The sequence below is a fragment of the Arthrobacter sp. IK3 genome (genome assembly GCF_051337705.1).
In the GTDB taxonomy this organism is placed as follows: domain Bacteria; phylum Actinomycetota; class Actinomycetes; order Actinomycetales; family Micrococcaceae; genus Arthrobacter_B; species Arthrobacter_B koreensis.
This window is the reverse complement of record NZ_JBPPSW010000004.1, coordinates 55,889-110,115: the sequence shown is the minus strand read 5'-3', so window position 1 is coordinate 110,115 and position 54,227 is coordinate 55,889. Positions and strand designations below refer to the sequence as shown.

At 66.4% G+C, this 54,227-nt stretch carries 59 protein-coding genes (2 of these 59 running past the window's edge); 33 read left to right on the top strand and 26 right to left on the bottom strand.

Annotation, left to right across the window (positions count from 1 at the left end):
- A protein-coding gene (gene aceB / locus ACSLGO_RS06985) for a malate synthase A (RefSeq protein ID WP_325786729.1) crosses the window boundary here: on the top strand, positions 1-697 show its 3' portion. It extends 938 nt beyond the left edge of the window; 697 of the gene's 1,635 nt are visible here — the last part of the coding sequence; the start codon falls outside the window, past its left edge; the stop codon is at positions 695-697.
- A gap of 167 nt (positions 698-864) precedes the next feature.
- A complete protein-coding gene (locus ACSLGO_RS06980; protein ID WP_436400731.1) occupies positions 865-2,298 on the top strand; it encodes an amino acid permease in 1,434 nt (477 codons plus the stop codon).
- Here ACSLGO_RS06980 and ACSLGO_RS06975 read toward each other — a convergent pair.
- Positions 2,295-2,666, bottom strand: a complete 372-nt coding sequence (locus ACSLGO_RS06975; protein WP_436400730.1) for a VOC family protein — start codon at positions 2,664-2,666, stop codon at positions 2,295-2,297. The two genes, ACSLGO_RS06980 and ACSLGO_RS06975, sit on opposite strands and share 4 nt — an antisense overlap.
- Positions 2,667-2,757: 91 nt before the next feature.
- Here ACSLGO_RS06975 and ACSLGO_RS06970 point away from each other — a divergent pair, with 91 nt between their 5' ends.
- The gene (locus ACSLGO_RS06970) at positions 2,758-3,465 is read left to right on the top strand and encodes a DsbA family oxidoreductase (RefSeq protein ID WP_436400729.1); all 708 of its coding nucleotides are present in this window, start codon (positions 2,758-2,760) and stop codon (positions 3,463-3,465) included.
- A 55-nt stretch (positions 3,466-3,520) separates the two neighbouring features.
- Here ACSLGO_RS06970 and ACSLGO_RS06965 read toward each other — a convergent pair whose 3' ends face one another.
- The 10 genes from ACSLGO_RS06965 to ACSLGO_RS06920 form a co-directional block, all read right to left on the bottom strand.
- Positions 3,521-4,024, bottom strand: coding sequence for an aconitase X swivel domain-containing protein (locus ACSLGO_RS06965; RefSeq protein WP_386887788.1), 504 nt, complete (start codon positions 4,022-4,024; stop codon positions 3,521-3,523).
- Positions 4,021-5,301, bottom strand: a complete 1,281-nt coding sequence (locus ACSLGO_RS06960; protein WP_436400728.1) for an aconitase X — start codon at positions 5,299-5,301, stop codon at positions 4,021-4,023. Before ACSLGO_RS06960 ends, ACSLGO_RS06965 begins: the two co-directional genes overlap by 4 nt.
- Entirely contained in the window at positions 5,285-6,628 is a 1,344-nt protein-coding gene (locus ACSLGO_RS06955) for an FAD-dependent oxidoreductase (protein ID WP_091608377.1), read from the bottom strand. The genes ACSLGO_RS06960 and ACSLGO_RS06955 overlap by 17 nt, the downstream gene beginning before the upstream one ends.
- 29 nt (positions 6,629-6,657) lie before the next feature.
- Positions 6,658-8,331 carry a dihydroxy-acid dehydratase domain-containing protein gene (locus tag ACSLGO_RS06950; protein WP_436400727.1) on the bottom strand — a complete coding sequence of 558 codons (1,674 nt, stop codon included), beginning with the start codon at positions 8,329-8,331 and terminating at the stop codon, positions 6,658-6,660.
- Complete coding sequence (locus ACSLGO_RS06945; protein ID WP_091608383.1) at positions 8,331-9,125, bottom strand: ABC transporter permease; 795 nt, start codon at positions 9,123-9,125, stop codon at positions 8,331-8,333. Before ACSLGO_RS06945 ends, ACSLGO_RS06950 begins: the two co-directional genes overlap by 1 nt.
- Positions 9,122-9,961, bottom strand: a complete 840-nt coding sequence (locus ACSLGO_RS06940) for an ABC transporter ATP-binding protein (protein WP_325786736.1) — start codon at positions 9,959-9,961, stop codon at positions 9,122-9,124. Before ACSLGO_RS06940 ends, ACSLGO_RS06945 begins: the two co-directional genes overlap by 4 nt.
- A gap of 21 nt (positions 9,962-9,982) precedes the next feature.
- On the bottom strand, positions 9,983-11,056 hold the full coding sequence (locus ACSLGO_RS06935) for an ABC transporter substrate-binding protein (RefSeq protein ID WP_091608389.1): 1,074 nt from the start codon (positions 11,054-11,056) through the stop codon (positions 9,983-9,985).
- Between the two features lie 107 nt (positions 11,057-11,163).
- Complete coding sequence (locus ACSLGO_RS06930) at positions 11,164-11,886, bottom strand: IclR family transcriptional regulator (RefSeq protein ID WP_377956216.1); 723 nt, start codon at positions 11,884-11,886, stop codon at positions 11,164-11,166.
- A 167-nt stretch (positions 11,887-12,053) separates the two neighbouring features.
- Positions 12,054-12,737 (bottom strand): LytR C-terminal domain-containing protein, encoded by a 684-nt coding sequence (locus tag ACSLGO_RS06925; RefSeq protein ID WP_377956129.1) that lies wholly within the window; start codon positions 12,735-12,737, stop codon positions 12,054-12,056.
- Positions 12,730-13,029, bottom strand: coding sequence for a type II toxin-antitoxin system VapB family antitoxin (locus ACSLGO_RS06920; protein WP_066299736.1), 300 nt, complete (start codon positions 13,027-13,029; stop codon positions 12,730-12,732). Before ACSLGO_RS06920 ends, ACSLGO_RS06925 begins: the two co-directional genes overlap by 8 nt.
- Positions 13,030-13,145: 116 nt before the next feature.
- Here ACSLGO_RS06920 and ACSLGO_RS06915 point away from each other — a divergent pair, with 116 nt between their 5' ends.
- The 3 genes from ACSLGO_RS06915 (at position 13,146) to ACSLGO_RS06905 (ending at position 15,652) form a co-directional block, all read left to right on the top strand.
- A complete protein-coding gene (locus ACSLGO_RS06915) occupies positions 13,146-14,039 on the top strand; it encodes a hypothetical protein (protein ID WP_436400725.1) in 894 nt (297 codons plus the stop codon).
- Between the two features lie 141 nt (positions 14,040-14,180).
- Complete coding sequence (locus ACSLGO_RS06910) at positions 14,181-15,215, top strand: isopenicillin N synthase family dioxygenase (RefSeq protein ID WP_419243266.1); 1,035 nt, start codon at positions 14,181-14,183, stop codon at positions 15,213-15,215.
- A gap of 149 nt (positions 15,216-15,364) precedes the next feature.
- Positions 15,365-15,652 (top strand): DUF1905 domain-containing protein, encoded by a 288-nt coding sequence (locus tag ACSLGO_RS06905; RefSeq protein WP_091608401.1) that lies wholly within the window; start codon positions 15,365-15,367, stop codon positions 15,650-15,652.
- A 21-nt stretch (positions 15,653-15,673) separates the two neighbouring features.
- On the opposite strand, the gene ACSLGO_RS06900 is transcribed toward ACSLGO_RS06905, so the two are convergent.
- The 3 genes from ACSLGO_RS06900 to ACSLGO_RS06890 are packed head-to-tail and all read right to left on the bottom strand — an operon-like array spanning position 15,674 to position 18,384.
- Positions 15,674-16,894: an N-acetylglucosamine-6-phosphate deacetylase gene (locus ACSLGO_RS06900; RefSeq protein WP_436400724.1), complete on the bottom strand. Its 1,221-nt coding sequence runs from the start codon at positions 16,892-16,894 to the stop codon at positions 15,674-15,676.
- A 15-nt stretch (positions 16,895-16,909) separates the two neighbouring features.
- On the bottom strand, positions 16,910-17,638 hold the full coding sequence (locus tag ACSLGO_RS06895; protein WP_277664884.1) for a glucosamine-6-phosphate deaminase: 729 nt from the start codon (positions 17,636-17,638) through the stop codon (positions 16,910-16,912).
- An 11-nt stretch (positions 17,639-17,649) separates the two neighbouring features.
- On the bottom strand, positions 17,650-18,384 hold the full coding sequence (locus ACSLGO_RS06890) for a FadR/GntR family transcriptional regulator (RefSeq protein WP_091608407.1): 735 nt from the start codon (positions 18,382-18,384) through the stop codon (positions 17,650-17,652).
- Positions 18,385-18,592: 208 nt separating this feature from the next.
- On the opposite strand from ACSLGO_RS06890, the gene ACSLGO_RS06885 reads away from it, so the two are divergent.
- The 9 genes from ACSLGO_RS06885 to tatA all read left to right on the top strand — a co-directional run bounded on the left by ACSLGO_RS06885 (position 18,593) and on the right by tatA (position 28,002).
- Positions 18,593-20,203, top strand: a complete 1,611-nt coding sequence (locus ACSLGO_RS06885) for an ABC transporter substrate-binding protein (RefSeq protein WP_176697664.1) — start codon at positions 18,593-18,595, stop codon at positions 20,201-20,203.
- A gap of 84 nt (positions 20,204-20,287) precedes the next feature.
- On the top strand, positions 20,288-21,241 hold the full coding sequence (locus tag ACSLGO_RS06880; RefSeq protein ID WP_377956215.1) for an ABC transporter permease: 954 nt from the start codon (positions 20,288-20,290) through the stop codon (positions 21,239-21,241).
- Positions 21,242-21,243: 2 nt separating this feature from the next.
- Positions 21,244-23,355 (top strand): dipeptide/oligopeptide/nickel ABC transporter permease/ATP-binding protein, encoded by a 2,112-nt coding sequence (locus tag ACSLGO_RS06875; protein ID WP_436400722.1) that lies wholly within the window; start codon positions 21,244-21,246, stop codon positions 23,353-23,355.
- Positions 23,352-24,161 carry an ATP-binding cassette domain-containing protein gene (locus ACSLGO_RS06870; protein WP_387006646.1) on the top strand — a complete coding sequence of 270 codons (810 nt, stop codon included), beginning with the start codon at positions 23,352-23,354 and terminating at the stop codon, positions 24,159-24,161. Before ACSLGO_RS06875 ends, ACSLGO_RS06870 begins: the two co-directional genes overlap by 4 nt.
- 27 nt (positions 24,162-24,188) lie before the next feature.
- Positions 24,189-25,121, top strand: a complete 933-nt coding sequence (locus ACSLGO_RS06865; protein WP_325786744.1) for a dihydrodipicolinate synthase family protein — start codon at positions 24,189-24,191, stop codon at positions 25,119-25,121.
- A gap of 5 nt (positions 25,122-25,126) precedes the next feature.
- Positions 25,127-26,083 (top strand): ROK family protein, encoded by a 957-nt coding sequence (locus ACSLGO_RS06860; RefSeq protein WP_436400720.1) that lies wholly within the window; start codon positions 25,127-25,129, stop codon positions 26,081-26,083.
- Positions 26,076-26,750, top strand: a complete 675-nt coding sequence (locus tag ACSLGO_RS06855) for an N-acetylmannosamine-6-phosphate 2-epimerase (protein ID WP_436400719.1) — start codon at positions 26,076-26,078, stop codon at positions 26,748-26,750. Before ACSLGO_RS06860 ends, ACSLGO_RS06855 begins: the two co-directional genes overlap by 8 nt.
- Positions 26,747-27,736, top strand: coding sequence for an alpha/beta hydrolase (locus ACSLGO_RS06850; RefSeq protein ID WP_436400718.1), 990 nt, complete (start codon positions 26,747-26,749; stop codon positions 27,734-27,736). Before ACSLGO_RS06855 ends, ACSLGO_RS06850 begins: the two co-directional genes overlap by 4 nt.
- On the top strand, positions 27,733-28,002 hold the full coding sequence (gene tatA / locus ACSLGO_RS06845; protein WP_436400716.1) for a Sec-independent protein translocase subunit TatA: 270 nt from the start codon (positions 27,733-27,735) through the stop codon (positions 28,000-28,002). Before ACSLGO_RS06850 ends, tatA begins: the two co-directional genes overlap by 4 nt.
- A 118-nt stretch (positions 28,003-28,120) precedes the next feature.
- Here tatA and ACSLGO_RS06840 read toward each other — a convergent pair whose 3' ends face one another.
- From ACSLGO_RS06840 to ACSLGO_RS06830, 3 genes are all read right to left on the bottom strand, one after another.
- Positions 28,121-30,145, bottom strand: coding sequence for a sialidase family protein (locus tag ACSLGO_RS06840; RefSeq protein WP_436400715.1), 2,025 nt, complete (start codon positions 30,143-30,145; stop codon positions 28,121-28,123).
- A gap of 666 nt (positions 30,146-30,811) precedes the next feature.
- Entirely contained in the window at positions 30,812-31,417 is a 606-nt protein-coding gene (locus tag ACSLGO_RS06835; RefSeq protein ID WP_091608435.1) for a class I SAM-dependent methyltransferase, read from the bottom strand.
- A 141-nt stretch (positions 31,418-31,558) separates the two neighbouring features.
- Entirely contained in the window at positions 31,559-32,464 is a 906-nt protein-coding gene (locus tag ACSLGO_RS06830) for a helix-turn-helix domain-containing protein (RefSeq protein ID WP_436400714.1), read from the bottom strand.
- Between the two features lie 144 nt (positions 32,465-32,608).
- Here ACSLGO_RS06830 and ACSLGO_RS06825 point away from each other — a divergent pair, with 144 nt between their 5' ends.
- Positions 32,609-33,298: an SDR family NAD(P)-dependent oxidoreductase gene (locus tag ACSLGO_RS06825; protein ID WP_436400713.1), complete on the top strand. Its 690-nt coding sequence runs from the start codon at positions 32,609-32,611 to the stop codon at positions 33,296-33,298.
- On the opposite strand, the gene ACSLGO_RS06820 is transcribed toward ACSLGO_RS06825, so the two are convergent.
- The 3 genes from ACSLGO_RS06820 to ACSLGO_RS06810 are packed head-to-tail and all read right to left on the bottom strand — an operon-like array spanning position 33,299 to position 34,649.
- Complete coding sequence (locus ACSLGO_RS06820; RefSeq protein WP_091608446.1) at positions 33,299-33,706, bottom strand: VOC family protein; 408 nt, start codon at positions 33,704-33,706, stop codon at positions 33,299-33,301.
- A 14-nt stretch (positions 33,707-33,720) separates the two neighbouring features.
- Positions 33,721-34,161 carry a helix-turn-helix transcriptional regulator gene (locus ACSLGO_RS06815; protein ID WP_091608449.1) on the bottom strand — a complete coding sequence of 147 codons (441 nt, stop codon included), beginning with the start codon at positions 34,159-34,161 and terminating at the stop codon, positions 33,721-33,723.
- A gap of 32 nt (positions 34,162-34,193) precedes the next feature.
- Positions 34,194-34,649, bottom strand: coding sequence for a hypothetical protein (locus ACSLGO_RS06810; RefSeq protein WP_436400711.1), 456 nt, complete (start codon positions 34,647-34,649; stop codon positions 34,194-34,196).
- 282 nt (positions 34,650-34,931) lie between these two features.
- Here ACSLGO_RS06810 and ACSLGO_RS06805 point away from each other — a divergent pair, with 282 nt between their 5' ends.
- Positions 34,932-36,008 (top strand): 2,3-butanediol dehydrogenase, encoded by a 1,077-nt coding sequence (locus tag ACSLGO_RS06805; protein ID WP_263128098.1) that lies wholly within the window; start codon positions 34,932-34,934, stop codon positions 36,006-36,008.
- Positions 36,009-36,083: 75 nt separating this feature from the next.
- On the opposite strand, the gene ACSLGO_RS06800 is transcribed toward ACSLGO_RS06805, so the two are convergent.
- Complete coding sequence (locus ACSLGO_RS06800) at positions 36,084-37,100, bottom strand: NADPH:quinone reductase (protein WP_263128097.1); 1,017 nt, start codon at positions 37,098-37,100, stop codon at positions 36,084-36,086.
- 225 nt (positions 37,101-37,325) lie between these two features.
- On the opposite strand from ACSLGO_RS06800, the gene ACSLGO_RS06795 reads away from it, so the two are divergent.
- From ACSLGO_RS06795 to ACSLGO_RS06785, 3 genes are all read left to right on the top strand, one after another.
- On the top strand, positions 37,326-38,897 hold the full coding sequence (locus ACSLGO_RS06795) for an LTA synthase family protein (protein ID WP_419243276.1): 1,572 nt from the start codon (positions 37,326-37,328) through the stop codon (positions 38,895-38,897).
- 110 nt (positions 38,898-39,007) lie between these two features.
- Positions 39,008-40,063 carry a DNA polymerase IV gene (locus ACSLGO_RS06790; RefSeq protein ID WP_277664949.1) on the top strand — a complete coding sequence of 352 codons (1,056 nt, stop codon included), beginning with the start codon at positions 39,008-39,010 and terminating at the stop codon, positions 40,061-40,063.
- Positions 40,064-40,167: 104 nt separating this feature from the next.
- Positions 40,168-40,296, top strand: coding sequence for a hypothetical protein (locus ACSLGO_RS06785; RefSeq protein WP_255300613.1), 129 nt, complete (start codon positions 40,168-40,170; stop codon positions 40,294-40,296).
- A gap of 96 nt (positions 40,297-40,392) precedes the next feature.
- On the opposite strand, the gene ACSLGO_RS06780 is transcribed toward ACSLGO_RS06785, so the two are convergent.
- On the bottom strand, positions 40,393-41,082 hold the full coding sequence (locus tag ACSLGO_RS06780; protein WP_436400710.1) for an EAL domain-containing protein: 690 nt from the start codon (positions 41,080-41,082) through the stop codon (positions 40,393-40,395).
- 205 nt (positions 41,083-41,287) lie between these two features.
- Between ACSLGO_RS06780 and ACSLGO_RS06775 the strand changes: the two genes are divergently transcribed.
- From ACSLGO_RS06775 to ACSLGO_RS06760, 4 genes are all read left to right on the top strand, one after another.
- Entirely contained in the window at positions 41,288-42,079 is a 792-nt protein-coding gene (locus ACSLGO_RS06775; RefSeq protein ID WP_436400709.1) for a hypothetical protein, read from the top strand.
- A 47-nt stretch (positions 42,080-42,126) separates the two neighbouring features.
- On the top strand, positions 42,127-42,774 hold the full coding sequence (locus ACSLGO_RS06770; protein WP_433122712.1) for an SRPBCC family protein: 648 nt from the start codon (positions 42,127-42,129) through the stop codon (positions 42,772-42,774).
- Positions 42,775-42,867: 93 nt separating this feature from the next.
- Positions 42,868-43,482, top strand: coding sequence for a TetR/AcrR family transcriptional regulator (locus ACSLGO_RS06765; protein ID WP_193313283.1), 615 nt, complete (start codon positions 42,868-42,870; stop codon positions 43,480-43,482).
- Entirely contained in the window at positions 43,483-44,283 is an 801-nt protein-coding gene (locus ACSLGO_RS06760) for an NAD(P)H-dependent oxidoreductase (protein WP_433122711.1), read from the top strand.
- Between the two features lie 52 nt (positions 44,284-44,335).
- Here ACSLGO_RS06760 and ACSLGO_RS06755 read toward each other — a convergent pair whose 3' ends face one another.
- The gene (locus tag ACSLGO_RS06755) at positions 44,336-44,803 is read right to left on the bottom strand and encodes a VOC family protein (protein ID WP_152275095.1); all 468 of its coding nucleotides are present in this window, start codon (positions 44,801-44,803) and stop codon (positions 44,336-44,338) included.
- A gap of 98 nt (positions 44,804-44,901) precedes the next feature.
- On the opposite strand from ACSLGO_RS06755, the gene ACSLGO_RS06750 reads away from it, so the two are divergent.
- Together ACSLGO_RS06750 and ACSLGO_RS06745 are read left to right on the top strand one after the other, a co-directional pair.
- Positions 44,902-45,858: a helix-turn-helix transcriptional regulator gene (locus ACSLGO_RS06750; protein ID WP_325787353.1), complete on the top strand. Its 957-nt coding sequence runs from the start codon at positions 44,902-44,904 to the stop codon at positions 45,856-45,858.
- Between the two features lie 180 nt (positions 45,859-46,038).
- Positions 46,039-47,004, top strand: coding sequence for an MsnO8 family LLM class oxidoreductase (locus ACSLGO_RS06745; RefSeq protein WP_436400708.1), 966 nt, complete (start codon positions 46,039-46,041; stop codon positions 47,002-47,004).
- On the opposite strand, the gene ACSLGO_RS06740 is transcribed toward ACSLGO_RS06745, so the two are convergent.
- The gene (locus ACSLGO_RS06740; protein ID WP_325787416.1) at positions 46,927-47,451 is read right to left on the bottom strand and encodes an ASCH domain-containing protein; all 525 of its coding nucleotides are present in this window, start codon (positions 47,449-47,451) and stop codon (positions 46,927-46,929) included. The two genes, ACSLGO_RS06745 and ACSLGO_RS06740, sit on opposite strands and share 78 nt — an antisense overlap.
- A 71-nt stretch (positions 47,452-47,522) precedes the next feature.
- Here ACSLGO_RS06740 and ACSLGO_RS06735 point away from each other — a divergent pair, with 71 nt between their 5' ends.
- The 4 genes from ACSLGO_RS06735 to ACSLGO_RS06720 are packed head-to-tail and all read left to right on the top strand — an operon-like array spanning position 47,523 to position 49,514.
- On the top strand, positions 47,523-47,720 hold the full coding sequence (locus tag ACSLGO_RS06735) for a hypothetical protein (RefSeq protein ID WP_436400706.1): 198 nt from the start codon (positions 47,523-47,525) through the stop codon (positions 47,718-47,720).
- On the top strand, positions 47,717-48,163 hold the full coding sequence (locus tag ACSLGO_RS06730; protein WP_436400704.1) for a hypothetical protein: 447 nt from the start codon (positions 47,717-47,719) through the stop codon (positions 48,161-48,163). The genes ACSLGO_RS06735 and ACSLGO_RS06730 overlap by 4 nt, the downstream gene beginning before the upstream one ends.
- Before the next feature lie 2 nt (positions 48,164-48,165).
- A complete protein-coding gene (locus ACSLGO_RS06725; RefSeq protein ID WP_436400703.1) occupies positions 48,166-49,113 on the top strand; it encodes a M20/M25/M40 family metallo-hydrolase in 948 nt (315 codons plus the stop codon).
- Positions 49,065-49,514, top strand: coding sequence for a hypothetical protein (locus ACSLGO_RS06720; protein ID WP_436400702.1), 450 nt, complete (start codon positions 49,065-49,067; stop codon positions 49,512-49,514). Before ACSLGO_RS06725 ends, ACSLGO_RS06720 begins: the two co-directional genes overlap by 49 nt.
- On the opposite strand, the gene ACSLGO_RS06715 is transcribed toward ACSLGO_RS06720, so the two are convergent.
- On the bottom strand, positions 49,515-50,360 hold the full coding sequence (locus ACSLGO_RS06715) for a class II glutamine amidotransferase (protein ID WP_386887725.1): 846 nt from the start codon (positions 50,358-50,360) through the stop codon (positions 49,515-49,517).
- Positions 50,361-50,573: 213 nt separating this feature from the next.
- Here ACSLGO_RS06715 and ACSLGO_RS06710 point away from each other — a divergent pair, with 213 nt between their 5' ends.
- Both ACSLGO_RS06710 and ACSLGO_RS06705 read left to right on the top strand, forming a co-directional pair.
- Positions 50,574-51,236, top strand: a complete 663-nt coding sequence (locus tag ACSLGO_RS06710; RefSeq protein ID WP_436400701.1) for a Type 1 glutamine amidotransferase-like domain-containing protein — start codon at positions 50,574-50,576, stop codon at positions 51,234-51,236.
- Positions 51,237-51,264: 28 nt separating this feature from the next.
- Complete coding sequence (locus ACSLGO_RS06705) at positions 51,265-52,287, top strand: protein kinase domain-containing protein (RefSeq protein ID WP_436400700.1); 1,023 nt, start codon at positions 51,265-51,267, stop codon at positions 52,285-52,287.
- Here the strand turns inward: ACSLGO_RS06705 and ACSLGO_RS06700 are convergent.
- On the bottom strand, positions 52,284-53,009 hold the full coding sequence (locus ACSLGO_RS06700; RefSeq protein WP_436400699.1) for a hemerythrin domain-containing protein: 726 nt from the start codon (positions 53,007-53,009) through the stop codon (positions 52,284-52,286). The genes ACSLGO_RS06705 and ACSLGO_RS06700 overlap by 4 nt on opposite strands.
- A gap of 364 nt (positions 53,010-53,373) precedes the next feature.
- Between ACSLGO_RS06700 and ACSLGO_RS06695 the strand changes: the two genes are divergently transcribed.
- Positions 53,374-54,227 carry the 5' portion of an APC family permease gene (locus tag ACSLGO_RS06695; protein ID WP_436400698.1) on the top strand. Its footprint extends 487 nt past the window's final position, so 854 of the gene's 1,341 nt are visible here — the first part of the coding sequence; its start codon is at positions 53,374-53,376; its stop codon lies off the right edge, out of view.

The following is a 54,227-nucleotide window of genomic DNA, read 5'->3' as shown; positions in this document are numbered from 1 at the left end:
GCGCTCCTACACCGAGCAGCTGGTGCGGGCCTGCCACCGCCGCGGCGCCCATGCAATCGGCGGCATGGCGGCCTTCATTCCCAACCGCCGGGACAAGGCAGCGAACGACGTCGCCATGGAGCGGGTGCGCGCGGACAAGACCCGTGAAGCGAACGACGGCTTCGACGGCTCCTGGGTGGCCCACCCGGACCTGGTGCCTGTGGCCATGGAGGTGTTCGACGGCGTCCTGGGCGAGCGCCCGAACCAGCTGGACCGCTCCCGCGAGGACGTCATCCCCAATGACAAGGAACTGCTGAACATCGCGGCGACTCCGGGCGTCATCACCGAGACCGGCATCCGCAGCAACATCGAGGTAGGCATCCGCTACATCGAGTCCTGGCTGCGGGGCAATGGCGCCGCTGCCATCAACAACCTGATGGAAGACGCCGCCACCGCGGAGATCTCCCGGTCCCAGGTGTGGCAGTGGATCCACTCCTCCGCCGTCACGGACGAGGGCGACGTGGTGACCCCCCACTGGGTCCAGGAACTGATGGAAGAAGAGTTCGCCAAGCTGGAACGCTTCGACGGCGACCGCTTTGACGACGCCCTGGAGCTGTTCGAGGAAGTGGCCTGCGGCGAGCAGTTCCCCACCTTCCTGACCGTTCCGGCCTACGCCCGGTTCCTGCACGAATCGCGTGAACCGGCGGCAGCTGCCTAGGCTTGGCTAAACAGCGGGGCCGGATGCGAAAGCGTCCGGCCCCGCTTCCATGTGCCCGGGGCCGCGCATCTGTGGGGAGCACCACGTATCGACGCCGGTCCCGGCCGGGAGGCGTACCATTGATTGGCCGCTGTTGCGGCTCATCCCCCAGCTCAAGGTGTTTTTCCATGTCTTCCTTCGGCCACGCCCTGGCCCGCGGACTGAACGTCCGGCACATCCGTTTCATGGCCCTCGGCTCCGCAATTGGCACCGGACTCTTCTACGGCTCCGCGGCAGCCATCCAGGCGGCCGGACCGGCCGTGCTCCTCGCCTACATCGTTGGCGGCGCGGCAGTCTTCCTGGTGATGCGGGCACTGGGCGAGATGGCCGTCCGGCATCCGGTCTCCGGTTCCTTTGGGCAGTACGCCAGCCGCTACCTCGGCCCCTTCGCCGGGTTCATCACCGGCTGGACGTTCGCCTTCGAAATGGCGATCGTGGCGATCGCGGATGTGACGGCCTTTGGCATCTACATGGGCTTCTGGTTCCCGGACGTGCCGCGCTGGATCTGGATCCTCGCCGTCGTGCTCTTTATTGCCGCGCTGAACCTGATGCGGGTGAAGGTGTTTGGGGAAACCGAGTTCTGGCTCTCCATCATCAAGGTCAGCGCCATCATTGCCATGATTGCCGGCGGCGCTGCCATCATCGTCTTCGGCTTCGGCCTGGAGGACGCAGCCAATCCCGGCCTGGAAACCCTGCTGGGCTCCGGCGGCTTCTTCGCCAACGGCTTCTGGGGCCTGCTGGCCTCCTTCGCCGTGGTGATGTTCGCCTTTGGCGGTATTGAAACCATCGGCATCACCGCCGGTGAAGCGGAGAACCCCAAAAAGGCCATCCCCGCGGCGGTGAACACCGTGCCGGTGCGCATCCTGCTCTTCTACGTGGGCGCGCTGTCCGTGCTCATGATGATCTTCCCGTGGGAACAGATAGACGGCGAAACCAGCCCGTTCGTGCAGATCTTCGACTCGCTGGGCATTCCCGCCGCAGCGCACATCCTCAACGCCGTGGTGATCACGGCGGCCCTCTCAGCGATCAACTCGGACACCTTCGGCGCCGGCCGCATGATGTTCTCCCTCGCCCAGCAGGGCCAGGCACCTGCAGCCTTCGCCAGGATTTCCCGCCGGGGCGTGCCGTGGATGACGGTAGCCGTCATGGCCGCCGTCCTGCTCGTCGGCGTCGTTCTGAACGCCGTGCTGCCCGAGTCCCTGTTCCTGCTTATCGCCTCCATCGCCACGTTCGCCACCGTGTGGGTATGGCTGATGATCCTGCTCTCCCACATCGCGATGAAGCGGGAGATTTCTCGCAAGGGCATGCCGGCGTCGGAATTCGGTGTGCCGTTCTGGCCTGTTGCCTCCTACGCGGCGCTGGCCTTCATGATCTTCATTGTGGTGCTGCTGGGCGTCATGCCGGACACCCGCGTGGCGCTGGTGGTGGGCGTCGTCTGGATCGGCTTCCTCTTCGCCGCCTACCGCATCTGGGTCCGCGGCAACGGCAGGGAGCGCGCGGTGCTCGCGGATGAAACCGGAACACCGGAAAGCACGACGGCGGAGGCCGGCGCGCGCAGCTAGCCCTCGCCCCAGCACAGGCAGAACGGGTGTCCTGCCGGATCCGCATAGACCTGGAAACCGGTTGGCGCCGTGGTGTCCTCGGAAGCCTGCAGCAGCTCCGCCCCCAGGGACAGCACTTCGGCATGCGCCGAGGCCAGGTCTTCCACGTGGAGGTCCAGGTGCATCTGCTGCGGCTGGCCGTCCGGCCACTGCGGCCGGACGTGGTCCGGTGCCAGCTGGATGGCGAGGACCTTTTGCCCATCTACCTGAACGCTGTGCCAGTCATCGTCCTGCTCGATGGCCGTTCCACCGAGCAGCGACGCCCAGAACGCGCTTTCAACATTGAGGTCCGGAGCGTCGATGACGAGTGTCTGCCTGGTGAGTTTCATGTCCGGGATCATTCCACACGAACCGCCCGCACGGAACGGTGCGTCCGGCCCCGGGGAATAGAAATCCCCGGGGCATTTGTTGCCGACGGATGTGTTGGTAGAAATCTGGTCCGATATCGGATGCCCCTGGTGTTTCATTGGCAAGCGGCGGTTTGAGGCTGCCCTGTCCCGCTTCGAGCACGCTCCGGAGGTGGAAGTCCGCTGGCGCAGCTACCAGCTGGACCCCACGCTGCCCGAGCGTTTCGAGGGCACGGAAGTCGAGTACCTCAGCAAGGTCAAGGGCATGGACCCGGCCCAGGTTTCCGGGATGCTGGACCACGTCACCGCCCAGGCTGCCGGTGTTGGCCTGAGCTACCGGTTCGATGAGCTCAAGGTCGCAAACACTTTCACCGCGCACCGCCTCATTCACCTTGCCCATGACCTGCGCGGCGCCGAAGCTGCTGCCGGGGTGCAGGAAGCGCTCCTCGCCGCCCACTTCGAGCAGGGCCGGGACATTTCCAGCCACGATGTGCTGGCCGGGATCGGAGCAGAGGCCGGGCTGGATCCCGAAGCAGTGCGCAGCGTCCTGGCAGGGAGCGAGTACACCGATTCAGTGAACGCAGACATCGCCGAGGCCCGGGCCCTGGGCGTCAGCGGCGTCCCGTTCTTCGTGCTGGACCGAAAGTACGGCATTTCCGGAGCGCAGCCCGAAGAGGTATTCACCCAGGCGCTCTCCCAGGCCTGGGCAGAAAGCCGGCAGCCGCTGCAGCCCATCGCCGCCGAAAGCGGAGCCTGCGCCGTCGACGGCAGCGGCTGCTAGCCAGCTCCCGGCTTCCGCAGTTACCCGGTTGGAAGCCGAACTCCAGGGAACCTTCTCAGGTGCCAGGGAGTTCGGCTGCCCGCTGCAGGATAGTCACCGTTCCGGAGTAGGCGTCCACCTCAACGAGGTCACCTGTCCGAATGACCTGTACGGGATCCTCGTCCAGCTCACTGACCGTTGGAACCCTGGTGACGACGGCGCCAAGCACGGCCTTCGTGCTCATCTTGCTGAAAACCATGGCCGCTGGGGCCGCACCAAGAAGCCGGGTGCTTTGAAAGAATCCGGACCATCCTGATGAGCCCTTGGCGCCTGGGAAGACCAGGACCCTGCCCGCGAATGACACCCCGCAGAGGGGATGGCGCCGCTCTATGATGGTGCCTGTAGCCGGGTCGATCCCGCCCCAACCGGAAATAGTGGCAGGCGAAACAAGAGCCAAGCCCCGCGTCTTCCCGGGGACGATTCCACGTCCCCGCAGTACAACGTGGTCCGGGATCCCCGTCGCCCCGCCGGGTTCTGCCTCAGCCGCCTGCGGTGCCGTGTCCTGATCCGGGATGCTCACTGCAGGACCCCGTTCCACTTGCCTGTCAGGGCCGCCCGGACACAGTCCTCCGTAGTTCCAAACCACGCTTCGATGCCCAGGATTGCCGGCAGGTAGTGCGCCTGTTTTGCGCTGTCCGTAGCGAAGACCCTGGTTCCTTCCGGCGCAACCCGTGACATGGCAGGACACGAATCCGTGAGCAGCCGTCCCCCGGCACGTTCAATCACCGCGGAGTATCCATTCCGGTCTGCCACGGCGCGCAGGGCGCGCGGCGTCATCACCCACAGCTCGGTGTTCGGGTTCAGTTTCCTGCCCTCAAGCAGCGAGGCAATCTGGGCTATCTGCTCAAGGGAGGCATGGGGGCAGCCGAGCAGGATGAAGTCCACGTCTTCGGAGTCGCCCTGGCTGTTCAGCGAAGCGTAGGCGGCCTGCCGGTCGGCCTCCGTATAGGCAACGGCTTCCGGGACAGTGGTATGTCCGAAGGCATCATTGACGGTGGGCGCCTCCGGTGTGACGCCGGGCAGGTGGAAGATTTCCACGCCTCCGCTGGTGGCCAGTGCCGCGCCCAGATGCTTCAAGTCGTTCAACGACGGTGATCCCAGGTTCCCGGTCAGGACCGGACGCTCTTCCTGCACCACGTCCCCGGTGAAGTATCCGAACAGGCCCCAGTCCAGGAAGGAATCGATCCTCACATCGGACCTGATGAGGTGAGTGCCCTTCCGGTTCGCGTCGAGGTGGTTTCCCCAGTACGGGATCCGCCCTGTGAGACCGGCTGCGCCGGTGGAGGCCGTCCCTTCGCAGTTGGACTTCGCGCCGATCACCGAGTTGGCGTAGACAACCGCTGAGGACTCCATCCAGGCAATGTGTTCGCCGCGGACCGGCAGGTTGCCCACCTGGTAGGGGGTACAGGTCGCCAGGATGTTGATGCCCCGGTCACTCGCGAAGGATTCCGCGTCTGCCTGCAGTTCCACCAAATGCGGGCTGTAGGGCGTGATGTTGAGTGCGTCGGCGCTGAAGCCGTGCTGTAACTGGCAGGTGGGAACACGCATCTTCGGAATCTCGATGTCCTCATCGCAGTCCAGGTTGATGACGGCATAGGCCTTGTTCCAACCGCCCTCGGCGGCGATTTTGTTCTTGGCCGGAGTGGGCTGGGTGGATGTCCCGGCCACGTTGCGCACGCTGCACAGGCGCTCAGCACCGAGTCCTTCCCCGTAGCGGATCAGCAGGTCCATGGCGGCTGCGACGGCGGAACCGTCCCGGCCGTCACGCATCGCCTTGTCATCATCGGTCAGTTGCAAGAACCTGCTCCCTTCCGGGTTGTCCGCCTGCTGTTTCGTCCTCGCCGATATTGGCCCGAATTCGTTCACGCAGGTCGGCCAGGTTAATCTCGGAAACCGGGCCGCCGTCCGCAAGGTCAAGGGCATGGGCTGCCGCCTCACCCATTGCCGCGCAGGGGCCCATCACCCGCACACTGGACAGGGCCGCAGCATCGCCGTCAACGCAGCGTCCTGCTGCGAGCAGGTTCACCGCACCGCGCGGAGTGATACTGCCCAGGGGCACATAGTGGACGTGCTCGGAATCAAAGACGTCCCACACGTATCCCTCCGGCCGGTCATGCAGCTCGATCGGCCAGGCGGTACGCGCCACCGCATCCTCGAAACGGAAGCCGGTTTTCACCTCATCAGTGGTGAGCTGGTGCTCTCCTGCAATCCACCTGGTCTGCCGGCGCCCCGGGAAGCCATAAAGGCGGACTGTGGCCCGTCCGAAGGCGTCGGGGAACTCGGCCCGCAGGAAGTCGACCACCCTGTCCGCCTGTTCCTTGCCGCGCAGCTGGGCAGCGGAAGCTTCGATCACTTGCAGCGGAGCTTCCACGTGGGTCATGTTCATGACGGCGGTATCCCGCCCCGGGAAGAAGAAGGCAAGTCCGTCTCGCCGGAGCAAACCGTACTCGTCTGCCTTCTCGGCTACCCGGTTGGTCAGTTCGTCAGCCGGAGGAGCGTGCTCAGGATCCAGGTTTTCCAGCCGGACCTGCTGGGACCCCCAGATGGTCCGTTCAGGGACCCGGCATTCCAAACCTGCTTCCCAGGTCAGCGCCGCGTCACCGCTCGCATCTATGAAAGAGTCCGCACTGACCCGGATCAGCCCGTACCTGGTGGCGAAAACGACGGCGCGCAGGTGACCGCCGTCGTTCTCTACGTCCAGGATGGACGCGCCGGTCACCGGAATGACCCCGGCCCGGTCGATCTGTGTTTCCATCCAGCGTCCGACGGCGTTCTCGTCATAGTTCACGGTGATGGTGTGCCGGTAGTTGTAGGAAATGTCGCCGGTCCGTGCCAGGTCTTCGAACATTGGATCGAAGATGCCGTGGGTGAGCTGCCGGTATTCGGGTCCGTTGCCGAAAACCCCGCAAAACAGCCCGATCAGCGAATTGGCGCACTGGCCGCCGAGAACGGGCAAGGCGTCAACGATCACTACCCTTCGTCCCAGCCTGGCCGCCGTCAGCGCGGCGGAGATGCCGGCAATACCGGCACCGACGACGCACAGGTCCGCGGACAGTTCTTCGGCCGGCGCGTGCGGCGGTTTTGTGAGAGTGCGAATCTTTACTTCAGTCAGTGGGTGAGGCATGAAAATCCTTATCATCTGTGGAAGCCGCACTAGCGGCTTAGGGTGGCCCCGTGTTCCAGCGGCGAGACGTTGCGGGCATAGAGCCCGAGCCAACCCCTCGTCTGCCCGCCGGAGCGGGGAGCCGCGGATTCCGTCCGGCGATGGTCGAGTTCGCCGGCGGGAACGTCGAGGTCCACTGTCCTGGCCGGGATATCGATGGCGACCCGGTCGCCGTCGCGCACAAGCCGCAGCGGGCCGTCCACCCCGCCTTCGGGTTTGACCTCCCCGACGACGATTCCCTGGTTCACGAGGCCGGACAGCTGGCCGTCTGTGACCACGGCGACCTTGCCGGTCAGTCCCGCGCCATTGAGCGCGAAGACCACGTTGGAGGCCATGCCCATCCCCGGGGTCCCCACCGGACCGACCCCGCGCAGCACCAGGACCTCCCCGGGCAGGACTGCGCCCGTCTCGATCGCGGAGATGGCTGCTGCGGCTTCTTCGAAGACCCGCGCCGGTCCGGCGAACCGGTCTTCGCGTTTTTCGGTAGCCGAGAGCTTGACGATTGACCCTTCCGGTGCCAGGGATCCGCGCAGGATCTGAATAGTCGCCTGCACTCCGCGCGGGTTGTCCAGCGGCCTGATCAGCTCCGGGTCGGCGACCTCGAAGCCATCCAGGGCCTGGTTCAGCGATTCACCGGTGATGGTGGTGGCATGCAGGTCCAGCACTGGCTTCAGCTGCGTGAGCACGGCACGGGCACCGCCGGCGCCTTCAAAGTCCTCGATGCTGTCCGGCCCGCTCGGACGGACCGCTGCAAGCGGACGGACGTGTTCGGCCAGTTCGGTGAAGAGACCATTGATGTCCACGTCCACCCCGGTTTCAACCGCGATCGCCTGGAGGTGCTTGACGCTGTTGATGGAACCGCTGACGGCGAGTACGGCGGCGGCCGCGTTGCGGAAAGCACCCGCCGTCATGATCGAGCGGGGCGTGCGCCCATGCCGGACAGCGTCCAGGATCGCTGTGGCAGAGCGTGCCGCGTTGTCCCACATCTTGGGGCTGTTGGCCGCAACCGGCGCAGCACCGGGCAAGGTCATGCCCAGGGCCTCCGCGACGATGTGCATGGTGTTGGCGGTACCCATGCCAGTGCACACGCCCGGTCCCTTGATCGCGCGGTCGCTGATCGAGCACAAATCCTCGACGGTGATTCCGCCGGTGGCCACGTGTCCGGCTTGAATAAAGACTTCCTCGATGTCTGCCGGCTCGCCGCTGTCGAGTACGCCGCAGGGCTGGTAACCGCAGGGGATAACGATGGTGGGCACATTGATCCGGCCTGCTGCCATGAGCTGCCCCGGCGTGGTCTTGTCGCACGAGGCCAGGCAGATCATGCCGTCCAGCATGGCGCCCTCAACGGCCGCTTCGACGTCGTTGGCCAGCAGGTCCCGGCTGGAGAGCACGTAACCGCCTTTACCCCCGGCCGCCATGATGAAGTCGGTGGGCGCGACCGTCCGGATCTCGAACGCCACGCCGCCTGCTTCCCGAACCGCCTCGCAAACCCGGTCCGCAATGTCATCCAGGTGGCTGAAGCAGGGGGCTAGTTTCGACGACGAGTTGACGACGGCGATCTTGGGTTTGGTCAGGTCCTCATCGGTGAGGCCAAGCACCTTCCACTGGGTGCGCCGGGTGGCCCACCGTGGACTTCCGACGGGAAAGTTACTGCGCAGTTCCATTAGCCCTCCGCCTTCCGCCCGTAGACCGACTCGTGCCAGGGGATCGCCAGGCGTTTGAAGGATGTGACGATGAAGTACATGGCCAGGCCGACGGAAGCAAGCATCAGGATGACGGCGAAGAGTGCAGGTGCGTTGAGTTCGTTCAAAGTCCTGACAACCATGTAGCCCAGGCCTTCGTTGCCGCCGAGATACTCGCCAACAATCGTGCCGATCACTGCCAGGACAATCGCCGTTTCCATTCCCGCGAACACGTGGGGCATCATGCTTTTGATTTCCAGGTGGGTGAAGGTCTGCCAGCGGTTGGCGTTGATGGACTGCATGACGTCACGGTGGCCGCGGTCTACGGAGCGGACGCCGAGCAGGACGTTGAGCATCACGGGGAAGAAGGCCAGGAGCGCCGCAATGATGACTTTGGTGGTCATGCCGAATCCGAACCAGATGACGAAGAGCGGAATCAGCGCAACCTTGGGAATGACCTCCAGTGCAATGATCAGGGGACGCACGCTGGCTTCCAGCAGTGGAAGCTTGCCGAGCAGGACGCCGACGATAATACCGGCGGCAACGCCGACCGAGAACCCGATCACGATCTCGATGACGGTGATCCGGACGTGCTGCCAGGTACTGGCCTGCACCAGGAGGTCGCCGAGGTTTTCGAAGACCTGGCTGGGCGGCGGGAGCACGAGCGGCGAGACGTCCAAGGCCTTGACCGACAGCTCCCAGACCACGAAGAGGACCACCAGCAGTCCGGGTGTCGTGATCCAGGGAAGGACCTTGATGAGTTTGCGGCGGTTCACTGTTCGTCCTCCTGGTTCAGGGAAGCGCGAAGCTCCGCCACTACGGTGTTGAACTCCTTGCCGGTCTGGACTTCCACTGCGCGCGGCCGGGCCAGCGGCACGTCAGCGATGTCCTTGATCCGGCCTGGCCGAGGAGTGAGGTGGACGACGCGGTCGCCGAGGAACACGGCCTCTTCGATGTCATGCGTTACGAAGACCACCGTTGCCTGGGTGGCCAGGGCGATTCGCTGGATCTCGAGGTTCATCTTTTCCCGGGTCAGCGCATCGAGTGCACCGAATGGCTCGTCCATGAGCAGCAGCTCGGGGTTGTCGCTGAGGGCGCGGGCGATCGCGGCGCGCTGCCGCATACCGCCGGACAGCTCACGCGGATAACTGCGCAGGAATTTGTCCAGCCCCACCAGTTCAGCCAGTTCCCCGGCCCTTTCCAGCCGTTCCCGCTTTTTGACCCCCCGAAGTTTCAGCGGAAGGGCAATGTTCTCCTCGATGCTGTACCAGGGAAACAGGTTGGCATCCTGGAAAACGACGCCGAGCCGCTTGATCACGCTGGAATCGACCGTTCCGTTGTGCCAGAGGCTCTTGCCCCCTATCTCAACCTGTCCGGCCGTCGGCGCCACCAGTCCCGCCATGATCCGCAGCAGGGTGGTCTTGCCGCAGCCTGAGCGTCCGATCAGTGACACGAACTCCCGGCGGCGGATTTCAAGGTTGATATTGGACAGGGCTTCCACTGAGCCGCGTTCGGTCTTGTATGTCTTATGGAGACCTTCAATGCGGATCTCCACCGGCCGGCCGTCGCCCTCCGCTGCGGGAAGCGAGGCCAGGGTGCTGTCAACGTGCATGGTCATTCCTCAATCCCGGCGTTACTTGCTGGCCGGGAGGTAGCTGTTGTCCATCCACTGCTTCGGGTCGCTGCCGGCTGGGATCATCCCCGCGTCGACAAGCTCTTCGTAACCCTCGACCCAGTACTCCTCCACCGTTTGCAGGAGCGGCTGGGTACCCTTGGCTGTCCAGAGGTTGCGGCTCTGGCGGAGCGATTCCTTGGCAACCGTGTCGTCGTCGAGCGAGGCGAAGGAGTACTTGGATCGCATCGTTTCCAGCACGCCGTCGAGCTCTTCGTCGTCCACGATCGCCTGCGTGGCGTCGTGTATGGCTGCCAGGTACTTCCGGATATCGTCCCCGTGCTCTTCGAGGCCTTCCTTGGTGGCCGTATAGACCTGGGCATCTGCGCGGACGGAGTCCCCGGCGTCGAACACCGCGGCCTCACCCTCAAACTGCTGGCTGGCCACAATCGACTGGTCAATGCTGACCATGTAGCCGACGATGTCTCCGCGCTTGACCAGTTCGAATGTTCCCGGGCCGAGGCCAACCACCTGCCTCTTGACCTCACTGGGATCGAAGCCGGCCTTATGCAGCATCAGTGACAGTGACTTGTCACTGGTGCCGCCTTCCGAGGGGACACCCATGGTGGTGCCGAGAAAATCCTCCGGCTTCTCCAACGGGTGGTCTTTGCTGTAGAGGGTTCGGATGGAGGAACCGCGAACAATGCTGCCCACGTTGACCAGCGGCTGTCCGTCAGCAGCTGCGGTCATGAGGTCGATTGCTCCGACGCGCGTCAGGGGAGCAACTCCGGAGATCAACGTCTGAAGGGCCTGGGGAGACCCTTTGGTCGTTTGGAATGTCACTTTGAGACCCTGCTCAGCGAAATACCCTCCCGCATCCGCAAGCAGTTCGGGCGCTACGGAAAGCGTCTCCATGGGGAGGTAGCTCAGGTATGTGAAGTCCTTGAGTCCGCCGGTGGCGGCGGGTGCCGTTGAGCTGCCGCAGCTGACGATCGTGCTGCTGAAGGCCCCGAGCGTGGCCACGCCCAGCGCGCCTGTCAGGAAGCCCCGGCGGTTGATGGGCGGACGTTGGGTCTGTGCATTCGTGGGGAACATCGTTGTCTCCTCTTTCGGTGGAAAACCGTTGGAGACACTCTCTCAACCCCTGGCAGACGCCCCTAGTCACTTCCCGCTGAATGAGATCTGCGTCACTATGCGTTCGTTCATGACGAACTGACGGACTGTTGCCAGGACCGGGTGATGCCGAGCGCCGCTGTCTGGACCGCGTGCGCCGCGGACTGCTCATGCAGCCGCCCCAGCGGGGTGTTCACAGAGATGGCAGCCACAACGGCACCGGTCCAGTCACGGATGGGCGCCGCGACAGAGATGGCATCCAGGACGACCTGCCGGTCACTGACCGCAAATCCCTGGGTGCGGATCCCGGCGAGTCTTTTCCTGAGCCTGACCGGGTCCGTCTCAGTCAACGGCGTATACGTCCGCAGCGAGCCGCTGAGGAAGCCGTCCTGGACGGCAGCCGGCGCGTTGGCAAGCAGAACAAGCCCAACGGACGTGACGTGGAGCGGGTACCGGCTTCCTACCCGAGGCCGGTCAAACGGAGAATCTGCCGGCGCGAGCCTTTCGATGAATACACTCTCCGACCCTTCCCGGACTGCAAGATGGACGGGGTATTGGGTGATCGTTGACAGGTCACGCATGAAGGGCAGGGCCAAACGCTGCACGCCGACTGACCGCGGCGCGTACGACGCCATTTCCCACAGGACGAGCCCAACGTGGTAGCGCCCCTCCGGGCTCTTTTCCAGCAAACGCTGCTCCACCAGTGCAGAGAGTATCCGATGGCACGTCGACATGGGGAGCCCTGCCAGGCGGCTGATTTCACTCGCGCTGAGGGCTTCGTTTCCTTCTCCAAAAGACCGCAGAATCCCCACCACACGGGAAAGGACGCTGCGTCCGTCGTCGCTTCGCAACAGACCTCCCGGGCTCGGCAGGACACTCAACCCCCACTCTAGACGCGGGTCATGCAGAGCCCCCGGTTTTTGACACGCAGGCAGTCACAAAGATTCGGGATCAGCCACGAACCGATTACCTCAGCCGGCTAGCTCCCGGCTTCCGCGCCTTCGGACGGCTGGCCGCTCTTCCACGGGCAGCTGATCGGCCCGGGTGCGGCGGCCTCGGCCTTCTCCACCGGAACCAGGTTGTTGTAGCCGGATCCGATGACAACATCCACGGACGCATCGTCCCGGTCGTCCTGGATGTACTGGGTATCCGGGATCTGCTGCTGCAGCGTGAACGCTCCCGGCTCGCCGTCGGGCCCGGACAGGATGATGGCCGTCATTCCTTCACGGTTCACCGTACTGTTGCCCACCACTCCGATGGAGAATCCGCGGTTCTTGAGGGCCTCCGCCACTTCGCCTGCCAGGCCGGGGGTGGCGGTTGTGTTGTAGACGTTTACCGTCACCGTCTCCGGCGACTGGTACAGGTACGGTCCCGCCGGGCACCCGGTTTCCACTGCCGGACGGGCCTCCGACCGGGGAAGGTTGATCCACCCGGCGCTGATGCCCTGGGCAACCACAGCCGCAAGGACCAGCAGCCCAATCAGCGCGCCCAGCACCACGCCATGGAATTTGCGCTTGCGCCTGGCCCGGAGTTCGGCGGCCGGATCGCCGTCTTCATCGAAGACGGCTCCCAGGTCCTGCTCCGTCACAATCCGGTGGCCGTGCCACTCGGTGGGGTCGCTCCCGGCGTCCCTGCGCTGCCCTCGAGGGGGCTCGTTAGTCATCGATGACCAGCACGCGGGCGTGCAGTATGGTCCGCTGGTGCAAAGCTGTCCTGACCGCTCGGTGCAGTCCGTCTTCCAGGTACATGGTGCCCCTCCATTGCACTACGTGCGGGAAAAGGTCTCCAAAGAAGGTCGAGTCCTCGGCCAGCAGAGCGCCGAGGTCCAGGGTGGCCTTGGTGGTCACCAGTTCGTCCAGCCGGACCTGCCGGGGAGGTACCGCTGCCCAGTCCTTGGGTGTTACGTATCCGTGGTCGGGGTAGGGGCGCACATCGCCAACAGCTTTGAAGATCACTCAACCAGACTAGAGAAGTTCCGCATCCAAGGAAACAGGACTCCCCGGCAGCAGCCGCATGATTACGCCGATCGGGGCCGGATATGGTCTCCGCGCTGGTCCGGGGATACTTAAGCATGACTTCTGCGCGTTTTGGCCTGCTGCTCGACGTCGACGGACCGGTGGCGTCCCCGCTGACCCGGACCGTCTCTGCCGCGGTGATCGGCCACCTGGTTGCCCTTGCCGCGGCGGGCTGGCCGGTGGTGTTCAACACCGGCCGCTCGGACGAATTCATCCGCACCCAGGTCATGGAACCCATGATTGCCGCCGGGCTGCCAGCGGACGTGACGCTGCATGCGGTCTGCGAGAAGGGCGGCGTCTGGTTTTCCTTTTCCGGGTCCGGCGCCGGCGAGGTGAGCGTGGACGGGGAACTGGCACTGCCGGCGTCGTACGCCTCCGCAATCCGGGACCTGGTGGCAGAGAAGTACACCGGGCACATGTTCTTCGATGAGACCAAGCGCTCCATGGTCTCCGTGGAGCAGAACGTGGACGTGGCCAATGCGGACTACCTGGCCGAGCAGAAGGAGTTCGACGCCGATGCGCTGGAGCTGATGTCCCGGTTCGACATGGGCGTGTGCCGCCTTGACCACCACGCACCCGACTCCGACGATTCGGTCGACTACCGGATCGACCCCACCATCATCTCCACTGATATCGAAGCCCTCGGCGTCGGCAAGGACCTCGGCGCCCGGCGCGCACTGACACTTCTCCAGGACGCCGGGACTCCCGTCCCGCGGACCTGGCGGACGGTGGGTGATTCCCGGACCGACTACGCGATGGCCGATGAGCTCCATGCCCTGGGCTACGACGTCGCGCATGTGGACGTCCGCCCGGCCGACGGCGTGCCGGCCAAACCGTATCCGGTGCTCACCGCCGGAGAACTCATCCACGACGACGCCGGAGAGGCGTTCCTGCGCCGGTGGACGCAGATGGCCGCCGGGGAGGCCTTGGACGACTCGGCCGTTTTGTAGGACCCGCAGGCAACGGGAAAACCGCGTTTATTACGCCCTGTCCCACCAGCAACACGGCAAAATACCTAGTCAGAGCCGAATGACGCTATGTTGCGTAACATTTGGTTCCGGGTTGACAGCCCCCGGTGCTACGTTTCCGGAATGAGCGATAACCCCACATCGATCCCTGTCCTGGACCTCAGCACGGCCCGCAACGCGGACGGCACCTTCAACACCGAATTCATCGACAAACTGCGGGAAGCCACCCACAAGATCGGGTTCTTCCAGCTGGTCGGCTACGGTGCAGGCGAGGAACGCGTCAAGGACCTTTTCGATGTCACCAAGCGCTTCTTCGACCTCCCGCTCGAAGACCGCCTGGAGCTGGACAACCGCAAGTCACCGCACTTCCGCGGCTACACCCGCCTGGGCACCGAGCTGACCCAGGGCCGTCCCGACGCCCGCGAGCAGGTCGACTTCGGCCCCGAGCGTGAACCCGTGACGGATTACCCCGCAGACCAGCCGTACTGGCTGGTGCAGGGACCCAACCTTTTCCCGGACACCGTGCTGCCGGAACTGCGTGAGACGTCCATGGAGTGGGCCGCACTCATGAGCGAGGTAGGCGCCGAACTCCTCGCCGCGATCTCCGTGTCCCTGGAGCTGCCGGAGGACCACTTCGCCGAGCCGTTCGAAGGCACCCCCGCCTGGATGGCCAAGCTCATCCACTACGTTGGCGGCGTCGTAAAGGAAGCCGGCACCCAGGGTGTTGGCTCCCACGCCGACTACGGTTTTGTCACTTTGCTGCTGCAGGACGAGGTGGGCGGCCTGGAGGTCAAGCCGCACGAGTCCGACGAATGGCTCCCGGTTGAGCCGATCCCCGGCGCACTGGTGGTCAACCTGGGCGAGATGCTCGAAGTTGCCACCCAGGGCTACCTCTCCGCAACCATCCACCGGGTGCAGGCTCCGCCGCCCGGCGTGGACCGCTACGCCATCCCGTTCTTCTGGTCCCCGCGCCTGGATTCGGTCATCGATCCGGTGCAGCTTCCTCCGGCCCTGGCCGCTGAGTCCCGCGGCATCTCCGATGATCCGCAGAACCCGATGCTGGCCTCCTACGGCGCCAACGTCCTGAAGGGCTGGCTCCGCGCCCACCCGCAGGTCGCAGCCGTCCACCACCCGGAACTGGTTCCGGCGAAGAAGTAGCAAAACGTACGACGGCGGCCCGGCAGGCTGGTGCTTTAGGCACCCCTTCGGGCCGCCGGCGTTAACCCGGCACACCGTTCCTCTCCATTCCCGAAACGGATAGGGTGAACGGACCGGCAGCGACGCCGGCCCTGAACAGGAGATCACGCATGGCGACAGTCCCGGGCCCGCTAGACCACACCTTCACCGCCCCGATTGGGGTGAAGGTCAAAGGTGATGTCTGGTCCTGTGTTGAAATGCCGGGATCCGCGGAGTTCTTCGGGACCGGAAAGACCGTGAAGGTGGCAGCGACCGTGGATGAGGAACCGATCCGCGGCGGGCTGATGCCCACCGGCCAGGGCGGCCACATGCTTTCCATCAGCGCCAAGCTGCGCAAGAAGCTGGGCAAGGACATCGGAGACACGGTCACCGTCCGCCTCACCGAGCGGCTGAGCTAGCCGCCCGGGAAGGCACGGCAGCTAAAGCCAGCTGCCCCGGCGCATCACCCGGACAGGCACCAGGGCCTCGTCCAGCACCAGGAGATCAGCGAAGGCTCCGGGAAGCAGTGAGCCCAGCTCCTGCCCGCGGCCCAGCACTCCGGCCGGCACGGCCGATGCGGAGGTCACGGCATCAGCCAGGGAAACCCCGGCCCCCACGGCATTCCGGACAAGGTCCGCCATGGCCGCGGTGCCGCCGGCAATCGATCCGGTGGTCATCAGGCGGGCGATCCCGCCCTGGACGAGGACTTCGGCAGGCCCCAGCCGGTACTGGCCGTCAGCCAGACCCGCCGCAGCCATCGAATCGGTGACTAGGGCAATGTTTCCGGCTCCGAGCAGATCAAACATGGTTGCCACCATGTAGGCGTCCAGGTGCGCGTTATCGGCAATGAGCTCGACGGCGGCATGGCCCGCCTCCGCGGCGCGCAGGCAGGCCGAAGCAGCTCCCGGCGCACGGTGGTGGATCGGATCCATGCCGTTGAACAGATGGGTGACGGTGGGCCGGCCACCGGATGGCCCGGCTGCCGCCATCAGCTGCCTCGCCCTGCCCAAAGATTCGTGCGCCTGTTCCGCTGTGCACGCGGTATGTCCCAGGGAGGGGGTCACCCCGTTCCCGGCCAGCAGCTCCACCAGCGCGGCAGCTCCCGGAAGCTCCGGTGCATAGGTCATGGTGCGCAGCCAGCCGCGTCCGGCGTCGATGAGCTCCTGCGCGAGTTCCAGGTCCGGCGCCAGCAGCCAGCGCGGGTCCTGGGCCCCGCAGCGGACTTCGGAGAGGAACGGACCTTCCAGGTGGATGCCCGCTATGTGGCCGTCCTCGGCCAGCCCGGCCAGCACCGACATCTGCCGCAGCAGGACTTCCGGTTTGTCGGTGACCAGGCTCGCCATGACGGTGGTGCTCCCGGCACGGTGCAGTCCGGCTACAGCCTCGCGGATCGAGGAGGCATCAGCACGGGAAAAGTCGACGCCGTAGGCTCCGTGGCAGTGCAGGTCCACCAGGCCCGGAACCATCACCTCTCCGGCGGCGAGGTCAACGACGCCGTCATCAGGTGTGGGTGTCAGGCCGCTGGACGGACCGGCGTAGGTGACCACGCCGCCGTCGACCACCACTGCCGCGTCCGGCAGCAGCGTCTCAAGGACGGCGGCACCGCGCAGGACGAGGCGCGGACGTCCGGTGGAGGACGGGGCAGGACTCGTGTCCGTCATGGGGATGGCCTTTTGCTAGAGGAGGGACGCGGCTGCGGGGTCGGCCAGGACAGTGACCCGGCCATGCAGCTGCAGGACGGACGCGGGGCACTCCGGGCTCACGGGTCCCCGCAGTGCTGCGCGCAGGGCCTCGGCCTTGTCTTGGCCCCGGGCGATAAGCAGCAGCTGCCCCGCGTCAAGGATGGTGCCCAGTCCCTGCGTCAGGCAGCGGGTCGGCACACTGTCCAGGGAGTCGAAGAACCGCTGGTTGGCACGGCGGGTGTCCTCGGTAAGGATCTCGACCCGGGTGCGCGAGTCCAGTGCCCCGCCGGGTTCATTGAACGCGAGGTGCCCGTTGCGGCCAATGCCCAGGATCTGCAGGTCGATTCCCCCGGCTGCCGCAATGCTGCGCTCGTACTCGTCACAGGCCTTCTGGAGGTCCTCCCGGTGCGGATCCGGAAGATGCACGGCCTGCGGGTCCAGCCCGAGCGGTTCGATGATCTCGCGGCGCAGTACCTCGGCGTAGCTCTGTGGATGGCCGGCGGGCAGGCCCACGTACTCATCCAGGGCAAACCAGGCGGCACGGCTAAAGTCTGCGCCGCTGGCGGACAGCGCGGCGTAGAGCGGAGAGGGCGATGAGCCGGTGGCTACGCCAATGACCGGATCCCGGCGCGCGGCCAGCGCATCCAGTACCAGTCCTGCAGCGGCCGGGCCGATTTCCCCGGGCTGCAGTTCCCGTACCAGCGGAGCGGCGGAACGGTTCATGGTGCCGGCCCTCATGCCTCACGCAGCTTTGCCAGCTGTGCCCGGATGCCGTCAAAGTGCCGGCGGAGACGCTCGGAAGCCAGTTCCTTGTCCCCCGCCTTGACCGCTTCCAGGATGCCGCGGTGCACTGCGGCATTCTCCTCCAGATTGACCAGCGGATCTCCGCCCAGCTCCAGGTGGATCTTGCGGTAGACCTGCCAGAAGACAGACATCAGGTTGGAGAGCAGTTCGTTGCCCAGGGGTTCGAAGAGCTGGTAGTGGAAACGCTCATCCACCTCGGTGAACGTGTTTCCGCCGGCTGCCGCGGTTTCCATTTCCCGGACGGTGGCTTCGATTTCCGCCAGGTGCTCAGGGGTCCAGAGATCCATGGCTTCGCCGATGAGGCCCGCTTCCAGGGCCTGCCGCACGTCCACGAGCTGGAGTGCTTCCTTGCCCTCATGCCGCAGGGACAGCCGCCCCCGGAAGGTCAGGCCGTCCGCCAGTGCGTCAAAGTTGGCCGGTGCAACGAACATTCCAAATCCGTGCCGGATCTCCACAACACCCAGTGCCTGCAGCACCTTGAGTGCTTCGCGGAGGGTGTTGCGTCCGATCCCCAGGGCTGCGGCCAGCTCGGCCTCCGTGGGGAGCGCGTCTCCGGCCTTCAGGTCACGCTCGAGGATGAGCTCCATGATTTCAGCCTGCAGGGCCCGGGATCGGTTCTGGGCACTGAACCGCGCCGGCGGCAGTGAAGCATGGGGCAGGCTCATTAGTCCTCCTCGGACGGCGAATGGACGGGCTATGGGATACAACTTAGCCGATAGCACCACAGGTTATAGGATGTCCTATCTTTAGGACATCCCTTCGGAATGAGTGTCAGGTATTCGCTTGACGTTCCCATGTGAGGAACCTTACAGTTCTCGGAACAAGCATCGGACATCCTACGTCCGATAAGTGACATGGATGGCGAGGCAACAGATGAACAATTCTCTTGAAACCAGCGGCCTGCTGAACGATTCAAGCCGCCGCAATTTCCTCAAGCTGGCTGGCGTCATGGGTGCCGCTGCCGCTTTCGCAGGCTCGATTTCCGCCTGCAGTCCCGGCGGCAGCCCCGCCCCGGCCGGCAGCGCTGCCGCAGCCGAGGGCACAGGCTCCATCGAGGCAGGTATCTCCTACCAGCTCTCCACCGGCTTCGACCCGATGATTTCAACCGGCGCAACGCCGCAGGCGGCAAACCTGCACATCTTCGAGGGCCTGACCGAGCTCCACCCCGCTACCCGCGAACCGTACCTCGCGCTGGCTGCGGCGGAGCCCTCGAAGATCGATGACACCACCTGGGAAGTGAAGCTCCGCGACGGCGCGAAGTTCCACAACGGGAATCCGGTCACCACCGAAGACGTGGTGTTCTCCTTCGAGCGTGTGCTGGATCCGGCGAACAAGTCCCTGTTCGCCGGCTTCATCCCCTTCATCGACTCCGTCACCGCCAAGGACGAGTCAACCGTGGAGTTCAAGCTCAAGTACCCCTTCCCCGGCTTCAGCCCTCGCATCTCCGTCATCAAGATTGTGCCGAAGTCCGTCGTCACGGCAGATCCCGCCGGCTTCGACCTGAAGCCCGTCGGTTCCGGCCCCTACAGCCTGGTCTCTGCCGTGAAGGAAGACCGCATCGTCTTCAAGAAGTTCGATGACTACAACGGCAAGTACCCGGCACGGGTCGCGGACATGACCTGGCTGCTGCTGGCCGACCCGGCCGCCCGCGTTGCCGCGGTTCCGTCCCGCGCCCAGGCCATCGAGGACGTGCCCTACCTGGACGTGGACCAGCTGGCCACCAAGGTTGAGGTTGAATCCGTCCAGTCCTTCGGCCTGCTGTTCCTGATGTTCAACTGCGCCAAGTTCACGGACAAGCGCGTCCGCCAGGCCCTGCACTACGCAATCGACACCGATGCCGTAATCACCAAGGCGCTGCTGGGCAACGCCACCGCGGCCACCTCCTACTTCCAGAAGGGCCACCCGTCCTACAGCGAAGCCGCCGCCGTTTACGGCTACGACGCCGAGAAGGCCAAGTCGCTGCTGAAGGAAGCCGGGATGGAGAACATCACCGTCACCCTCACCTCTACCGACACCGGCTGGGTGACCCGCGTGGTCCCGCTGATCAAGGAGTACTGGGACGCAATCGGCGTCACCACCACGCTGGAGATCCTGCAGTCCGCAGCCGTCTATGCTCCGGAAAAGGTGGGCGGCAAGAACTTCGACGTCCTCTGCGCCCCGGGCGATCCCTCGGTCTTCGGCAATGACGGTGACATCCTGCTCAGCTGGTTCTACCGCGGAGCCACCTGGATGGAAAACCGCGCCGGCTGGAACACCACACCGGAGTACGCAGACGTGCAGGCCAAGCTGGACGAGGCCGTAAAGCTGGACGAGGACAAGGCCAAGGCCATCCACGCCGACGTGGTGGACATCGTCTCCGAAGAAGTCCCGCTCTACCCGCTGTTCCACCGCAAGCTGCCCACCGCATGGGATGCCAATGCACTGGACGGCTTCGCGCCGCTGCCCACCACCGGCGTCTCCTTCGTCGGCGTCGGCCGCAAGTAACTGCTGGAAACAGCTCGCACTCGGCGGGGCGCTCCCGGGCGCCCCGCCTGCTTTATTCCCCCGCATTGGAGTACTTGAGTGACAATGTTTATCCGCCTGCTAGGGCGCCGGCTTGCTGTCCTGCCGATCATGCTCCTGGGCGTCACCGTCATGGTCTTCCTGGTGCTGTCCGTGATTCCCGCAGACCGCGCCACCGCCGTCCTGGGCGAGAACGCCAGCGAAGATGCCAAGGAGGCCTGGCGTGAGGAACGCGGCCTGAATGACTCCCTGCTGGTCCAGTTCTTCCGCTATCTCGGCGGTGTTCTCCGGCTGGACTTCGGCGTGACCAACCCGCCTGAGGAATCCGTGGCCACCAAGATTGCCACCGCGTTCCCGGTCACCCTGCAGCTGACCTTCCTGGGCATCCTGCTCGCCGTGGTGCTGGCCCTGACGCTCGGCATCACCGCGGCCCTGTACCGCGACCGCTGGCCGGACCAGGTTATCCGCATCTTCTCCATCGCCGCGATCGCCACCCCCTCCTTCTGGCTGGCCATCCTGCTGATCCAGTGGTTTGCCCTTCCCGAAGGCTCGATCTTCCCCACCGGCGGCCTCGCCTGGGCAGACCAGTACGGCTTCGTCGGCTGGCTCTATTCAATGGCCCTGCCGGCCCTGGCCCTGGGCATCCCGGTCTCCGCGTCCCTGATCCGCGTGGTGCGCACCTCCATGGTGGAGGAACTGGACCGTGACTACGTCCGTACCGCCATCGGCAACGGCGTCCCCTACCGCACCGTGGTAGCCCGAAACGTGCTGCGCAACGCGCTCGTCACCCCCGTCACCGTGCTGGGGCTCCGCGTGGGCTACCTGCTCGGCGGCGCCGTCGTCATCGAAAAAATCTTCAGCCTCAACGGCATGGGAGACCTCATTGTGGTGGGCCTGACGACGTCGGACACCAACCTCGTGCAGGGCGCGGTGCTCACCATCGCCGTCGCCTTTGTCCTCGTCAACATCGTTGTTGACCTGCTCTACCTGGCCATCAACCCCCGAATCCGGACGGTGTAACCATGCGCAACTCCCTGGCCGAACGGCTCAGCAATACCGGAGCCCGCTTCACTGCGCTGAACCTCAGCTCCAAACTCGCGCTGGGTTTCCTGGCGTTCATTGTCCTGGTGGCCGTTTTCGGCCCCTTCTTCGCACCGTTTGGAGAGAACGAATCCAGCGCCCCGGTGCTCCCGCCCGGCGGCGAACACCTCTTCGGCACGGACGGGTCCAGCTATGACGTGTTCTCCCGCATGCTTTACGGCGCCCGCGTCTCCATCTCGATCGGCCTCGGCGCCGTCGCCCTGGCCCTGATCCTCGGTTCCATCCTGGGCGCCATCGCCGCCACCTCCCGCAAGGCCGTCAGTGAGACGGTCATGCGCATCCTGGACATCCTGATGGCCTTCCCGGGCATCGCGCTGGCCGCTGCGCTGCTGTTCGCGCTGCGGGACCACTCGCTGAACCTGTTCGGTTCCACCGTCCCGGTGCTCATCCTCGCGATCGCCATTGTCTACACCCCGCAGCTGGCCCGTGTGGTCCGCGCGAACGTGCTGGCCCAGTACGGCGAAGACTACGTCCGCGCCGAACGTGTGATCGGCGCCGGCCGCACCTACATCCTGCTCAAGCACATTGCCCGGAACTGCGCCGCCCCGGTGCTGGTCTTCGCGACCGTCATGGTTGCCGACGCGATTATCCTTGAGGCATCGCTCTCCTTCCTGGGAGCCGGCGTGCAGCAGCCCGCGGCCTCCTGGGGCAACGTCATGGCGGACGGGCGCAACGTGGTCTTCAGCGGCGCCTGGTGGCCCACCACGTTCGGCGGCATCACCATCCTGCTGACCGTGCTGGCCCTGAACATCCTGGCCGAAGGGCTCACGGATGCCATGGTCAACCCGCGCAGCCGCAAGCCGCGCCGGCAGGCCCCCGCCGCCGTCGGTGCCGTGGCCACCGCCGCACAGCCGTCCGCCCTGGACGCTGCCGGCACGTCGCTGACCGAGCACGACGGCGGTGCACCGGAGACCGCCGATGCCCCCTCCGTGGGCGCGAACGTCCACAAACCCGGCTCGCTCGAGGCCCTGGCCGTAGAGCTGGACCGGCTTGCCGCCGTCGAGGCTACCCGCACCGACCGCCTGCCGGCCGTCGCTGCCGATGCCCCGGTGATCCTGGAAGTGAAGGATCTATCCATCCGCTTCCCGGAACGCTACGGGGACACGGCCATCGTGGACCGGGTGAGCTTCACCGTCCGTGAGGGCGAAACCATGGGCCTGGTCGGTGAATCCGGCTGCGGCAAATCCATCACCTCCCTGGCCATCATGGGACTGCTCCCGCGTACCGCGCAGCTGACCGGGTCCATCCGGTTCAACGGTAAGGAACTGCTCACCAATGATCCGAAGGAACGCGACCGGCTCTACAAGGGGCTGCGCGGGGAGCAGATCGCCATGGTCTACCAGGACGCGCTCAGCTCGCTGAACCCGTCCATGCTGATCAAGGACCAGATGGCCCAGCTGACCCGGCGCGGCGGCCGCAAGAGCCCGCGCGAGCTGCTGGAACTGGTGAAGCTGGACCCGGACCGCACGCTCAAGAGCTACCCCCACGAGCTCTCCGGCGGCCAGCGCCAGCGCGTGCTGATCGCCATGGCGCTCTCCCGCTCACCGAAGATCGTGGTGGCGGACGAACCGACGACGGCGCTGGACGTGACCGTGCAGAAACAGGTGGTGGACCTGCTGAACGAGCTGCGCGAACAGCTCGGCTTCGCCATGGTGTTCGTCAGCCACGACCTGGCCCTGGTGGCATCCCTGGCGCACCGTGTCACGGTGATGTACGCCGGGCAGGTGGTTGAATCCGGCGACGTTTCGGACCTGCTGCAGGATCCCCGGCACGAATACACCCGCGGCCTGCTCGGCGCGGTGCTCTCCATCGAGGCCGGGGCGGACCGCCTGCACCAGATCCAGGGCACCGTCCCCTCTCCCCGGGACTTCGCCTCCGGAGACCGGTTCGCCGAGCGGTCCCTGCGCCCCGACGCCGATCCCAACCAGGTCCTCGAGTTCGTCCAGGTTGGGGACAGCACGCACTACTGGGCCAGCCACGAGACGGGCGCAGACCTCGTTGAAACCGGCGCGAGCACAAGGCAGGAAGCATGAGCACGGAAACCGGCACCACCCCCGTCCTGGAACTGAAGGGCATCAAGGTCCACCACCGGGCCCGCACCGGCTCCCTGTTCCGGCCCAACATCGTCAAGGCCGTGGACGGCGTGGACTTCACCGTCCGCCGCGGCGAAACCGTGGGAATCGTCGGCGAGTCCGGCTGCGGCAAGTCCACGCTGGCCTCCGTGCTGGTGGGACTGCAGGAACCCACCGCCGGTGAGGTGCTCTTCCACGGGCAAAAGGTCAGCACACGGGCCTCCTCCTCGAAGAAAACCTTCGGCCGCGCCGTCGGCGTCGTCTTCCAGGACCCGGCCACCGCCCTGAACCCGCGCATGACCATCCAGGACATCCTCACCGATCCGCTGCAGGTCCACGGCATCGGCACCCAGGCCTCCCGCGCGGCCCGGATAAAGGAGCTGCTCAGCCTGGTCGGGCTGCCGCAGTCCGCCGCGGAGGTTACCCCGCACCAGGTGTCCGGCGGGCAGCGGCAGCGCGTCGCGATCGCCCGGGCCCTGGCCCTGGATCCGTCCGTGATCGTGGCCGATGAACCGACGTCGGCGCTGGACGTTTCAGTCCGCGCGCAGGTCCTGAACCTGCTCTCAGACCTCAAGCGGGAACTGAACCTGGGCATGGTTTTCATCTCCCATGACATCCAGACCGTCCGCTACGTCTCCGACCGCATCTGCGTCATGTACTACGGACGGATCGTCGAAGAGGGCCCGGCCGCCGAGGTCTTCGACCGGCCCACCAATGACTACACCAAGAGCCTGCTCGGCGCGGCTCCCAGCCTTTTGCACGTCTAGAACTAGAACCAAGCACTGGAGAACCACTTGTCACACGCATCAAAGCCCAGCTTCCACGGCGTCATCCCGCCCGTCGTCACGCCCCGCACGGCGGACGGTGCCGTTGACACGGCGTCGCTGGAGAAGCTCACCAAATACCTGCTCGACGGCGGTGTCACCGGGCTTTTCATCCTCGGGTCCTCCGGTGAGGTCCCCTACCTGACCAACGCCGAGCGGGACACGGTGATCCGCACGGTCGCCGGCGTCAACGCCGGCGAGGTGCCCATCATCGCCGGCGCCTGCGAACAGACCACTGCACGCACCGTCGAGGAGGCCCGCCGCCTGGTGGGCCTCGGCGCGGATGCCATCGTGGCGACGTCGCAGTTCTACGCCATCTCGGACATCGCCGAGACGGACACCCACTTCCGGTCCCTGCACGCCGCGCTGGACGTTCCGCTGTTCGCGTACGACGTGCCCGTCCGCACCCACTTCAAGCTTCCGCTGCCGCTGCTGGTCCAGCTGGCCCAGGACGGGGTGCTGGCCGGCGTGAAGGACTCCTCCGGCGACGACGTGTCCTTCCGCCAGCTGCTGCTGGCCACCCGCGGCCTGCCGGACTTCGCCGTGTTTACCGGGCATGAGGTTGTGGTGGACGGCGCGCTGCTGGGCGGCGCCGCCGGTGTGGTGCCGGGCCTGGGCAACGTGGATCCGGCCGGCTACGCCGCACTGTACTCCGCGGCAAAGGCCGGCGACTTCGCCGAAGCCGCCCGCGTCCAGGACCGGCTCGCCGGCCTCTTCGACATCGTCTACACACCCACCCCCGGCCGGGTCTCCCCCGGCGCGGCAGGCCTGGGCGCGTTCAAGACCGCGCTGATGCTGCTCGGCGTCATCGACACCAACGTGATGTCCGCACCGATGACCGCCCTGAACGACGCCGAGACCGCCGCCATCCGCGGCATCCTCGAACGCAGCGGACTGCTCTGATTCCCATGCGGCATGTTCTCGGCATCGACCTGGGCGGCACCAAGACGGCGGGCGGGATTGTCGACGCCGGCGGGAACGTGGTGTTCTCCGCCGCGGTCCCGACTCCGGCGCAGGCCGGCGCGGACAGCGTCCTGCGGGCCGCCGCCAAGCTGGCCGCATCCCTGCTGGCCGAGGCCGAAAGCCGGGGCCTGCAGGTGGACGCCCTGGGCATCGGCTCGGCCGGCGTGATCGACTCCGCCCGCGGCGTCGTACTGTCAGCCACGGACTCGATCCGCGGCTGGGCCGGAACCGCGCTGACCGCAGAACTCTCGGCCCGCACCGGGCTGCGCTGCACGGCACTGAACGACGTCCACGCGCATGCCCTGGGCGAAAGCTGGCTCGGCGCCGGTGCCGGTGTTCCGAGTGTCCTCTTCCTGGGCATGGGCACCGGCGTTGGCGGCAGCTACGTGCTGAACGGACAGCCGCTGGAAGGCGCATCCTTCGCCGCCGGACACACCGGGCACCTCGCCTCGCCGTTCGCCGTCGAGTCCGGGCAGCCGGTGCCCTGCAGCTGCGGCGGCGCAGGGCATGTGGAGGCCGTCGCCTCCGGGCCGGGCATCTTCGCGCTCTACACCCGGCTGGGCGGCAGCACGGCGGCGGATACCCGCGGCGTCTATGCGCTGGCAGCCGACGGCGACCCCGTAGCCGCGAAGGCACTGCACCGCGGTGCCGCAGCGGCCGGCTCGGCGATCGGCGGGCTGGCCAACGTCCTTGATCCGCACATTGTGGTGGTGGGCGGCGGCCTGGCCTTCGCCGGTCCGCTCTGGTGGAACACGATGGAAACCCAGGCCCGCGCCGAGCTGCTGCCCCCGCTCGCGGACCTGCTGATCGTGCCCGCCCAGCTGGGCGAGACGGCCGCCATCCGCGGCGCCGCCCGCCGGGCCCTGACGCTCATTCCCGCTACCGAAGGCTCCCATGCTTAATCTCCAAACCCTCCGTTACTCCCTGATCGTTTCCTGCCAGGCCTACCCCGGCGAGCCGATGCGGGATCCGCAGACCACCGCACAGGTGGCCCAGTCCGCCGTGATTGGCGGTGCCGCTGCCGTCCGGGTGCAGGGACTCAGCGACATCGCCCGGGTGCGTTCCGCCGTCGAGGTTCCCGTCATTGGCCTCTGGAAGGACGGGCACGACGGCGTCTTCATCACCCCTACGCTGCACCACGCCCTTGCCTGCGCCGGAGCCGGGGCCCACATCGTGGCTCTGGACGGTACCCGCCGTGAACGTCCGGATGGACTGTCCCTGGCCCAGACCATCGCCGGCGTCCACGAAGGCTCCAACGCGCTGGTCATGGCGGACTGCGGATCAGCCGCCGACGCCGTTGCTGCCGCCGAGGCGGGTGCGGACATTATCGGCACCACACTCGCCGGCTACACGGGCGAGCGGCCGAAGACCGACGGTCCGGATCTTGAACTCCTGGCGGAGATTGCTGCCCTTGACCTCGGCCTGCCGCTGATCGCCGAGGGCCGCATCCACACCCCGGCACAAGGCCGGGCCGCGCTGGACGCCGGAGCGTTCGCCGTCGTGGTGGGCACTGCCATTACGCATCCGGCGACCATCACCGGCTGGTTCGCGGACGCGCTGGCACCGTGACGTCCTTCCGGGCCGTAGGGTCCTTCCGGGAGCGGGTGGATCCGGAGCTGCTGGCCGGGCTCGCGTTTTCCGAGGAACATCCACCCCCGGTGTCCCTGGCCGAACTGGCAGGCTTCCGGGAGCAGGCAGAGGCGCCGGCCGCCGCCGTCGTTGATCCGGGAGTGCGCATCCGGGACTATGCAGCCAACGGCGTGCCGCTCCGCGTCTTTACGCCCTCCGGTCCCGGCCCGCACCCTGCCGTTTACTGGATCCACGGCGGCGGGATGATCGCCGGCAGCGCCGAGCTGGATACGGCCTACTGCGCGGAGCTGAGCGTGCGCGTCGGGGCTGTGGTCGTGGCGGCGGATTACCGGCTTGCCCCGGAGCATCCGTATCCGGCGCCGCTGCAGGACGTGCTCGCCGGACTGCGCTGGCTGTTCACCGCCGCCGGGGAGCTGAACGTTGACCCCGGGCGCATCGCCGTCGGCGGTTCCAGCGCGGGCGGCGGACTGGCCGCCGGTCTGGCGCTGCTCAACCGGGACCAGGACCGGCTGCCCCTGGCGTTCCTCTACCTGATGTACCCCATGCTGGATCCCACGCACAGCTCCGCGTCCGCCCGGGAATTTAGCAGCATTCCCACCTGGAACCGCGCCCACAGTGAGTTCGCGTGGAGCTGCTACCTGGCCGGTGCTGCTCCGGTGCCGCCTTACGCGGCACCCGCGCTGGCCGAAGATGTTGCGGGGCTGCCCCCGGTGCTGCTCCAGACCGCGGAGCTGGATCTGTTCCGTGACGAGGACATCGCGTTCGCGGCGAAGCTGATGCAGGCCGGCGTTCCCACGGAACTGCATGTCTATCCCGGGGCCTATCACGGCTTCGAACTGAACTGCCCGGAATCTTTTGTGGGCGCCCGGTGCCTGCTGGACCGGAACCGCGCCCTGGCCCGGGCGCTGCACGGCACAACCACCGATACTCTGCTGACCACCGCTACGAAAGGCACCTGCTCATGAGGCTTGAAGGCTGGCACATTGTCATCATCATCGTCATTGCGATTCTTCTCTTCGGCGCTCCCAAGCTTCCCGGCCTGGCGCGCAGCGTCGGCCAGTCCCTGCGGATCTTCAAGTCCGAGGTCCGGCAGCTGAAGGAGGACGACGTTCCTTCCGCGAAGACGGATCCCGGGCACGGCGCAGTCGTGCCCCCGGTTCCTCCGGCTCCCGCTCCCGCCTCCCGTCGCGAGGCCAGTTACGGCTCGTATGAGGCGCCAAAGGAGCCCTAATTGACCTCTCGATGAGGGGGATTCCGTTCGGCAAGGGGGGCCGGGACGTGCTCTTCGGAAGGCCATGGGCCGCCGGTTCCGCAGCTGCGGAACCGGCGGCCCATGGTTTTTCCGTGCCTTACTTCAGGCGCACGGCTTCGCCCAGCACCCGGCCCGCGGCGCTGGACGCACCGGAGACGTTCCAGGCTGTGTCCGGGACGAAGTATCCCCTGGCGACGTCGACGGCAGTGACCGTGTAACGCGGCGTGGTGCAGTTGTAACCGGCCCCTGCCGGGAGCGCCGAGTAGCGGCAGTTACCCGTTCCCGGAGGAACAAACGGACTGAAGTTGCCGGAAGTGGGGACCACCGCTGCGGTGGCCGGCCCGGTGTTACTAACGTCGAACCGGTACGAGACCGTCTCGCCCGCGGAGTAGGGGTCCGAAACGACGTTGCGCGCGGCGTCGTCCCGGCTGCCGGTGATGCTGACTCCGGCGAGGGAGCCCGCAGGAGCCTGGATGCCGCTCTTCAGGGCTACCGGATAGCCCAACACCTTATCGGTGCCCGAAGCCGCTCCGGAGATCGCCCACGTGGTGTCCGGAACGAAGTACCCCTGCGCCACTTCCTCGGCGGTAACCGTGTGCGCCGGAGCAGTGCACACGTAGGAAGCGCCCGGGGCCAGGGAGAGGTAACGGCAGTTGCCCGTTCCCGGGGCGGTAAGCGGTGCGAAGTTACCCGCCGTCGGCGTCACGGTAACCGTCCCTGCATTGTTGTTCCTGACAGTGAAACTGTAGCTGACGCTCTGGCCCGCGGTGTAGGGATTGGCGGCAAGGTCGCGCGAGGTGTCCGTGCGGGTACCGGAAATGCTCACACCGGCAACGGTGGTGGTGCTGGGCGCCGGGGGCGGCGTGCAGCTGTTCAGCCAGCTGTCGCTGAACTTCGCGAACATGATGCCGTTGCTGTAGCTGGATTCGTACAGCACGCCGATCTGCCCGCTTTCCAGCCGGGTGACTGTCGAATATGCGGAGAAACCGGATCGGATGGTCCGCGGCACTCCCCAGGTGGCGCCGTCGTCACAGGAAACCCGGGCGGAAACGTTTTGCCTGCTGTCCGGATTATTGGCGTTGGTGAAGATCAGCTTCTTCGCGTCGGCGCTGCCGGCAGGAGCGTCCGGGAAGAGCCGGGCGATCGCCGCGTTGTTGGCAGGATCAGTCAGCGCCGTGTCCAGGGTGACGGGCCCGTACGAGGCGCCGCCGTCGGTGGATATCGCCACCTTGCGGGCGTTGTCCGCGGCGTTGTTGGAGCGGGAGTTGAGCATCACCCGGCCGTCGGAGAGTTCCACTGTCTTGTTCTCGTCCATCCGGGTGCCCACGTTGGCGCCCTTGATCCAGGTGGCTCCGTGATCATCGGAGTACACGCTGTAGGCCTGGATGGCGTTGGTTCCGTCCGCCTGCCGCACGTCCCCGGCGAATTGCTGGATGAGCCGTCCGGCGTGGGGCCCGTAGCGCAGCTGGATGCCCTCTCCAGAGCTGGCGAACATGCTGCGAACGTCTCCGGGCTGCGGGTTCGTGGTGCTGCTTCCGGGTTTGACGATGCTGGTGATCAGCCGTGGCGCACCCCAGGAGAGTCCGCCGTCGCTGGATTCGGAGACTTGCGCGCTGATGATGTTCCGGTTCGCGTCATCGTTGCCGAAGGTGCTGCTGGCATACCCCGCGTTCTTGGAATAGACGGAGAACAGGAACAGCTTCCCGGTCTCGGCGTCGTACACGAAGCTGGGATCGCTGTAGCCGAACTTGCCTGCTCCGTTGTTGGCCGTGTCCAGGTTCCCGGCCAGGATGGTGCGCTGTGCGTCCCATGTGGCTCCGCCGTCGGTGCTGCGGCGCATGACGATCGAGTTTGGGTTAGGCGAATCAGCGGCGTTGTTGGGCCGGCCGTCCCAGGCGGCAACAACGACGCCGTTGCCGAGGTAGCTCAGGGCCGGAATGCGGTAGGCGGCGAACGGGCTCACCACTGTGGCACCGAGGTTCTGCTCGCTAAAGGTTCCGGGTGGATCGGTAGGCGCGGCGGCTGCCGGACCGGCAACCAGAAGGCTGCACAGCGCGACGCCGGCGGCGAGCGCAGCAGCGGCTAGGCGGCCGGGCCTTCGAAGCAGGGGTGATCGGGACATCTCGGTCCTTTCAAGAGCCGGCAGTGGACCCGCCGGCGGCCGGCCCGCTGCCGGGCGGCGGCAGGACCAGTCCGCCACCGGATCCGCCCCGGATCACTCCATGGCATGTAATCCAACGTTGGACATCCTATGACTGTAGAGAGGGGTGTGGCTGTGGACAATGGTTCGCGTCCAAACTCGTGTGACCGGTGGGGACATTGGGTCCGTCGGTGGGTGCCGCGGGGAGGGTAGCTGGGTGGGGCGGCGCGAGTGGGGCGCGGGGGCGTTGGGGTTGGGCGTCGCAGGGGGTCGCAGGCGCGGCGGGGCGGAGCAGGCTCGGCAGACGCGGGGGCCTCGCAGGCGCGGCAGGCGGAGACGCCGGGGCTGGGCAGGCACGGCGGGCACTGCACCCCGTGCGGCGCATGCATCGGGGAGTTCGGGTCGCTGAGAGATACCCTGCCGCATCTCTCGAGACTTCGGGTCGCTCAAAAGCACCCTGCTAAATCCTTCGGGGAGATAACGTCCCTTCGACGCGCCCAAAGCAGCGCCATCCGAACGCAGGATGTGGCAGCGGGCCCCAAAAGAGCGTTATCTCCCCGAAGGATGCGCCGCCCGCGTGACTTCCACCCCACATCGAACTTCGGCGCCGGCGGACGCCGAGGCTAGCGGCAGGCTAGGACGCCGAGGTTAGCGGCGGCCCAGAACGGCAACCAGGAAGTCCGACTCGACGTCAAACGGACGCAGGTCCCAGGTGGAGAACTTCTGCTCGACAGTCAGCCCCACGGAGGAGGCATCCTCAAAGAAGGTCCCGAAGTCGTAACCGCGGCCTGCGCCGAAGCCGACGACGATTCGCCCGCCCGGCGCCAGATGCTGCTTCATCCTTTCCAGGGCATCCGGCGCGGTTCCGGGAGCCAGGAACGCCATCACGTTGCCGGCGCTGACAATCAGGTCGAACGGCTCGGCAATACCCTCGGCGGGCAGGTCCAGTTCGGTCAGGTCCATGGTGAACCAGGGAAGGTCCGGGAAGTCCTTCTGCGCGGCCGCAATCAGTTCCGGGTCAACATCAACGCCGACGACGCTGTGCCCGCGGCGGGCAAGCTCGCCACCCACACGTCCCGGACCGCAGCCTGCATCGAGGATCCGTGAGCCACGAGGAAGCATTGCGTCCACCAGCCGCGCTTCGCCGGCCAGGTCAGCTCCGTCTTCCCGCATCTGCTCGAAGCGCTGGATGTACCAGGCTGAGTGGTCCGGGTTCTGCCGCTTCTTTGCTTCCCACAGGGTTTCTTTACGCACCCCTCCAGCCTACGCGGACTGCGCTCAGGAACCGGCGCACGGATTCCCAGCCGCCGTAACGCCTGTTCCCGAATGGGACCCCACCTGCATCACCGCTAACAGGGGCTGGGAGCAGCCCATCCCCCGTTCCCGGGCCCCGGATCAGACCGTGGGCTCCTGCGACCCTGCGAGGTAGGACTCAGGGCGCCGGGAGACCCTGGAGTCCGCCCACTGCGACTCCCCGGCGGCTGGGAGGTGGGCCGATGCCAGCAGCGCCAGCTTCCCGGAGTCGTCCGTCCCCTGTTCCGGGTGGAAGACCACCAGCGTGATTCCGTCCGCCCCGCCCACCTCCAGCCGTTCCCGGTTCAGAGTCAGCTCTCCAACCTGCGGGTGGTTCAGGCGGAGGGAACCGCCCGTCCTGCCCTTTACGTCGTGTTTGGCCCAGAGCTTCACGAACCTCGGGCTTGCCAGCGAAAGCTCGCCGGTCAACTCGATGAACCGCGGATCGTCAATGTCCTTGCCCACGGCCTGCCGCAGGCTTGCCACCAGGCATTCAGTGACCTCCTCCCAGTCCGGGTACAGGTCCTGTTCCGTCGGATCCAGGAACAGGTCCCGGAGGTGGTTACGGCCGGCGGACAGCCTCGGTGACAGCGCGCTGGCCAGCGGATTCGCAGCCAGGACGTCGAAGTAGCGCCCCTCGAGGAACGCCGGCTGCGTCATGGAATTCAACAGGTTCAGCGCGCCGGGCGGAGGGACCTCGGCACGGGCCTTCCGTCTGCGGGGACTGGGGGCCTCACAGACCAGGGCCACCAGATGGGCCAGGTGGTCCTGGTCCAGGCGCAGCACCCGGGCGAGTGACTCGACCACCTGCAGGGACGGATTCCGGTCCCGTCCGCGCTCAAGCCTCAGGTAGTAGTCGGCGCTGATTCCAGCCAGCATCGCCACCTCCTCCCGCCGCAGCCCGGGCACGCGCCGCACTCCGCCGTCGGGAATTCCCGCCTGCTGGGGAGTCACAAGGGCACGCCGGGCCCGGAGATAGGCTCCGAGTGCGTTGGTCGTCTCAGTCATGGGATTACAGTACGACGCCGCGGACCGGCGGAAGAGGGCCCTGTCACACCCCTGGATAAAGGGGACACTGGTTGCTGCCAAGTGCCGCTCCTAGCTTGGTAGCAGGCCCGGACCGGGCCGGCAGCTTTCAACCCAAGGAGTCCCATGACCGTCACATTGATCACCGGCGCCAACCGCGGCATCGGCTACGAAACCGCCCGGCAGCTCATCAGGCTTGGCCAGACCGTCTGGATCGGCGCCCGGGATGCCGAACGCGGGGGAAAAGCCGCGGCAGAGCTCGGTGCCCGGTTTGTGCCCCTTGATGTCACCGACGATGCTTCCGTAAGCGAAGCACTGGACACCATCGGCCGGGCCGAGGGAGCTCTGGACGTGCTGGTGAACAACGCCGGAGTGATGGCCACCGGTGTCCCGGACGGACCCTCGGCGCTGCGCTCCTTCGATACCAACGCCGTCGCTATTGTCCGCGTCACTGAGGCTGCGTTCCCCTGGCTGCGCCGGTCCCCGAACCCAGTGGTCGTGAACGTCACTTCCAGCATGGGGTCCTTCTGGGCGGTGACCAACCCGGAACGTCCGGAGTCCACCATCAGCGCCGCTCCCCTGTACGCAGCCTCCAAGGCAGCCGCAACCATGCTCACGGTCCAGTACGCCAAGGCGCACCCGGACGTGAAGTTCAACGCGGTGGAGCCCGGCTTTACCGCCACGGACATGACTGCGGACATGGAGGGCGGACGTCCGGTGGAGGACAGCGCGGCCGTGGTGGCGCGGCTGGCAGCGCTTGGCCCGGAGGGACCCACCGGAACCTTCACCGACGAGACCGGCGTGCTGCCCTGGTAGCTACACGCCGTTGATGCGGATCTGGTTGCCGGCCGGGTCGCGGAAAGCGCAGTCGCGGATGCCGTAGGGCTGGTCGGTCGGTTCCTGGATGACTTCCGCGCCGGCCGACTGGACGGCGTCGAACGCCGCATCCACATCTGTGGAGGAGAGCACCAGGGTGGCGAACGTCCCCTTGGCCATCATCTCGGCAATCATCCGCGTCTCTTCCTCGGTGATGGAGGGATCAGCGGACGGCGGATACAGCACCACCGAGACCTCCGGCTGGCCCGCCGGGCCCACGGTGATCCACCGCATTCCCTCGTAGCCGACGTCGTTCCGCACCTCGAAGCCCAGGGCGTCACGATAGAACGCGAGGGACTCGTCGGGGTCGGTCTGGGGCAGGAAACTGTTGGATATGTTCAGGTTCATGCCGGCAACGATAGTTAGCGGCCGGCGGGCTGCGCTTCTTGATTCCTGACCGGTTTGGAAACGTTCTTCGCGACGCAGGACGGCATGCCTTTGGTCGCATCCGCGTGCTCGCGCCGGTAGGTGCTCGGCGGGATGCCCACCAGTTCCGTAAAGCGGGTGCTGAAAGTGCCCAGTGAGGAACAGCCGACGGCGAAGCACACCTCGGTCACGGACAGGTCGCCGCGGCGGAGCAGGGCCATGGCCCGTTCGATGCGCCGGGTCATGAGATACGAATACGGCGCCTCGCCGAAGGCCCGTTTGAACTCCCTGCTCAGGTGCCCGGAAGACATGTGCGCGTCGCGGGCGAGCGCATCAACGTTGAGGGGCTGGGCGTACTCCCGGTCGATCCGGTCCCGGACGCGGCGGAGCACCACCAGATCCCGCAGCCGCTGGTTCTGGGCTGTACTGCTGGACATGGGGATACGGTAACCCCTGTGTGCGGGGCAGGCTAGGGAGCTGCGCTTCGTGCGCGCATTTCGCGGTGCCGGTTCACGAATCGCAGCACCCACACCAGGAGGGCATTCCCGGCGAGGGTTCCGCCGGCCACCAGGATGGCGCCCACGGCCCACAGTCCGGAGTCATCGCCGAGGGCAGCGGTCAGCATCCAGGCAGCTGTGAACCCAACGGGGAGCGCAGGAATCAGCAGCAGCGGACGGAGAACCTTCACGCCCATCCAGGCCAGCACCATCCAGGTCACTGCGCAGCCGGCAACCTGCCACGACTCGTACGGGCCGGAGCTCTCACTTCCGGAACCGTCCCGGACGGTATCCCAGGCAAACCAACCCCACCACAGGCCTGCGCCGAGCACGATGAAGGCGATGGCCGCACCGGGCTGCAGCGTCCGCGCCCCGGCGGGTGTCGGGACAGGGCGGGTGTTAGCGGAGCCGGGCGCGGTGGAGGTCATGCCTCAACCCTGCCACCCGGACGGCGCACGGCAAAGGAACCGCCCGGGCGCGGTTCAGCCGCGTGGTTCCTTCGGGCAGCCTCTTCACGGCGTACCCGGATCCACTGATACAGGCCGAAGGCGCACAGGCAAACCATCCCTGCAACCGCCAGCACCCGCCACCACCTCCCCGCCCCCCGCTGTGCGCGCAGCGGTCCAGAGGCCTACGGTGGGAAGTGAGGAGCGCAGCGCACTGTGCTTTTCCCAGAAGTCCAGAAGAACGTCCGGAAGAATGGAGTAGTCATGAAAGCCGCCCGCTACTACGACCGCGGTGATATCCGCGTGGACGAGCTGCCGGAGCCGGAGGTTCTGCCGGGAACCGTGGGGATCAACGTCGCCTGGTGCGGCATCTGCGGTACCGACCTCCACGAGTATCTCGAGGGGCCCATCTTCGCGCCGGGCCACGGACAGACCCACCCCATCTCCGGTGAGGGATTGCCGGTCACGCTGGGCCATGAGTTCTCCGGCGTGGTGTACGCCGTAGGCGAGGGTGTTGAGGACCTCGAAGTCGGCCAGCACGTGGTCGTTGAGCCCTACATCATCCGGGACGACGTCGACACCGGTCCGGATAGCCGGGACTACCACCTCTCTCCCGACATGAACTTTATTGGCCTCGCCGGCCGCGGGGGTGGGCTGGGTGAGAAGGTGGTGGTGCAGCGGCGTTGGGTGCATCCCATCGACAACTCGGTTCCCCTGGACCAGGCTGCCCTGATCGAACCCCTGTCAGTCGGGTATCACGCCGTGGAGCGGTCCGGTGCGAAAGCAGGAGACGTGGCACTGGTCGGCGGCGCGGGGCCTATTGGCCTGCTGACCGCTGCTGTCCTCAAAGCCCAGGGCGTCACCGTTGCCATCTCCGAGCTCAGCCCGCTGCGCCGCGAGAAGGCCCTGGAGGCCGGCGTCGCCGACTACGCCCTGGACCCGTCCCAGGTGGACGTGGCGGAAGAGGTACGGAAGATAACGGATGGCAAGGGCGCGGACGTCGCATTTGAATGCAGCAGTGTCCAGGCGGTGCTGGACACGCTGATGGATGCCCTTCGTCCCACGGGAGTGCTGGTGGTCGTATCCATCTGGGGCAAACGCTCGGATTTCGACATCCACAAACTGGTGATGAAGGAAATCGACATGCGCGGCACCATCGCCTATGTGAATTCCCACCCTGCCACCATCGAACTGGTGGAGTCCGGCAAGATCGACCTCTCACCGTTCATCACCGGGAAAATCGGTCTGGAGGGGCTGGTGGACGAGGGTTTCGACACCCTCATCAACCGCAACGAAACAGCGGTGAAGATCCTGGTCTCCCCCTCCGGCGAAGGTCTCTGAGTACTCTGACTAAAGACTGAGGTGCCGGTGCGCGGGACGGATCCCACGCACCGGCACCGCCTTTTATAAGCGGCTCTAGGAGTCGCCCGATACCCGGATCAGGACCTTGCCCGTCACACCGCTTTCGACGGCGTCGTGCGCGGCAGCGGTCTCCTCCAGCGGGAACCAGGTCAGCGGCAGGCCTGCTTCTTCGCCAACCGGGAGGACGCCGTTGCGCAGTGCTTCCGTAATGTCCTTCACGGCGGCCTGGTGCGCCGCTTCGCCCTCGGTATAGACAAGGACACCCTGCCAGCGGACGTTCTTCGCGAAGCTCGCAACAATCGGCGCGGTGAACTCTTCACCATTGTTGTTCGCGTAATAGGCGATGCTGCCGTGGTTGGCGATGACCTCGACGTCCAGCGCCGCGTTCTGCGCCGGGGACACCTCAACAATGTGGTCCACGCCGTCCGGAGCGATCTCGCGGATCCGGCGGGCTTCGGCGGGATCGGGGTAACGCACAATGTGATGCGCGCCGGCCGCGCGGGCGAGCTGTGCCTTGGCGTCGCTGCTCACCGTGGCGATAACGGTAGCGCCCGCCCAGGCAGCCAGCTGGATCGCTGCGTGGCCCACTGCTCCGGCTCCGCCCTGCACCAGCACGGTGCGGCCGTCCAGGGATCCGGGGGCAAGGCGGCCGGGACCGAATTCGTGGACCGTCAGGGCGCGGTGCGCGGTCATCGCCGGGACGCCGAGGCTGGCTGCGACGTCGAACCCGATGCCTTCGGGGAGCACGACGGCGCGGTCCGCGGGCAGCACGGTGTATTCCTGTGCGGTGCCGGTCGGCCGCCCGTGCGCTGCGAGGTAGATCCATACCCGGTCCCCCACGGCCAGGCCGGAGACACCTTCACCGACTGCATCCACCACGCCGGCACCGTCCTGGTTGGGCACCACCTCATCGAACGGGACGCCGCCCATGCGGGCCTTCCAGTCCGTGGGGTTCACCCCGGACACGGTGACGCGGACCCGCACTTCCCCGGGACCGGGATCGGCAACCTCACGCTCGGCGAGGGAGAGGACAGAGGACGCTCCGGACTCGGAGTAGACGATTGCTTTCATAGAGGATTCCAAGGAGTAAAGGCATTCATCTATTCCCCGCCGGGCACTGCTTTTCCGGCCGAATGCGGACCTTCCGCACGGCCCGGCACGGCAAACAACGGGTGAACACGGCATGAGCACTGGTTGAACGAGAAGCGAAACCGCACTAAAATGCCATGGACCCGAGAACGGGTAATTGTCAAGAGGTTTGTGCAAAACCCAAATCCTGGATTGTGAGGTGCTTCCGTGGCCGGACGGTTTTCTTCCGCTGCCCGCCGCGGCGGCGCCATCGCGGGGCAGGTCCTGATCTATCTCCTGCTCTGGGCCGGGCTGGTGATGCTCGGCGCTGCCGGCGTCATCCACTTCAACTGGGGCCGCATTTCCGTGGGCCAGATGCTCCTGAACCTGATGTCCGTGGAGCCCGACGGCGGCGGCGGCTCAATTGTCTGGACCGCCATCCTGTGGATCGGCGTCGTACCCGTGCTCCTCACCGTTGCCGCAGTGCTCTGGCACCAGCACCGGCGGCGCCGCCGCCGCGTTTCCGGCGGGCATCTGCGCACCCCGCGCCCGCACTGGGTGATGCGCGTCCTCGCCACGTTCGTGGTCTCGGCCGTCGTCGTGGGCGGCACCACCGCGTTCGCCACCACCGTCAGCCTTCCGCAGTACATCAAGGCTGCGATGTCCCAGTACGACATCGGCGATTACTACTCCGCGCCGTCCGTCAGCGCCGGTGCCGAAAAGCGCAACCTGGTGATGATCTACCTGGAATCCGGCGAACAGACCCTCGCGGACGACGAACTGTTCGAAAAGGACGCCTTCGTCCCCCTGAAGGACGCCACCAGCGCGGACAAGGGCTGGCAAAGCATTGAAGACTTCCAGCAGTACAAGGGCGGCGGCTGGACCATGGCCGGCCTGGTTTCCACGCAATGCGGCATTCCGCTCAAGGGCAGCGGCCTGGGCGGAGGCGGCAGCAGCAGCTCCGGCAAGGACGCCCGCAACGTGGCCGACGGCGATGTGGACACCTATCTGAGCGGCACCACCTGCCTGGGCGACGTGCTGCAGGACAACGGCTACACCAGCGTGTTCATGGGCGGGGCCAGCTCCACGTTCGCGGCCAAGAAGACATTCCTCACCGGCCACGGCTATGACCAGGTGCTGGGCCTGGCCGACTGGCGGGAAGCCGGGGAATCCGAGGAGGACTTCCGTCCCGACTGGGGCCTCAGCGACGAGCGGCTGATGGCCAACGCCAAGGACAAGGTGGATGAGCTGCACGCCGGCGCGGAGCAGACCGGCAAGCCGTTCAACCTCTCCGTCCTCACCCTGGACACGCACGAACCCGTGCACATTTATGACTACTGCACCGTGGACACCGAAAACGTGGTCACCTCCGCGTTCCACTGCTCCATGGTCCAGGTGGCGGATTTCGTGAACCATCTGGAAGCCCAGGGCTACCTCGAAGACACCGCTGTGGTCATCATGGGCGACCACCTCAAGCACATGAGTGCCGGCGATGCCTTCCATGAACAGCTGGACTACCACCCGAACCGCACCATCTTCAACCGAATCTGGGTTCCCGGCGGCGCCGGCGCAGAGCTGCGGCCCGGGGTGGACCAGCTGAGCATGTTCCCCACCATTCTCGAAGCAGCGGGCCTCACCGTGAAGGACCATGAAGCCGGCCTCGGCGTCTCGGCCTTCACCCGGCAGATCCCCCCGGGTTCGGCGCAGTTCCTGGCCCCGGAAATGTATGCCGAGCTGCTGGATTCAAACTCCAGCCGGTTCTACGCCGGTGCCTGGGCCGGCGAAGCGCTGGCCCGCTAACCGACGCGCGCACCTATCCGCGCCCGGACCTCCTGCGCGTTCGACCCTCCCCGCCGGTGCCATTTAAAGGAATCTCCGGCACACTGGGTCCCGTGAGCTCAATCCCCTGGGTGCTGCACGTGGATCTCGACCAGTTCATCGCAGCGGTCGAGGTGCTGCGCCGCCCTGAACTGGCGGGAAAACCGGTGATCGTGGGCGGACGCGGGGACCCGACCGAGCGTGCCGTTGTGTCCACGGCGTCCTACGAAGCCCGCGCCTTCGGTGTCGGGTCCGGGATGCCGCTGCGGGTCGCCGCGCGGAAAGTGCCCGACGCCGTGTTCCTCCCCGTGGATGCGGAGGCCTACCTCGCCGCCTCGGAATCCGTGATGTCCACACTGCGGGCCCAGCCAGGCGCCGTCGTGCAGGTCCTTGGCTGGGACGAAGCGTTCGTGGGGATCGACGCCGGGGATCCGGAAGCCTACGCGCGGACCCTGCAGGCCGCCGTCCTGGCCGAGACCCGGCTGCACTGCAGCGTCGGCATCGGAGATACCCTGATCCGGGCCAAGAACGCCACCGATTTTGGCAAGCCTGCCGGAACGTTCCGACTGACGGAGGAGAACTGGCTGGACGTCATGGGCGCCAAGCCCACCAAGGACCTCTGGGGCGTGGGCAACAAGATCTCTGCGCGGCTGGCGAAGCTGGACATCCATACCGTGGCCGAGCTTGCCGCAGCCGATCCGCAGGCCCTGGTTCCGGAGTTCGGACCCAAGATGGGCCCCTGGTACGCCACGCTCGGACGCGGCGACGGAAGCCGGGAAGTGGACGACACTCCGTGGGTGGCGCGCGGGCACAGCCGGGAGACCACCTTCCAGACCAACCTCACCGATCCGGAGCAGGTGCGGGGCGCCGTCGAACAGCTGACCGCGGAGGTTCTTCGGGATGTGGCGGCGGAGGGACGGCCGGTTATCGGGCTGACGCTGAAAGTCCGGTACGCCCCGTTCACCACCAAGACCCACGCCCGGAAAATTCCGGAGACCTTCGACCGGGATGAGGTCCTGGCCAGGGCGCTGGACCTTGCGGGGGCGATCGAAGACGGCCGTCCCATCCGGCTGCTCGGGCTGCGGGCGGAAATGACCATGCCCGACGACGCGCGGAAGGGACACACGCCCACGCGCGGCGGCTGGTAAATCCGTGACCGCAAAGGGGTGGTACGGTCTGCCCCGGCGGGTGCACGATGGGTCTTACCGGCCGGGCGGACGGATCCCGGGTCCTCGAAGGAAGGTGCAGTCCCATGGCAGATCTCGGAGGAATGGCGGACAAGGCCAAAGAAGCAGCCCAGGACAACCCGGAGAAGGTTGACCAGGCCAAGGACAAGATCAAGGACGCCGTCGACGGAAACAAGGACGACGAACAGAACTGACCCCGCAAACATCAACGGCCGGGCCGCCCGTCACCGGGCGGCCCGGCCGTTTCGGTGTGTCAGGAAGCGGCTGTTCGCCGGGCTCCCGGGCTGGCGTTACGCGGCCCGGACCTGTGGAAGTTCCTCGAACGCAGGCTTGGCGAACCAGTAGCCCTGGAAGAGCCGGATACCGGATTCCTTCAGAACCTCGAACTCCTGCTCGGTCTCGATCCCTTCGGCCAGCACGGTGATGTCCAGGTCCCCTGCGATCGCGAGGATTCCGTCCACGACTGCCCTGCGGGCCGGACTGGTGTCGATTCCGCGGATCAGCTTCATGTCGATCTTGATCAGGTCCGGCTGGAAATCAGCCAGCAGCCCCAGCCCCGCGTATCCGGCACCGAAGTCATCCAGGGCAGTGGTGAACCCGTGCCTGCGGTATTCAGTGATGATGTTCGTGAGGTGGCCGGTGTCCCGGACTTCTTCGTTTTCGGTGAACTCGAACATGATCGAGGACATCGGAAAGCTGAACCGGCGGGCAGCATTCAGCGTGGCGCGCAGGCAGGCCGCCGGTTCGTAGACCGCTTTCGGCAGGAAGTTGATGGACAACTTCAAACCTTCCTCCGCGGGAAACAACCGGGCTGCCAGTTCGATCGCCTTGATCCGGCAGTCCTGGTCGAACCGGTACATCTGGTCCGGGGACACCTTGGACAGGACCTCGAAAGCGCCCTCGCCGCCCATTCCGCGGACCAGTGCCTCGTAGCCCCACACACGCTGTTCGACGGCGTCGTAAATCGGCTGGAAAGCCATGCTGAAATCGAAATCGAGCTTTGAAGCCGTACTGCAGCCGTCACATGACATGGAAGTCCCCCGGAGATTGATGTACCTGAAGATTACAGCGGGCTGCACCTTTTCCGGAGCGCCCGGTAACGGCACGACTCCGTTGCCAAGGTGAATGCCGTTTCGCCCGCCGCCCGCTAGGGTGGGACGACTGTCCGCTCTGTCCGGGGGAACCATGAAGAAAGCCATCTCCATCCCTGCCCTTTCACTGCTGCTCCTGACCGGGTGCGCGGCAGCTGACGCAGCGCCGGAAGCCGTGGCGCCGCCGCCGTCCGCGACGCCGTCTGCACCAGTATCCCCCGCGGCGCAGGACACGGAGGAACAGGCCTGCACAAGGCTCATGGGCACCGACGGGAGCGGCCCGCTCTACGAAAGCATTCGCCTGGTGCGGATCAGTGACGGAACGTTCGGCTTCCAGCCTTCGACGCCGGAAAAGACGGAAAAGCTGCACCAGACAGTCCTCGCCGCTGCCGATGCAGCTCCTGAGGATCTGGGCGCACTGCTGACTGATCTGTCCTCTGGCACGGCGGGCGCCCTGCAGGTGGCGGAGAGCAACGAGGGGTGGTCGGTTTACTTCAGTCCCGAAGGCTGGAGCGCCGCCGCCGGTCAGCTGCTGAGCCGCTGCGCACCATACGAGCCTGCTGCTGCCAGTGTCCCGGCCGGGGCGGATCTCGGATCCCCGGACGCTGTGGGCGCCCGGTTCCCGGGCTACCCGCTGGTGGTGGATGCTTCGTCCATCGATTACCGTGCGGGTGCCTGGCTCGCCGGCAAGCTGGCGGACGGACGGGTAGTGGCGCTCGCCCCCGGTCTCTATGCCCCGTATGACCCGGCTGTCCCAGACCTGGGCTCCTACTACGCCGGATCCGGGGAAGTCTCCGGGGACAGCGCCGTCAAGCAGACGGTCTTTCCAGGCTCCAGCGCGGCCGGGGCATTCACCGGGGTAACGGCCGGAACCCAGGAGCCCTGACCACTTCCATATTGTCCTGCCTCTGCACCAGTGCAATATTGGGACGCATGCGGTGGACACGGCGTCTGACAGGTCTGGCGGCGGCCGCCGCGTGTGCTGCCGCCGCGGTACTGGCGCTGCGCCGCGCATCCCTTCGGTGGGGCGCCACCGAGGCAGAGCGTGCCATGGACCTGCCGGGGGACGAACTGCTTCGCGTGCCTGATCTCACGGCGACCCGCGCCATCTCCATCGCCGCGCCGGCGTCGGCGGTGTGGCCCTGGCTGACGCAGCTCGGGCAAAACCGCGGCGGCTTTTACAGCCATGACTGGCTGGAGAACCTGATTGGCCTGGGTATTCACAGCGCGGAAACCATTCGGCCGGAGCTGCAGGTTCAGGAACTCGGAGAGACTGTTGATCTTGCGCCGGGTGCCGGGCTCGCGGTGGTCAGGCTCGACGGCGAACGAGCCCTCGTGCTGGGCGGCGGAGTCGGGCCGGGTGTTTCCCCAAGCCCCCAGAGCGGCGGCGTTCCCTACGATTTCACCTGGGCCTTCGTTCTCCTGCCCCGGCCCGGCGGATCTACCCGGCTCGTGGTCCGTGAACGCTACGCCTACCGGACCGGATGGGCCGCAGCACTGGTAGAACCCGTGGAAATGCTCAGCTTCCTCATGTCCGAACGGATGCTGCGCGGCATCCGGGACCGCGCAGAGCGGACTTAGAGCGCCGTCGTCAGCACGCCGCGGAGAAACCCTGGAACTTCTGAGTTACCAATGGTAAGTTACGGATAGTAACTTACTTGCAACGGGAGTCCAATGACCACCACTAATCCATCGACCCGAGCACCGCGGCGCCGCCTGTCCAAACCGGAGCGCCGGGTCCAGCTGCTGGAAATGGCCCGGGAGCTCATCCGGGACGCGGGGACTGACGGGTTCACGCTCGGACGGCTCGCAGACCGGGCCGGGGTGACCAAACCGCTTGTGTATGACCATTTCGGCGACCGCGCCGGGGTCTTCGCGGAGCTGTACCGCGAGTTCGAGGCACGGCAGCGGAGCACCCTTTCCGCCGCCCTCGCAGAGGCCGAACCCCGGCTGCCCGTCATAGCGGAACTGGTCTCCGGCGCCTATATCGACTGCTGCCTCGCCGAAGGACGGGAACTGGCCGACGTCGTTGCCGCCCTCTCCGGTTTCGCAGCGCTGGAGGGAGTCCGGCAGGAGGCTGAGGACGCCTACCTCGCCATGTGCCGAACTGCCCTGGAGCCGTTCGCCGGCTCCCTCGGACTTGCCCAGCTGCAGGCGATCGTCGGTGCCGGGGATGCCCTGGCCCGCTCGGCGCTCTCCTCCCGCATCTCTGCCGACCAAGCCCGCAGCACCCTGACTTCCGTGGTGCTTGCCGTCGCCGGCACCACCGGCTCCACCCAGGAGGACTGAATGCCCATCTCCCATCCCCCCACCGCGGGACGCGCCCTGTGGGTGACCGCCCACCCCCGCGCAGAGTCCCTGAACGGACGCCTTTTCCGCGAAGGCGTCGAGACCTTGTCCACCCGCTTCGAGGTAGCCACCTCGGACCTGTACGCGCAGGGCTTCGACCCCGTGCTGGGCGATGGCGACCTCGGTGATCTGGCAGGCGTGCCAGGCAACCTGGCCGCACAGGCCGGGGAATCCTATGCGGCCGGCCAGCTGCCACCCGAGGTGCAGGCAGAGCAGGCCAAACTCGCCGCAGCCGAGCTGCTGATCCTGCAGTTCCCGCTCTGGTGGTACGGCCCGCCCGCCATCCTCAAGGGCTGGTTCGACCGCATTCTCACCGACCGGTTTGCCTACGGTGACCTGGATCCTGAGCTCGGAGTCCCCCGGCGTTATGGCGACGGCGGGCTGACGGGGCGCCGGGCGCTCGTCGTCGTCACGGCCGGGGAAGACGAACGGTCAATCGGGCCCCGCGGCATCAGCGGCGACCTGGAATCACTGCTTTTCCCGCTGACCCACGGCGTGCTCTGGTACACCGGCATTGAAACCCTGGACCTCCACGTGGTGTACGACGCCGATGACCTGGACCCTGCCCGCGCGGAGCTGGAGGTCAAACGGCTCCGGGAGCGGCTGCTGCTCCTGGAGGACGAGAAGCCCAGGCGCTTCCGGGCCCTGCGCGACGGCGACTACCGCGGCACGCGCGCCCTCCGCGCGGACATTGCACCCGGCAGGATGGATTTGGGCATCCATTTCGCGGACAGCCCGTAGCCGGCCCCGCCCCGTCCTCACGCAACGGGCCGCCAAGCGATCCCGAGCCTGCTCAGCCTGCAGAGGGCGCTTCGACGTCGAGCACCCAGGTGACACCGAAGCGGTCCGTGAGCATGCCGAAGCCGGGGCTCCAGGCGGAGGCGGCCAGCGGTTCAATGATCTCGCCGCCGTCGGCCAGGCCGTCCCAGAGCGTGCGCACTTCCTCCAGGTTCTGCCCGCGCAGGGACTGGAAGAACGTGCGGTCCGTGATGGTGGTGCCGTTTTCGCGCCGGGTGGTCCCTGCGGTCCGGGTAACGTCGGAGTCGTCCTGCCCCGGAATGTCATACGCCATGAGGCGGAAGCCGTCAGCCGTCTCGAGCTGGCCGAACACAATCTTGCCGGCACCGGGAGCCTCCTGGGGCATGCCGAAGTCGCCGTACGTCGCTGCCGTCACGGCGCCGCCGAAGACCGACCGGTAAAACTCCAGGGCCTTGCCGGCGGTGCCACGGAAATTCAGGTGGGTTGTGGTGGAAATACTCATGGGATCTGTTCCTCTCAGTCGGCACCCTTTGTGCCGTAAATCCACACTGGACCTGGTAGCGGACAGGATGTGTCCTCTTCTTCCGGGATACTCAATTCATGCCCGGAACGTCCGCACGAATGCTAGCCCTGCTCTCGCTGCTGCAGTCCCGGCGGGATTGGCCGGGGCAGGTCCTGGCCGAACGGCTGGACGTCACGGTCCGAACCGTTCGGCGGGACGTGGACCGGCTCCGCGAACTCGGCTACACCATCGCGGCAGTCAAAGGCCCCGACGGCGGTTACCGCCTGGCAGCGGGAACTGACCTTCCGCCGCTGCTGTTCGACGACGAGCAGGCGGTGGCCATCGCCGTCGCACTCCAAAGCGCACCCTCCAGCGGCGTGGCTCTGGATGAGGCCGCTGCCCGGGCACTGACAACGGTGAAACAGGTCATGCCCTCACGGCTGCGGCACCGGGTGGAGGGCATCCAGTTCACTGATGCCGGGACCTCCGCCCGCGTGGATCCGGTTGTCCTCGAAGCGGTCAGCACGGCGGCCAGGGACCAGAGGGTCCTTCGGTTCAGCTACGGCGAAGACTGGGCGCTGCCGCCCAAGAGGGTTGAACCGCATGCCGTAATTGCCCGCCGCAGCCGCTGGTACCTGGTGGCCTGGGACCTGGATAAGGCGGACTGGCGCATTTACCGGCTGGACCGGATGGGCCCCAAGTCCCCCGCGGGAGCGCGTTTTGTGCCGCGCCCAATCCCCGGCGGCAGCGCGGGCTCTTTTCTCTCGGCGCGGCTGAAGGGATCGGAGGACGGAGATGCGTGGCCGTGCCGGGGTGAACTGCTCATCGAACTGCCTGCGTCCGCCATAGCGCCGTGGATCGGCGACGGCGACCTGGAGGAAGTCTCCGCGGCATCCTGCCGGGTGCGGGTGGGGTCATGGTCCTGGGCGGGGCTGCTGTCCTGGGCGGTGCGCTTCGACGCGCCGTTTACCGTTCTTGGCCCGGAGGCGTTCACCGCTTCGCTGCCAGGGTTTGCGGACAGGATTTCCGCGGCATACCGGGGGCCGGGTGGCTGAGCCCTGCTCGGAACCGGCTGCCCCCGGGCCGGAGAACGACGCCGGGCGCGCCGGGAATGCCGCCCGTCCCGCCCATGTTGCCCCGGGTATGACCAGCCTGCATCCAGTCCGTCAATCCACCGCCCCGGCGGGCGTCCCGGATACCGGGGCCAGGTCCGGGTCCGGGTCCGGGGGCTCGTGATGCGTGTTTCACTGCTCGACCGGTCCCGCAGCCGCGCGGGTGCGTCAGATGCCGAGACCATCGCCGGCACCGTGGAACGGGCCGTGCGGGCGGAGGCGCTGGGATTCCGGCGGTTCTGGACCGCAGAGCACCATGGAGTACCGGGCATCGCCTCCTCTGCTCCGGCAGTGCTGCTGGCTGCGATCGGTGCGCGCACCCGGCACATTCGGCTCGGCAGCGGCGGGATCATGCTGCCTAATCACCGCCCGCTCGTCGTAGCGGAGCAGGCACTGCTGCTCGAATCCCTGTATCCGGGCCGGATCGATCTGGGGCTGGGCGGGTCCCTGGGTTTCACTCCCGCGGTGCGCCAGGCGCTGGGGCGCCGGCTCCTGCGGGACGGCGAATACACTGCCGAAGTCAGCGAGGTGCGGAACTATTTGTCGGGCCGGGCAGCGATCACCGCCCGGCCGCAAACCGCTCCCCCGCCAATGTTCCTGCTGGCTATCAAGGACGGCCTGTCCCTGGCGGCCCGGCTGGGCCTGCCGGCCGTCGTGGGCGGTCCGCTGCTCCACGACGCCGCAGCCATTGAGGGCTACTTCCGCGACTATCAGCCAACGCCCGAGGCACCGGAACCGTATCTGATCGCCTCGGCGGAGGTTCTGGTGGCGGAAAGCGCCGAGCGGGCCCGGGAACTGCTGCTGCCTGAAGCATGGGCGCACGCGGACTCGCGGGAGGTGGGCGAGTTCAGGCCGCTGCGCCCTGTGCAGGAAGTGAAGCGGCTGCTGGAGACTGCCAGCCCGCGCAAGGCCGCCGCTGTGCGGAACTGGCCGGCCTCCGCCGTCGTTGGCACTCCCGCACAGGCAGCCGAACGGCTGGCAGCGCTGCTGGAACGGACCGGCGCTTCGGAGCTAATGGCCAGCGTGAGCGCCTTCGACCCGGCTGACGTCGCCGCGACGGATACCTTCCTGGCTTCCCTGCAGGACTGACGCCTGCGGCGGCCACACCACGGTGAACCGTTCAAAGACGATGTCTTCAGCTTCAGACCACTGCCGCCCCTGGGCCGCCGATACGCGTGTCCAGTAGCGGCGGTGCTCACGTTGCCAGCTCTCCAGGCTGAGATCGTCTTCGCCCTCGTCCCGGGCAAACGCTGCATCGGCGCTGGTGAAGGGGCCGAGCCGCAGTTCGGTGGTACGCAGGACGATCCGGGGCGTTCCGGTTCCGTCACACGCGATCCAGTGCGACCCGATCCTGGGCAGCGAATCTCCCCGGCCCAGGAAATCGGCCGCGAGTTCCGACGTCGCGCGTTTCCGTCCGCTGAGCACGTGCCCAAGGAGCTCGTCCGCCAGCCTGCGAGTATCCCCAAAATGCTCCACGGTGTACTCGGGGCACGCGGCCACCGCTTCCGGGTGGGCGGCGGTGTATTCGTGCCACATTCGGACGGCGGCGGGATGGTCGGGCTGGCTTACCGGTTGGGATTCCACCTGCCCATGATGTCAGGTGCGGCGTGGGGTTCGCCGCTTCCCTGGCGGCCCTGCTGGTCGGCTTCATTCCGCCGTCGCAGTTCGCATCCGGCAATCCCGGGATCTACGTCCTGGTTGTCGGCGGCGGCGCCCTGGGCCTTGGCCTGCTGGTGCCGTTCCTCTTTTACCGGTCCCGTAAGCCTTCCTTGAAACAGGACGCACTGCCGGAGGTGGAGTCATGAGCACACCGGGTGAACATCAGCCTCAACGCGAGCGCACCTGGATCTACATCGTTGCGGTGGTACTGCTCATCGGCCTGGGGCTGTGGGCCGTGCTCGCTTTCGGGGCCGCCCGGCAATCACGTGAAGCGGAGGAGAAGGCGGACAGATTCATCACGCCGGTCGAGGCCGCCGGCGTCCGCACCCCGGACAAGGACCAGGTGATCCGCATCCTGGGCGATGACGGAGGTGCGGCCTGCGCCAACCCGAATGCGGCACTCAGCCGGGCAACCCTGAACTCAATGCTGGCCAACGGCGCCGCGGGCCCCGGCGCCAGGCCGGTGATTTCGGACCGCCGGGCGGTCCTGGGACAGCTGCTGATCATCGAGGTCTACTGCCCCGCCGAACTGGATGAATTCAAGGCGTCAATCGATGACCTGAAGACCGACGACGTGACGGGAACCTGACCATGGATCCACGGGAACGCGTGGCACAGCTGATGCCGCAGGCACATTCGGAACTGGCTGAACTCGTTACGATCAAATCCGTAGCCGACCCCCGGCAGTTTCCGCCGGAAGAGTGCCAGCGGGCTGCTCAGTGGGTCAGGGACAGGTACGCGCAGACCGGGTTCACCGATGCGCGGTTGGAAGAGACGCCGGACGGCAGCATGGTGGTTCTCGGGACCCGGCCCTGCGCCGATCCGCAGGCACCCACTGTGCTGCTGTATGCCCACTACGACGTCCAGCCTCCGCTGGATGACAAGGCCTGGCGGACTCCCCCGTTCGAGCTGACGGAGGTGGACGGCCGCTGGTACGGCCGGGGCGCGGCGGACTGCAAGGGCAATATCGTGATGCACCTGGCCGCCCTGCGCGCGCTGGGCGAGAACATTCCGGTTAACCTCAAACTCGTCGTCGAGGGTTCCGAGGAGCAGGGCACCGGCGGGTTGGAGGCGTTCGTCGCATCCCATCCGGACCTGTTCCGTGCTGACGCGATCCTGGTCTGCGATACGGGCAACGCGGCAGTGGGCTCCCCGGCGGCCACGGTGAGCCTGCGCGGGATGGTCAATGTTGTGGTGACGGTTGAGGCGCTCACCTCGGAGATACATTCCGGGATGTTCGGCGGACCGGCACCGGATGCCCTCGCTGCGCTGGTGACGATCCTCGGCAGCCTCTGCGATCCGCACGGCAACACGACGGTGACCACCGGGCTGGAGAACAGCCGCCGCTGGGCCGGCGCCGCCTATGATCCGGAGCAGTTCCGCCGGGATGCGGGGGTGCTCGACGGCGTTTCGCTGCTTGGGGACGGCAGCGTCTCGGACATGCTGTGGTCACGGCCGGCCCTCACGATTCTCGGCATCGACTGTCCGCCTTGGTCGGGTCCGCGGCGGCAATCGTCCCCCGGGCGGCGGCGCGGCTGAACCTGCGGATCCCGCCGGGCACGACGCCCGCTGCTGCTCAGGAAGCCCTTACCGCGCACGTGCAAAAGGCGGCACCGTGGGGCGTGCACGTCGCCGTGGATGTTGAGGCAACCGGGTCGCCCTTCGAGGCTTCGACGAACGGGCCGGCGTTCCACGCCCTGGCTGCGTCCGCCCAGGAGGCCTACGGCCGCCCGATGACGAGCCTCGGCCAGGGCGGTTCGATCCCGCTGTGCAACGTATTCCAGGAGACCTATCCCAATGCGGAAATCATCCTGATGGGTGTGGAGGAGCCACAGGCCCTGATCCACGCTCCCAATGAAAGCGTGGCACCCAGCGAAATCGAGAACATGGCGCTCACCGAGGCGTTGTTCCTGGCACGCTACGGCGCTTCCACGGTTTGATCAGACCGCAACGACGGCCGGAGCGGCGGGCTCAAACGGGTATTGTTCCTGCTCGCCGCCCCGGACGACGACGCACGTTGCCTCGGGCACTTCCTGCCACGCACCATAGAGGTCGCCCAGCGGCTCGCTGACCACCAGGCGGGAATCGTCCGAAAGCTTGCCGAGCAGTTCATGCTCCGGGTACTGCGCCTGCAGCGCGGCGACGTCGCTGCTGACGAAGAGTGAACGCGAGTTCCGCTCACTGGAGTACCGGAACGCCCAGGTCGTCTCTCCGTCGGTGGCCGCAACGGTCATTTGGACCGGATGCTCCACGCCGCGGCGCTGCCCGGCGTCCTCAATGAAGCCCACCGCCTCGGCGACGGCCGCGCGCGGATCCTGCTCCAGGCCAAAGGTCAGGGCGAGGTAGAAGAACATTTCCGAGTCGGTGGATCCTTCTATCTCCGGATAGAGGCCAGGATCCACTGCCATGGCCAGGTCACGCTTGACCTGGGGAAAACCGCCGAGCACGCCGTTGTGCATCCAGAGCCACTTGCCGTGCCGGAAGGGATGGCAGTTCGTTTGCTGGATTGCGGTTCCGGTGGTGGCCCGGATGTGCGCGAAGACGCGGCGGGACGAGGCCTGCGCTGCCAGCTCCCGCAGGTTGCGGTCATGCCACGCGGGTTCGGTGCTGTGGAAGACGCCGGGAGTCGGTTCGGTGCCGTACCAGCCGACGCCGAACCCGTCTCCGTTGGTGGTTTCAACGCCCAGGCGCGAGTGCTTGCTCTGCATCACCAAAGAGTTGGCCGGTTTATACAGAAGGTCATCCAGCCGTACGGGTGAACCTGAATACGCTAGCCAACGACACATGACGACTCCTTTGGATCGGGCCGCGACGGCGAGTCTGTGGTCCGAATGGCGGGCTTCACTCCCTCGCCGTGCTCGGGCCGCAGGGTTAGTGGACCACAGATGGTTCATCGGGTCCATACGACCCCGAAACTTCCCGCCGGTTATGTCACCGCATCGATGCTCATCCGCCTTCCTGCCTCCTAGGGGCGGAGTAGCGAACCACCGAGGAGAACAATGAGACTTCTGCTGACCTCTGGAGGAGTGACGAATCCCAGCATCCGCTCGGCGCTGGAGGACCTGCTCGGAAAGCCGATCGCCGAGTCACGCGCACTCCTGATTCCGACGGCGCAGTGGGGGCATCCGCTGTGCGGTCCGGAGTCAGTCTCACGCTCAGTAGCAGCCGGTCCCGGATCCCAGAGCTTTGCCGGACTCGGCTGGGGTTCCCTGGGCGTCCTCGAACTAACGGCACTGCCATCGGTCGGTGCGGACCGCTGGGTGCCGTGGGTCCGGGAAGCCGATGTCCTCCTGGTAGAGGGCGGCGATGCAGCGTACTTGTGCCACTGGATGCGAGAGTCCGGACTGGCCGGAGTGCTGCCGTCCCTGGAGGATACTGTCTGGGTCGGGGTCAGTGCCGGGAGCATGGTACTGACCCCGCGGGTTGGGGATTCTTTTGTTGAGTGGCCGTCCGCAACGGATGACCGAACCTTGGGCGTGGTGGGGTTTTCGGTCTTTCCGCATCTGAACGCTTTTCCGGAAAACACCATGGCCCAGGCGGAGCGGTGGGCCGAGGGCCTCGGAGTCCCCTCCTATGCCATTGATGAGCAGACGGCCATCCGGGTGGTCGGCGGCGCCGTCGAGGTGGTTTCCGAAGGCGAGTGGCGGAGGTTCGGGGTGTAGCCGGACCATCTCGGCTTAGGCTGTCTGAATGACCGCTCGGGTGCACAAGGCCAACGCCGTCGCTTCGGCGCTCGCCGGGCTGGACGACTCCGGTGTACGGACGCTCGTTGAGAGGGCCAATCCGGTAGGCATAGGCATTGGCGGCACCACGAAGACGGCGCGCCTGGGCGGCACCATCGTCTTTATCAAGCTGCTGCCGCTGACCAGCGCCGAAGAAGCCGATCCCTGCTCTACCGAAAGCCGGCTCCGGCTTCCCTTCGTTTCGCACTACGGCATCGGAAGTCCCACCAACGCCGTGGGCCGGGAGCTCGCAGCCCATCAGGCCACCACCGGGTGGGTTCAGGCCGGTCTGGTGGATTTCTTTCCGCTCCTGCTCGGCTGGCGTGTCCTGGATGCGCCGTGCGAGGCGGATCTCAGCGAGTTCGACGGCGACGCTCCACGCCGCCAGTGGGGACAGCACTGGCCGGAGGTCCAGCGCAAAATCTCCGCCATGAAAGCCGCATCCAAAAGCATGGTGCTCTTCCTGGAGTACGTGCCCGGCACGCTCGGCGATCTGATCCGCCGAAGCGTAACGGAAGGCTTTGGGGCCGAGGTCTTTCCGGGGATTGTGGACCAGCTCCTGGAAGCCACTGCCTGGATGAACGCCCAGGGGTTTCAGCATTTTGACGTTCATCCCGGGAACATCCTTGTGCAGGACGGCAGGCTGCTCTACACCGACTTCGGCCTGGCACTTCACCGGGACTTCGAGCTCACCCCGGAGGAAGACTTCGGCATGCGGACCCACGACGGATTCGACCGCGACTCGGCCCTCATGCACCTGTTCCACTGGGTGTTGTTCGAACTTGGCTACATCTCCGGGGAAGCGCGGCTCGGACTGCTGCAGGCCGCTTCCACCGGCCCGAACTCCCCCGCGCTGGCCCCGGTCCGGGACGCCCTCGGGAGCGGGGCGGACCTGATTGCGCAGCATGCGGACACCGCCATCTACATTACCGAGATGTTCGCAGCCCTCGCGCAGGACGTGCAGGCGGGGCAATACCGGCACTTGACCTAAAGCGTGGCCGGGATTTCGCGGCCGGGAAAGAGCGTCGAATACTGCCGCCGGTACATCCGCCGTCCCACCACGCGGTAGGCAAGCCGGACGGGCGCGGGGATCTCCTTGAACAGTTCCCTGCGGTCCTGGGGAGGATTCGTGGCCAGCACCATGCCGAGATAGCTCACGAGGAACCGCTTATCGAACTGGTCGATCCCGTGCTGGCCCACAGCATTCATTTCCTTTTCGCTCAGCACCCGGTCCACCACGGGCATCACTTCGGTGACCTCACGGCGCAGGTGTACTTTCAGCAGCGTGGACAGCTCCTCATAACGTTCAGCGAGTTCTTCCCGGGTCCCGGCGTCTGTCGTCTCCATCCACCGCCGCCGAACCGGCTCGATCAGGTTGATGCGCTCAGTCACCTGCCGGTGGTGCTCCAGCATCTGGGCAATATGCAGGGCACACCCCGGTGCCCGGCCGGCGAGCTGGGGATACATCAGCAGATCCTCGCCCTCGTGGTGAATGTGGAGGGTCCGGTCAAAGTTGCCCAGCACGTCCCCCACGTAGGCGGCGCGGGTGGCATCTCCGGAGGCGGTGGACCGCACCAGGCCGGGTGCTTCGTCGTAGGCCCACAGGAAAAACCGGTGAATGCGGCGCATGCCCGCCGTTCCGGTACACAGGACGGGACCCGGAGGCAGCGGCGCCGCGGTTTCGCCGGGTTCAGCCGTGAAGAAGTCGGTCATGTGGATCATCCCCTAGAAAGTTCAGGCATGACCGGGCCGCCCCGGAAAATTTTAGATGTTCTGCGTTACGCCGCTCAACGGTTCTCAAAAACGAACTGCGCGAATTCCCCTGCGTCAGCCAAGGTCGCTGTCCTGAATGCGCCGGGAATCCTCGTTGTCGGGGGAAAGGAGTGCTGCCATGCGCCTACCCTAGCCAGCCGGCAGAACCGGAGCCAGAGGAGGCGCAGCCGCGTCGCCTACCGGGACAACCCGTCTACACGTTTGTACCGTGGGCAGGGGCTGACCGGCCGTTGAAGACGAAATTCATTCCGGAAAGGCGCAAACCCCTCTTGTGCGGGGGCGGCAAAAGATCTCCAATAGCCCAATGACAAAGGACGCGTATAAAGCCACGTCAGAACCGCAAACCGGGTTGAAGCGGGCGGTTGGCACCCCGCTGCTGTTCGCGTTTATCGTCGGCGACACCCTCGGCGCCGGCATCTACACCCTGGTGGGGACCATGGCCGCGGACGTCGGCGGCGCAATCTGGCTGCCGCTGCTGATCGCCCTCGTGGTCGCGATGCTCACGGCGGCCACCTACGCGGAGCTGATCACCAAGTATCCGCACGCCGGCGGCGCCGCGCGCTACGTTGACCGGGCCTTCGGAATCCCCTATCTGTCCTTCATCGTCGGCTTCCTCATGATGGCTTCCGGAATCACCACGGCCGCCGCCCTCGCGAATGCCTTCGCGGGCGACTACCTGACGGCACTCATCGATGTGCCTGCGGCTCCCGCAGCGGTCGCCTTCATCATCGCGCTCACCCTGATCAACCTGCGCGGTGTGCGGGAGTCACTCACCGCCAACCTCATTGCGTCAATCATCGAAGTCAGCGGCCTGATCATCGTCATTTTCGTCGCCGGCGTCGTCTTCACCTCCGGCAACGGGGAGCCCTCCCGGCTCCTAGAGTTCGCGCCGGACATATCGCCCCTTGAAGGAGCGTTCGCAGCCTCCATCGTGGCGTTCTTCTCGTTCCTGGGCTTTGAGGCGGCGGCGAACATGGCCGAGGAAGTGCGCAAACCGTCCAAGTCATACCCCCGCGCACTGTTCGGAGCCATCGGCACGGCAGGCCTGGTGTACCTCCTCATCGCCATCGGCGCCGTGATCGTGGTGCCTCCGGCTGATCTGGCCGAGTCCACCGGCCCGCTGCTCGACGTCGTTGCCGCCAGCGGCGTAGGAATTCC

Bases quoted from the DNA above. Each gene is read 5' to 3' on its own strand.
- ACSLGO_RS06980 (WP_436400731.1), top strand. From the start codon at position 865: ATGTCTTCCTTCGGCCACGCCCTGGCCCGCGGACTGAACGTCCGGCAC.
- ACSLGO_RS06975 (WP_436400730.1), bottom strand. From the start codon at position 2,666: ATGAAACTCACCAGGCAGACACTCGTCATCGACGCTCCGGACCTCAAT.
- ACSLGO_RS06955 (WP_091608377.1), bottom strand. From the start codon at position 6,628: ATGCCTCACCCACTGACTGAAGTAAAGATTCGCACTCTCACAAAACCG.
- ACSLGO_RS06950 (WP_436400727.1), bottom strand. From the start codon at position 8,331: ATGGAACTGCGCAGTAACTTTCCCGTCGGAAGTCCACGGTGGGCCACC.
- ACSLGO_RS06940 (WP_325786736.1), bottom strand. From the start codon at position 9,961: ATGCACGTTGACAGCACCCTGGCCTCGCTTCCCGCAGCGGAGGGCGAC.
- ACSLGO_RS06935 (WP_091608389.1), bottom strand. From the start codon at position 11,056: ATGTTCCCCACGAATGCACAGACCCAACGTCCGCCCATCAACCGCCGG.
- ACSLGO_RS06925 (WP_377956129.1), bottom strand. From the start codon at position 12,737: ATGACTAACGAGCCCCCTCGAGGGCAGCGCAGGGACGCCGGGAGCGAC.
- ACSLGO_RS06915 (WP_436400725.1), top strand. From the start codon at position 13,146: ATGACTTCTGCGCGTTTTGGCCTGCTGCTCGACGTCGACGGACCGGTG.
- ACSLGO_RS06910 (WP_419243266.1), top strand. From the start codon at position 14,181: ATGAGCGATAACCCCACATCGATCCCTGTCCTGGACCTCAGCACGGCC.
- ACSLGO_RS06905 (WP_091608401.1), top strand. From the start codon at position 15,365: ATGGCGACAGTCCCGGGCCCGCTAGACCACACCTTCACCGCCCCGATT.
- ACSLGO_RS06900 (WP_436400724.1), bottom strand. From the start codon at position 16,894: ATGACGGACACGAGTCCTGCCCCGTCCTCCACCGGACGTCCGCGCCTC.
- ACSLGO_RS06895 (WP_277664884.1), bottom strand. From the start codon at position 17,638: ATGAACCGTTCCGCCGCTCCGCTGGTACGGGAACTGCAGCCCGGGGAA.
- ACSLGO_RS06890 (WP_091608407.1), bottom strand. From the start codon at position 18,384: ATGAGCCTGCCCCATGCTTCACTGCCGCCGGCGCGGTTCAGTGCCCAG.
- ACSLGO_RS06885 (WP_176697664.1), top strand. From the start codon at position 18,593: ATGAACAATTCTCTTGAAACCAGCGGCCTGCTGAACGATTCAAGCCGC.
- ACSLGO_RS06880 (WP_377956215.1), top strand. From the start codon at position 20,288: ATGTTTATCCGCCTGCTAGGGCGCCGGCTTGCTGTCCTGCCGATCATG.
- ACSLGO_RS06875 (WP_436400722.1), top strand. From the start codon at position 21,244: ATGCGCAACTCCCTGGCCGAACGGCTCAGCAATACCGGAGCCCGCTTC.
- ACSLGO_RS06870 (WP_387006646.1), top strand. From the start codon at position 23,352: ATGAGCACGGAAACCGGCACCACCCCCGTCCTGGAACTGAAGGGCATC.
- ACSLGO_RS06860 (WP_436400720.1), top strand. From the start codon at position 25,127: ATGCGGCATGTTCTCGGCATCGACCTGGGCGGCACCAAGACGGCGGGC.
- ACSLGO_RS06855 (WP_436400719.1), top strand. From the start codon at position 26,076: ATGCTTAATCTCCAAACCCTCCGTTACTCCCTGATCGTTTCCTGCCAG.
- tatA (WP_436400716.1), top strand. From the start codon at position 27,733: ATGAGGCTTGAAGGCTGGCACATTGTCATCATCATCGTCATTGCGATT.
- ACSLGO_RS06840 (WP_436400715.1), bottom strand. From the start codon at position 30,145: ATGTCCCGATCACCCCTGCTTCGAAGGCCCGGCCGCCTAGCCGCTGCT.
- ACSLGO_RS06830 (WP_436400714.1), bottom strand. From the start codon at position 32,464: ATGACTGAGACGACCAACGCACTCGGAGCCTATCTCCGGGCCCGGCGT.
- ACSLGO_RS06825 (WP_436400713.1), top strand. From the start codon at position 32,609: ATGACCGTCACATTGATCACCGGCGCCAACCGCGGCATCGGCTACGAA.
- ACSLGO_RS06820 (WP_091608446.1), bottom strand. From the start codon at position 33,706: ATGAACCTGAACATATCCAACAGTTTCCTGCCCCAGACCGACCCCGAC.
- ACSLGO_RS06815 (WP_091608449.1), bottom strand. From the start codon at position 34,161: ATGTCCAGCAGTACAGCCCAGAACCAGCGGCTGCGGGATCTGGTGGTG.
- ACSLGO_RS06810 (WP_436400711.1), bottom strand. From the start codon at position 34,649: ATGACCTCCACCGCGCCCGGCTCCGCTAACACCCGCCCTGTCCCGACA.
- ACSLGO_RS06805 (WP_263128098.1), top strand. From the start codon at position 34,932: ATGAAAGCCGCCCGCTACTACGACCGCGGTGATATCCGCGTGGACGAG.
- ACSLGO_RS06800 (WP_263128097.1), bottom strand. From the start codon at position 37,100: ATGAAAGCAATCGTCTACTCCGAGTCCGGAGCGTCCTCTGTCCTCTCC.
- ACSLGO_RS06785 (WP_255300613.1), top strand. From the start codon at position 40,168: ATGGCAGATCTCGGAGGAATGGCGGACAAGGCCAAAGAAGCAGCCCAG.
- ACSLGO_RS06780 (WP_436400710.1), bottom strand. From the start codon at position 41,082: ATGGCTTTCCAGCCGATTTACGACGCCGTCGAACAGCGTGTGTGGGGC.
- ACSLGO_RS06775 (WP_436400709.1), top strand. From the start codon at position 41,288: ATGAAGAAAGCCATCTCCATCCCTGCCCTTTCACTGCTGCTCCTGACC.
- ACSLGO_RS06770 (WP_433122712.1), top strand. From the start codon at position 42,127: ATGCGGTGGACACGGCGTCTGACAGGTCTGGCGGCGGCCGCCGCGTGT.
- ACSLGO_RS06765 (WP_193313283.1), top strand. From the start codon at position 42,868: ATGACCACCACTAATCCATCGACCCGAGCACCGCGGCGCCGCCTGTCC.
- ACSLGO_RS06760 (WP_433122711.1), top strand. From the start codon at position 43,483: ATGCCCATCTCCCATCCCCCCACCGCGGGACGCGCCCTGTGGGTGACC.
- ACSLGO_RS06755 (WP_152275095.1), bottom strand. From the start codon at position 44,803: ATGAGTATTTCCACCACAACCCACCTGAATTTCCGTGGCACCGCCGGC.
- ACSLGO_RS06750 (WP_325787353.1), top strand. From the start codon at position 44,902: ATGCCCGGAACGTCCGCACGAATGCTAGCCCTGCTCTCGCTGCTGCAG.
- ACSLGO_RS06745 (WP_436400708.1), top strand. From the start codon at position 46,039: ATGCGTGTTTCACTGCTCGACCGGTCCCGCAGCCGCGCGGGTGCGTCA.
- ACSLGO_RS06740 (WP_325787416.1), bottom strand. From the start codon at position 47,451: ATGTGGCACGAATACACCGCCGCCCACCCGGAAGCGGTGGCCGCGTGC.
- ACSLGO_RS06730 (WP_436400704.1), top strand. From the start codon at position 47,717: ATGAGCACACCGGGTGAACATCAGCCTCAACGCGAGCGCACCTGGATC.
- ACSLGO_RS06725 (WP_436400703.1), top strand. From the start codon at position 48,166: ATGGATCCACGGGAACGCGTGGCACAGCTGATGCCGCAGGCACATTCG.
- ACSLGO_RS06715 (WP_386887725.1), bottom strand. From the start codon at position 50,360: ATGTGTCGTTGGCTAGCGTATTCAGGTTCACCCGTACGGCTGGATGAC.
- ACSLGO_RS06710 (WP_436400701.1), top strand. From the start codon at position 50,574: ATGAGACTTCTGCTGACCTCTGGAGGAGTGACGAATCCCAGCATCCGC.
- ACSLGO_RS06705 (WP_436400700.1), top strand. From the start codon at position 51,265: ATGACCGCTCGGGTGCACAAGGCCAACGCCGTCGCTTCGGCGCTCGCC.
- ACSLGO_RS06700 (WP_436400699.1), bottom strand. From the start codon at position 53,009: ATGACCGACTTCTTCACGGCTGAACCCGGCGAAACCGCGGCGCCGCTG.